Annotated in this window: 47 protein-coding genes, 1 tRNA gene and 1 pseudogene (1 of these 49 cut by a window edge); 31 read left to right on the plus strand and 18 right to left on the minus strand. The window is 57.6% G+C overall.

All coding sequences use genetic code 11. From position 1 onward, the window contains the following. Positions 1 to 6: 6 nt before the first annotated feature. Positions 7 to 1,200, minus strand: coding sequence for a Gfo/Idh/MocA family protein (locus tag FTW19_RS16445; protein ID WP_147648636.1), 1,194 nt, complete (start codon positions 1,198 to 1,200; stop codon positions 7 to 9). A gap of 308 nt (positions 1,201 to 1,508) precedes the next feature. Here FTW19_RS16445 and FTW19_RS16450 point away from each other — a divergent pair, with 308 nt between their 5' ends. The 3 genes from FTW19_RS16450 (at position 1,509) to FTW19_RS16460 (ending at position 8,035) form a co-directional block, all read left to right on the plus strand. After that, on the plus strand, positions 1,509 to 4,934 hold the full coding sequence (locus FTW19_RS16450; RefSeq protein ID WP_147648637.1) for a TonB-dependent receptor: 3,426 nt from the start codon (positions 1,509 to 1,511) through the stop codon (positions 4,932 to 4,934). 103 nt (positions 4,935 to 5,037) lie between these two features. Continuing rightward, positions 5,038 to 6,333, plus strand: coding sequence for a glycoside hydrolase family 18 protein (locus FTW19_RS16455; RefSeq protein WP_187143010.1), 1,296 nt, complete (start codon positions 5,038 to 5,040; stop codon positions 6,331 to 6,333). 34 nt (positions 6,334 to 6,367) lie between these two features. Further along, positions 6,368 to 8,035, plus strand: a complete 1,668-nt coding sequence (locus FTW19_RS16460; RefSeq protein WP_187143011.1) for a SpoIIE family protein phosphatase — start codon at positions 6,368 to 6,370, stop codon at positions 8,033 to 8,035. Here FTW19_RS16460 and FTW19_RS16465 read toward each other — a convergent pair whose 3' ends face one another. Beyond that, positions 8,036 to 11,203, minus strand: coding sequence for a protein kinase domain-containing protein (locus FTW19_RS16465; RefSeq protein ID WP_187143012.1), 3,168 nt, complete (start codon positions 11,201 to 11,203; stop codon positions 8,036 to 8,038). It abuts the gene before it with no gap. A 139-nt stretch (positions 11,204 to 11,342) separates the two neighbouring features. Between FTW19_RS16465 and FTW19_RS16470 the strand changes: the two genes are divergently transcribed. Next, positions 11,343 to 12,062 carry an HAD family hydrolase gene (locus tag FTW19_RS16470; RefSeq protein ID WP_147648641.1) on the plus strand — a complete coding sequence of 240 codons (720 nt, stop codon included), beginning with the start codon at positions 11,343 to 11,345 and terminating at the stop codon, positions 12,060 to 12,062. A gap of 91 nt (positions 12,063 to 12,153) precedes the next feature. Here the strand turns inward: FTW19_RS16470 and trxA are convergent, their stop codons facing one another. The 3 genes from trxA to thrC all read right to left on the minus strand — a co-directional run bounded on the left by trxA (position 12,154) and on the right by thrC (position 14,938). After that, positions 12,154 to 12,480: a thioredoxin gene (gene trxA, locus FTW19_RS16475; RefSeq protein WP_147648642.1), complete on the minus strand. Its 327-nt coding sequence runs from the start codon at positions 12,478 to 12,480 to the stop codon at positions 12,154 to 12,156. Between the two features lie 230 nt (positions 12,481 to 12,710). Beyond that, positions 12,711 to 13,610: a homoserine kinase gene (gene thrB / locus FTW19_RS16480; protein WP_147648643.1), complete on the minus strand. Its 900-nt coding sequence runs from the start codon at positions 13,608 to 13,610 to the stop codon at positions 12,711 to 12,713. After that, positions 13,607 to 14,938, minus strand: a complete 1,332-nt coding sequence (gene thrC / locus FTW19_RS16485; protein ID WP_147648644.1) for a threonine synthase — start codon at positions 14,936 to 14,938, stop codon at positions 13,607 to 13,609. Before thrC ends, thrB begins: the two co-directional genes overlap by 4 nt. A gap of 32 nt (positions 14,939 to 14,970) precedes the next feature. On the opposite strand from thrC, the gene modA reads away from it, so the two are divergent. The 8 genes from modA (at position 14,971) to FTW19_RS16525 (ending at position 21,536) form a co-directional block, all read left to right on the plus strand. Beyond that, positions 14,971 to 15,735 (plus strand): molybdate ABC transporter substrate-binding protein, encoded by a 765-nt coding sequence (gene modA / locus FTW19_RS16490; protein ID WP_147648645.1) that lies wholly within the window; start codon positions 14,971 to 14,973, stop codon positions 15,733 to 15,735. Between the two features lie 42 nt (positions 15,736 to 15,777). After that, positions 15,778 to 16,446, plus strand: a complete 669-nt coding sequence (gene modB / locus FTW19_RS16495) for a molybdate ABC transporter permease subunit (RefSeq protein WP_147648646.1) — start codon at positions 15,778 to 15,780, stop codon at positions 16,444 to 16,446. Next, positions 16,439 to 17,131 (plus strand): ATP-binding cassette domain-containing protein, encoded by a 693-nt coding sequence (locus FTW19_RS16500; RefSeq protein WP_147648647.1) that lies wholly within the window; start codon positions 16,439 to 16,441, stop codon positions 17,129 to 17,131. Before modB ends, FTW19_RS16500 begins: the two co-directional genes overlap by 8 nt. 7 nt (positions 17,132 to 17,138) lie before the next feature. Next, entirely contained in the window at positions 17,139 to 18,149 is a 1,011-nt protein-coding gene (locus FTW19_RS16505; RefSeq protein WP_147648648.1) for a UDP-N-acetylmuramate dehydrogenase, read from the plus strand. A gap of 35 nt (positions 18,150 to 18,184) precedes the next feature. Next, positions 18,185 to 18,610, plus strand: a complete 426-nt coding sequence (locus tag FTW19_RS16510; protein WP_147648649.1) for a BrxA/BrxB family bacilliredoxin — start codon at positions 18,185 to 18,187, stop codon at positions 18,608 to 18,610. Between the two features lie 70 nt (positions 18,611 to 18,680). Further along, entirely contained in the window at positions 18,681 to 19,508 is an 828-nt protein-coding gene (locus FTW19_RS16515; protein WP_147648650.1) for a sigma 54-interacting transcriptional regulator, read from the plus strand. Between the two features lie 248 nt (positions 19,509 to 19,756). Beyond that, positions 19,757 to 19,832 (plus strand) — tRNA-Lys (locus FTW19_RS16520). Positions 19,833 to 20,393: 561 nt separating this feature from the next. Further along, positions 20,394 to 21,536, plus strand: coding sequence for a glycosyltransferase 87 family protein (locus FTW19_RS16525; RefSeq protein ID WP_147648651.1), 1,143 nt, complete (start codon positions 20,394 to 20,396; stop codon positions 21,534 to 21,536). On the opposite strand, the gene FTW19_RS26465 is transcribed toward FTW19_RS16525, so the two are convergent. Next, a complete protein-coding gene (locus tag FTW19_RS26465; RefSeq protein ID WP_222705467.1) occupies positions 21,473 to 21,661 on the minus strand; it encodes a putative Ig domain-containing protein in 189 nt (62 codons plus the stop codon). The two genes, FTW19_RS16525 and FTW19_RS26465, sit on opposite strands and share 64 nt — an antisense overlap. Here FTW19_RS26465 and FTW19_RS16530 point away from each other — a divergent pair. Then, positions 21,652 to 22,008, plus strand: coding sequence for a hypothetical protein (locus tag FTW19_RS16530; protein ID WP_147648652.1), 357 nt, complete (start codon positions 21,652 to 21,654; stop codon positions 22,006 to 22,008). The genes FTW19_RS26465 and FTW19_RS16530 overlap by 10 nt on opposite strands. Here the strand turns inward: FTW19_RS16530 and FTW19_RS16535 are convergent. The 3 genes from FTW19_RS16535 to FTW19_RS25845 form a co-directional block, all read right to left on the minus strand. Further along, on the minus strand, positions 22,005 to 22,697 hold the full coding sequence (locus tag FTW19_RS16535) for a YoaK family protein (protein WP_187143013.1): 693 nt from the start codon (positions 22,695 to 22,697) through the stop codon (positions 22,005 to 22,007). The genes FTW19_RS16530 and FTW19_RS16535 overlap by 4 nt on opposite strands. Positions 22,698 to 22,882: 185 nt before the next feature. Next, positions 22,883 to 24,427, minus strand: coding sequence for a PAS domain-containing sensor histidine kinase (locus tag FTW19_RS16540; RefSeq protein WP_147648654.1), 1,545 nt, complete (start codon positions 24,425 to 24,427; stop codon positions 22,883 to 22,885). Between the two features lie 89 nt (positions 24,428 to 24,516). Beyond that, positions 24,517 to 27,090 (minus strand): hypothetical protein, encoded by a 2,574-nt coding sequence (locus FTW19_RS25845; RefSeq protein ID WP_187143014.1) that lies wholly within the window; start codon positions 27,088 to 27,090, stop codon positions 24,517 to 24,519. A gap of 218 nt (positions 27,091 to 27,308) precedes the next feature. Here FTW19_RS25845 and gnd point away from each other — a divergent pair, with 218 nt between their 5' ends. After that, positions 27,309 to 28,769, plus strand: coding sequence for a decarboxylating NADP(+)-dependent phosphogluconate dehydrogenase (gnd, locus tag FTW19_RS16550; protein ID WP_147648655.1), 1,461 nt, complete (start codon positions 27,309 to 27,311; stop codon positions 28,767 to 28,769). Positions 28,770 to 28,969: 200 nt separating this feature from the next. Here gnd and FTW19_RS16555 read toward each other — a convergent pair whose 3' ends face one another. Both FTW19_RS16555 and FTW19_RS16560 read right to left on the minus strand, forming a co-directional pair. Further along, positions 28,970 to 30,673: a carboxypeptidase-like regulatory domain-containing protein gene (locus FTW19_RS16555; protein ID WP_187143015.1), complete on the minus strand. Its 1,704-nt coding sequence runs from the start codon at positions 30,671 to 30,673 to the stop codon at positions 28,970 to 28,972. Positions 30,674 to 30,819: 146 nt separating this feature from the next. After that, on the minus strand, positions 30,820 to 32,553 hold the full coding sequence (locus FTW19_RS16560; RefSeq protein WP_147648657.1) for a GWxTD domain-containing protein: 1,734 nt from the start codon (positions 32,551 to 32,553) through the stop codon (positions 30,820 to 30,822). 220 nt (positions 32,554 to 32,773) lie between these two features. Here FTW19_RS16560 and FTW19_RS16565 point away from each other — a divergent pair, with 220 nt between their 5' ends. Together FTW19_RS16565 and FTW19_RS16570 are read left to right on the plus strand one after the other, a co-directional pair. After that, complete coding sequence (locus FTW19_RS16565; RefSeq protein WP_147648658.1) at positions 32,774 to 34,159, plus strand: efflux RND transporter periplasmic adaptor subunit; 1,386 nt, start codon at positions 32,774 to 32,776, stop codon at positions 34,157 to 34,159. An 81-nt stretch (positions 34,160 to 34,240) separates the two neighbouring features. Next, positions 34,241 to 34,993 (plus strand): ABC transporter ATP-binding protein, encoded by a 753-nt coding sequence (locus FTW19_RS16570; protein WP_147648659.1) that lies wholly within the window; start codon positions 34,241 to 34,243, stop codon positions 34,991 to 34,993. 133 nt (positions 34,994 to 35,126) lie between these two features. On the opposite strand, the gene FTW19_RS16575 is transcribed toward FTW19_RS16570, so the two are convergent. The 4 genes and pseudogenes from FTW19_RS16575 to FTW19_RS26470 form a co-directional block, all read right to left on the minus strand. Next, positions 35,127 to 36,788: a cytochrome c oxidase subunit I gene (locus FTW19_RS16575; RefSeq protein ID WP_147648660.1), complete on the minus strand. Its 1,662-nt coding sequence runs from the start codon at positions 36,786 to 36,788 to the stop codon at positions 35,127 to 35,129. A gap of 57 nt (positions 36,789 to 36,845) precedes the next feature. Then, positions 36,846 to 37,709 carry a helix-turn-helix domain-containing protein gene (locus FTW19_RS16580; RefSeq protein ID WP_147648661.1) on the minus strand — a complete coding sequence of 288 codons (864 nt, stop codon included), beginning with the start codon at positions 37,707 to 37,709 and terminating at the stop codon, positions 36,846 to 36,848. Positions 37,710 to 37,791: 82 nt separating this feature from the next. Then, a pseudogene (locus FTW19_RS16585) lies at positions 37,792 to 38,523 on the minus strand (YoaK family protein); the annotation flags it as partial. 176 nt (positions 38,524 to 38,699) lie between these two features. Next, entirely contained in the window at positions 38,700 to 39,383 is a 684-nt protein-coding gene (locus FTW19_RS26470; RefSeq protein ID WP_147648663.1) for a CGNR zinc finger domain-containing protein, read from the minus strand. Between the two features lie 45 nt (positions 39,384 to 39,428). On the opposite strand from FTW19_RS26470, the gene FTW19_RS16595 reads away from it, so the two are divergent. Then, positions 39,429 to 40,013: a GNAT family N-acetyltransferase gene (locus tag FTW19_RS16595; protein ID WP_281292459.1), complete on the plus strand. Its 585-nt coding sequence runs from the start codon at positions 39,429 to 39,431 to the stop codon at positions 40,011 to 40,013. A 64-nt stretch (positions 40,014 to 40,077) separates the two neighbouring features. On the opposite strand, the gene FTW19_RS16600 is transcribed toward FTW19_RS16595, so the two are convergent. Continuing rightward, entirely contained in the window at positions 40,078 to 42,558 is a 2,481-nt protein-coding gene (locus tag FTW19_RS16600; protein ID WP_187143016.1) for a glycosyl hydrolase 115 family protein, read from the minus strand. A 162-nt stretch (positions 42,559 to 42,720) separates the two neighbouring features. Between FTW19_RS16600 and lpxD the strand changes: the two genes are divergently transcribed. The 10 genes from lpxD (at position 42,721) to FTW19_RS16650 (ending at position 51,793) form a co-directional block, all read left to right on the plus strand. Beyond that, positions 42,721 to 43,740, plus strand: a complete 1,020-nt coding sequence (gene lpxD, locus FTW19_RS16605) for a UDP-3-O-(3-hydroxymyristoyl)glucosamine N-acyltransferase (protein ID WP_147648666.1) — start codon at positions 42,721 to 42,723, stop codon at positions 43,738 to 43,740. A gap of 33 nt (positions 43,741 to 43,773) precedes the next feature. Then, complete coding sequence (locus tag FTW19_RS16610; protein ID WP_147648667.1) at positions 43,774 to 44,586, plus strand: ATP-binding response regulator; 813 nt, start codon at positions 43,774 to 43,776, stop codon at positions 44,584 to 44,586. A 28-nt stretch (positions 44,587 to 44,614) separates the two neighbouring features. Further along, positions 44,615 to 45,643: a zinc-dependent alcohol dehydrogenase family protein gene (locus FTW19_RS16615; RefSeq protein ID WP_222705468.1), complete on the plus strand. Its 1,029-nt coding sequence runs from the start codon at positions 44,615 to 44,617 to the stop codon at positions 45,641 to 45,643. 17 nt (positions 45,644 to 45,660) lie between these two features. Continuing rightward, on the plus strand, positions 45,661 to 46,548 hold the full coding sequence (locus FTW19_RS16620; RefSeq protein ID WP_147648668.1) for an intradiol ring-cleavage dioxygenase: 888 nt from the start codon (positions 45,661 to 45,663) through the stop codon (positions 46,546 to 46,548). A 129-nt stretch (positions 46,549 to 46,677) separates the two neighbouring features. Next, positions 46,678 to 47,034, plus strand: coding sequence for a cupredoxin domain-containing protein (locus FTW19_RS16625; protein WP_147648669.1), 357 nt, complete (start codon positions 46,678 to 46,680; stop codon positions 47,032 to 47,034). A 350-nt stretch (positions 47,035 to 47,384) separates the two neighbouring features. Continuing rightward, positions 47,385 to 48,044: an autotransporter outer membrane beta-barrel domain-containing protein gene (locus FTW19_RS16630; RefSeq protein ID WP_147648670.1), complete on the plus strand. Its 660-nt coding sequence runs from the start codon at positions 47,385 to 47,387 to the stop codon at positions 48,042 to 48,044. Between the two features lie 45 nt (positions 48,045 to 48,089). Then, positions 48,090 to 48,731 (plus strand): dTMP kinase, encoded by a 642-nt coding sequence (gene tmk / locus FTW19_RS16635; RefSeq protein WP_147648671.1) that lies wholly within the window; start codon positions 48,090 to 48,092, stop codon positions 48,729 to 48,731. 5 nt (positions 48,732 to 48,736) lie between these two features. Next, the gene (locus FTW19_RS16640) at positions 48,737 to 50,113 is read left to right on the plus strand and encodes a cytochrome P450 (RefSeq protein WP_147648672.1); all 1,377 of its coding nucleotides are present in this window, start codon (positions 48,737 to 48,739) and stop codon (positions 50,111 to 50,113) included. 35 nt (positions 50,114 to 50,148) lie between these two features. After that, the gene (locus FTW19_RS16645; protein ID WP_147648673.1) at positions 50,149 to 51,261 is read left to right on the plus strand and encodes an ATP-binding protein; all 1,113 of its coding nucleotides are present in this window, start codon (positions 50,149 to 50,151) and stop codon (positions 51,259 to 51,261) included. Between the two features lie 148 nt (positions 51,262 to 51,409). After that, a complete protein-coding gene (locus FTW19_RS16650) occupies positions 51,410 to 51,793 on the plus strand; it encodes an Hfq-like protein (RefSeq protein WP_147648674.1) in 384 nt (127 codons plus the stop codon). 111 nt (positions 51,794 to 51,904) lie between these two features. On the opposite strand, the gene FTW19_RS16655 is transcribed toward FTW19_RS16650, so the two are convergent. Then, positions 51,905 to 52,903, minus strand: a complete 999-nt coding sequence (locus FTW19_RS16655; RefSeq protein ID WP_147648675.1) for an L-threonylcarbamoyladenylate synthase — start codon at positions 52,901 to 52,903, stop codon at positions 51,905 to 51,907. A gap of 46 nt (positions 52,904 to 52,949) precedes the next feature. On the opposite strand from FTW19_RS16655, the gene FTW19_RS16660 reads away from it, so the two are divergent. The 4 genes from FTW19_RS16660 to FTW19_RS16675 all read left to right on the plus strand — a co-directional run bounded on the left by FTW19_RS16660 (position 52,950) and on the right by FTW19_RS16675 (position 57,306). Continuing rightward, positions 52,950 to 53,549, plus strand: a complete 600-nt coding sequence (locus FTW19_RS16660; RefSeq protein ID WP_147648676.1) for a class IV adenylate cyclase — start codon at positions 52,950 to 52,952, stop codon at positions 53,547 to 53,549. A 48-nt stretch (positions 53,550 to 53,597) separates the two neighbouring features. Beyond that, positions 53,598 to 54,788: a nucleotidyltransferase domain-containing protein gene (locus FTW19_RS16665; protein WP_147648677.1), complete on the plus strand. Its 1,191-nt coding sequence runs from the start codon at positions 53,598 to 53,600 to the stop codon at positions 54,786 to 54,788. 152 nt (positions 54,789 to 54,940) lie between these two features. Further along, positions 54,941 to 56,248 (plus strand): NCS2 family permease, encoded by a 1,308-nt coding sequence (locus FTW19_RS16670; protein ID WP_147648678.1) that lies wholly within the window; start codon positions 54,941 to 54,943, stop codon positions 56,246 to 56,248. A 482-nt stretch (positions 56,249 to 56,730) separates the two neighbouring features. Then, complete coding sequence (locus FTW19_RS16675; RefSeq protein WP_147648679.1) at positions 56,731 to 57,306, plus strand: RNA polymerase sigma factor; 576 nt, start codon at positions 56,731 to 56,733, stop codon at positions 57,304 to 57,306. A 116-nt stretch (positions 57,307 to 57,422) separates the two neighbouring features. On the opposite strand, the gene FTW19_RS16680 is transcribed toward FTW19_RS16675, so the two are convergent. Further along, positions 57,423 to 57,671: the 3' end of a DsbA family protein gene (locus FTW19_RS16680; protein WP_246153348.1), read on the minus strand. Its footprint extends 711 nt past the window's final position; only the last 249 of its 960 coding nucleotides appear in the window; the start codon falls outside the window, past its right edge; it ends in the stop codon at positions 57,423 to 57,425.

Here is a 57,671-nt window from a genome sequence, read left to right on the forward strand (position 1 = left end):
ATCTCCTTAGGTCAGCTTGACCCACTTGGCCTGCATCTGCGCCTTGATCACTAGTTCAGCCGCCAATAGCGCCTGTTCCTGGTCTTGCGCGATATGCGTACGATTGACGATGTCTTCCACAAACTGGGGACCGAACGGCAGCGATACCTGGTTGCAATCGATATAGCGCTGCTGCTGCCCGTCCACCAGAAACAGGTTGTTACCGGCCTTGCTTACACCTACGTTGGTGTATTTACGCACCTCAATGTAGCCCTTCGTTCCCAGAATGAACAAACGGCCATCACCCCAGGTGCCAAGGCCATCGGGCGTGAACCAGTCCAGGCGGACATAGCCAAAACCCTTATTGCCGCGAAGCACCATGTCTCCGAAGTCCTGAAACTTCGGGTGCTCCGGATGCGCGATGTTGGAGATCTGCGACTCCACAATCTCCGCGCTGGTGCTGCCGGTGTAATACAGGAACTGGTCGACCTGGTGCGAGCCAATATCGCACAGAATGCCGCCGTACTGCTCCGGAACCCAGAACCAGTCAGGACGCGGATCGGCCCCACCGGCGGCGCCGCCACCACCCTGCACGATCTGATGCGGGGCGATATTGATCGTCTGGATCACCTGGCCGATGGCGCCCTGCCGCACCAGCTCTCCAGCCTTGATCGCGCCCTTCACCTCCAGCAGCTCGCTGTACATGATGGCGTAGATCCGCTTGGTTTCCTTGACGGTCTTGCGAACGGCAGCAAGCTGCTCCAGGGTCGTAATGCCGGGCTTATCGGAGAGGAAGTCTTTGCCGGCCTTCATCGCGCGAACGCCCAGGGGAGCACGCTCGCTCGCAATGGCGGAACTCAGCACCAATTGGATGGAAGGTTCGTGCAGGATTGCATCTTCCGACTCCATCTGCTTTGCATCCGGATACTGCTTCTTGAAGCGCGCAACCTTATTGGGCTCAGAGCCATAGAACGCTACCAGCTTGCCACCGCCGCGGATGATGGCGTTCGTCATGCCATAGATGTGGTCGTGGCTCATGCCACAGACGGCGAAATTGATGGAGTGCTTGGGCGCGTCGTTTTCCCAGGCAGCCGAAGCCGCTACCTCGTGCAGCACCGGCCCGGCTCCAACGGGCTGTGCCAGTCCCATCTCCGCGAGGCCGCCCATCATACCCATGGCGCCGGCGGTGCGAAAGAAATCCCTGCGATTGAATCCGTTCATCGGAAAAACATCTCCATTGTTGCGTTCAGTATTGGTTTTGGAAGAAGAAACCGGGTCGGCGGAATTGTAGCAAGTCGCAACAATCTCTGGCCCGCATAAAGCGACCTCCATACTGTCGGCTCTCACAGACAAAGACGCGCGAGCCTATGTCTTGGTTGAATTGATTTTTATATAAATCAATAATCGGAAAATATTTGTTATTTCCCGTTTCTGATTCGTCATAATAAAAAATCTGCTTGCAAAGTGTGCCGCACAGATGTTTCTATTCTCCCCGCAAAAAAAACCAACCCAATCGGGAGAACTTGCAGATGAACCTGTACCTCTTTCGGCCAGTTGATATATCAAGAAAATCCCTTCCCTTCCGCGGTAAACCAAACTCCTTATGGATCACCCTGCTTTTGGCGGCGATGGTGCTCTTCTCCGGGACAAAGGTGACTGCACAGGACACAACAGCCACCATTCTGGGCTCCGTCTCTGATCCTTCCGGAGCCGCCGTTGGAAATGCAGATGTCACCGTAACCAACACGCAGACCAACATCGCCGTTGATACGAAAACAACGGAATCCGGCGCCTACACCGTTCCGAACCTTATCCCAGGTACCTACAGCATCAGCATCAAGGTGCAAGGCTTTCAAACCATCAGCATCCAGAACGTCACAGTCGCAGCGGGTGATCGCCGGCGCGCTGACGCGGCGCTGGTTGTCGGCGCCGTCAATGAAACCGTGGAGATCACTACTGCCGCACCGATCCTGCAGACAGACGCTTCCTCCGTCGGCGGCAACGTAACGGAACGCGCTGTACAGGATCTGCCTCTGAACGGCCGCAACTTCATCAACCTTGTACAAGTCATGCCAGGAGCGACCGAGGGCGCGCCAAATAGCATCAACAGTGGCAATCGCCCGGATGACCGCCGCCCTTCGTCCTCCATCTCCATCAACGGTCAGTCTGAGGTGCTGAATGACCAGCTGGTTGACGGCCTCGACAACAACGAACGTGTCATCGGCACGATCGGCGTACGTCCGTCGATCGACTCCATCCAGGAAGTACGCATTCTGACCAACAGCTTTTCGTCTGACGGTGGTCGAGCCGGCGGCGGCCTGATCAACGTCATCACCAAGAGCGGCACGAATAACTTTCACGGCTCGCTGTATGAGTTCTTCCGCAATGACAAGCTGAACGCCTATGCCTATCAGTTCGGCGCTCAGGCGGCAAAGCCTCGGCTGCGGCAGAATCAGTTCGGTGGCAGCCTTGGTGGACCGATCTTCAAAGACAAAGCCTTCTTTCACGGCGATGCCGAATTCTTCCGTCTGATCAAGGGAGGACTGCCGAGCAACCTGACGGTTCCTTCCGCCTACGAACTCGCACACCCTGGAGATTTCTCCGATGCCATCCCTGCCACGGGATGCGCCACCATTGCAGCATCGGTCGTCGATCCTACGCAGTCACACACCACCGGCTGCGTCTACGATCCGAACCCCACTCATACTGCGGATTACCTGCGTAAACCGATAGCAGGCAATATTATCCCGAGCAGCTATATCGATCCGGTTGGACTTGCGTACTTCAAGCTCTACCCCGCTCCCAATACCGGTAAAAACGGATACGTCGGAACGCGAAACCAGCAACAGTACTCCACGGTGTACGACGTTCGCGTGGACTATCACTTCGACACCAACAACCAGATCTTCGCTAAGTACATCGTCAACGACATCTTCACGTTCTCACCCGGAGCTCTTCCCATCTCAAGCGTGAATGGATTCGCCATCGATCCACAGACCGGCAATGGATTCGGATCAGCTCCGCAGATCGCGCGCAACACCGCTGTGATCTACACGCATACCTTCACGTCGAACATGCTGATGAATATCGGTGCGGCGTGGACCCATATCAACAACGCATCGTACCCGCTGAACTACGGTGGCAATCCAAACACCAAGCTAGGCCAACCGAATGTCAACGTCAGCCAACTCACCTCAGGTCTTGCGGTCGCGTTGCCTACGGGCCTGACAGGACTTGGAGGAGGCAGCAACTTTGTACCGCTACAGAACAAAGACAACAGCTATCAGCTCAATGGAAATATCTTCTATAACCGTGGCAATCACAGCTTCCGCATTGGCGCCGCGGGCATCCGCCGTATCGCGCTGAACCTGCAGGACAACCAGGGCGAAGGCAGTTGGACCTTCCGCATGGGTGCTCCCGGCCTGCTGATGGGCATCTTCTCGGCAGCAACACGCAATAACAACCTGTATCCGCCTACCTATCTGACATGGGAGCCCAGCGTATACGTCCAAGATGACTGGCACGTACGCCAGAACCTTACGCTCAACCTGGGCGTGCGCTATGACGTCTACACACCATTTACCGAGAAGCGGAACCACATCTCCAATTTCGATGAGGCGACGGGAACCATTGTGCAAGCCGGTGTGAATGGTGTCAGCAATACGGCAAACGTCAAAACCGATTATTCAAACTTCGCACCGCGCGTAGGCTTTGCGTTGACAGCGACTCCAAGCCTGGTTCTCCGCGGCGGCTTCGGTTTCGCATTCTTCCCAAGCAATTACATGTCTCCAGTAAACCTGAAGAATCCCCCGAATATCTCGATCTACGGCAACTGCTCCTCTCTCCAGGCCGCGAATGGAACGAGCGGTTGCAATCAGTCCTTCACGCGGTTCAGCCAGGGCATGCCTCTACCCAACCAGAACCCGAGCACATTGCCGAAAGACCTTGTCGGTTCCATTCCGGCGACGGTCGACTACAACTTCCGTTCCGGCTATCTGGAGCAGTTCAATCTCACCGCTCAAAAAGACTTCAAGGGCAACACCCTGACAGTCTCTTATGTTGGGCAGTTAGGGCGCCACCTTTCTACCGGATTCGACATTAACCGTGCCCCATTGGGTAATGCTTCCGGCTCACAAACGCAACGTCACTATTATGCAAAGGCAAACGGAGACCCGTGGCTACCTGGAGTTACCACCATCACTCGCACCTATTCGTCGGGCGCTTCGTCGTATCACTCGCTGCAGGCTGTCTTTGAGCGCCGCTTCCACAATGGTCTCGGATTCAACGTCAACACGACCTGGGCGCATCTGCTCGACAACGCTCCAAATATCAACGGACAGAGCGGAAACGGCGTAGGCCAGGTATTGGCAACGCAGAAGTTCGATGATTATGGCAATGGCGACCTCGATGTGCGCAACCGCATTGTCGTTACTGGTAACTATGCACTGCCCTTCGGCAAAGGAGCGCACGGGCTTCGTGGTGCACTTCTCGGCGGATGGCGCACGAATGTTCTCTATCTCTGGTCAACCGGACAGACCTTCACCGTTCTTAATTCCACCAATGTCAGCGGCACCAGCCCTGGCGGTTCGGCTGATCGGCCGAATGTCAGTGGAGATCCATTCCAGAACATCACCCCAATCTTCTCGGGAGCCATGCAGTTCTTCCGTGCATCCGCATTCGTCGCTCAGCCGGCGGGCACTCTCGGTGTCGAACGCCGTAACCCCTATCACGGGCCGCACTTCCGGCACTGGGATATGTCGCTGTTCAAGGAGTTCACGGTCTATCGTGAAACCCACCTACAGTTCCGCGCAGAGGCATTCAACATCGCCAACCAGGCCAACTTCAGCAACCCCGTAAGTGGCCTTGGTTCCACAACGACCCTGGGAGCTCTGACTTCCACACTTCCCTCGTATCAGCCGCGTCTAGTCCAGTTCGCGGTCAAGTACGAGTTCTAAAATACAAACACCACACCATGCGGCCTGCGTCTCATCCACGCAGGCCGTTCTTTTTAATCTCGCGATGTTGCCGAAACTACGCCGCCGCGCGTCAGATGGAAGAGTGCGTACTCCGGGTCCAATTGTCGCGGCCATCTTGCTCTTCGGGGCGTTGCTTTCATGCGCTCAGGCCGCGTCCTCACATCGGCGCAAAGCTACACCGCAGAGGCCTATCGTTGTCGGCTATTTTCCGCAGTGGCAGCTTTATGCCGATGACCCCTATTCCGTAAAAGCCATTGATCAGAGCGGCGGCGCCGGGCTACTGGATCAGATCAATTACGCGCAGGGCTTCGTTAAAGATGGTCACTGCTCGGTCGCAGATCCCAATGCTGATCTAAATACCATCTACACCGCAGCAAACAGCGTCAACGGCATCGCTGACGATTCCACATCGCGTTTCCATGGCTACTTCCATCAAATAGAGGAGTTGAAGCAGAAGTATCCGCACCTGAAGCTGCTCATCTCCCTCGAAGGCCGCGCCGCTGACTTCGCCGCGGATGCTCAACCTGCTGTCCGTAAACAATTTGTGCGCTCCTGTATCGATACCTTCATCCGCGGCCATTTCGCGGAAGGCATTAACGTGCCGGGTCTCTTTGATGGCTTCGATGTCGATTGGGAATCACCTCACCAGGAAGACGCGGAGAATTTCCGTGACCTGCTGCGCGAGTTCCGGGAACAGATGAATGCAGTGCGGCCGGGGTTGAGGCTTTCTATCGCGGTCGGGCCGTCGCCACGCATGCTCGGCGGAGTCGACTTCCGATCCATCATTCCCTATCTCGACCAGGTGGGCGTCATGAACTATGACTATGCCGGTCCCTGGATGCAGCGCTCCGGCTTTATTGCACCGCTCTTCCGCGATCCGGCACATCCGGGCGGAAGCATCGACCGCGGCATGAACGACTACATCGCCGCCGGTGTCCCGGCGCATATGCTGCTGATGGGCATGCCCTTCTATGGATACGGCTGGAAGGTTCCGGAGGGCGACAATCACGGTCTCTTTCAGGCTGGACCAGGCATCCGCAGTGAAGACTATCCTTATCACCGCATCCGGAGCATGAAGGGCAAATACGTCCTCTACCGTGATCGTCTCTCGCACGCTCCCTGGCTGTACGACGGGGATACATTTTTCACCTTTGAAGACGCCTCCTCGCTCAGCTACAAGGCAGCATACGCCGCAAAACACAGCCTTGGAGGCGTGATGATCTGGGAGTTGAGCGGCGATACCTCCGATGGGGAGCTGTTGCATACCGTCCATCGCTCCCTGAACCGCCCGCCGGCCTGGTACACCTTTCCGCCAGATGCCTCTCCCACAGGCGGTCCACAACAGACAGTGCGAACTCGGTCAGCCGAAGCACCCTAAGCTTTGCTACACTGGCGGCTCAAGCACAATGACCATGGCTGAGAGCACCTTTGTTCCCATGAAGATGCTGCTGGAAGATCGCGGCAACCGCGTTCCCCGCACATTGGACCACGTGCCCTTCACCATCGGGCGTCTCACTGACCGCTCGCTTGTGCTGGACCACCCGTTCATCTCGCGCTCGCACGCACAGATCAACTTCATCGACGGGCAGTACTTCCTCGAGGATCTGAGGAGCACCCACGGCACCTATCTGAACGGCCGCCGTCTGGACCCGATGGCCGGTCCACAGCAGCTCAATGCCGGAGACAAGCTTCGTTTTGGCTCCTCCGACGGCCCCCTGCTCCGCTTCGGCAAACCGGACCGTGACGTGGCCAGCCTGAAGGACCTGATGGGCCAGATGCAGTCCATCGCGATGCCGAGCGAAGGCTCAGACCTGGAGAAGCTGCGCTGGTTCCTGGAGGCTGCCCGGAAGCTCAACGCCGTCGGCGCCGTACAGGAGGTGCTGCAGTCGCTCGTCGAGATCACGCTCGATCTGACGCAGATGGAGCGCGGGTATGTCTATCTGCGCGACGCGGCGACCGGCGAGATGTCAATGGCCGTCGGACTCACACTCGCCGGGGAAAAGCTTGCAGATGACCGCGGTGTGGCTCAGTCGGCCATCCAGCAGGCGACACGCACCGCCGCCGAATTCATCGTCACGGATACGCTCTCACTCGATGGCGGGATGTCCGACTCTATGGTTGCCGGCAGCATTCGCACCGTAATCTGCATCCCGTTGCGCAGCCGTCACGGTGATTTTGGCAGCGACGAAGACAGCAAGCCGGAGCTCGGTGGAGAGGTTCGCGGCGTCCTCTATCTCGACAGTCGCCTGAAGGCGGGTGCTCTCAATGAGGTCGATAGCGGCCTGCTGGAGACGATCGCCGGCGAAGCAGCATCCCTGATTGAAAACGCATCGCTCGCGCGCGCGGAAGAAGCTGCCCGCCGTTATCGTGAGGAATTAAACATCGCGGCACAGATCCAGCAGGGCCTGATGACCGTGCAGATTCCGGACATCCCGTACGCCCGCATCAATGCCCGCAACGTACCGTGCAAAGACGTCGGCGGAGACTTCTTCGATGTCGTGGTCGATGAAGACGGAGTCTCGCTCGTGATCACGGACGTCTCCGGCAAAGGCGTCTCTGCGGCGCTTCTAGCCTCTACCCTTCAGGGACTGGTGTACTCCCAGTTAGCTGCCCGCCAGCCGCTGGAGCAGGTCGCACGCATGTGCAATCGCTTCATCTGCGCCAAGGACATCGGCAAATACGCCACCATGATCGTGCTGAAGCTCACCAGGAGCGGCAACCTGCAATACATCAACTGCGGTCACGTCATGCCCCTCCTGGTGGGAGAGGGAGTCGTTGAGAAGCTCACCGCGACCAATCTTCCCGTCGGCCTGCTTCCCGATGCCGAATATGAGACCGCCTATCTGAAGATGCCGCAGAACAGCCGTCTCATCCTGGTAACGGACGGAGTCACGGAGGCCGAAAATCCCGAAGGTGAGTTCTTCGGCGATGACCGGCTTGAGGGCGCTGCATCTCAGTTTGAGTCCATGACAGAGATGTTCGACTCCGTGCAACGCTTTATGAACGGGGCTCCACCGACGGACGACTGCACGATGATCGAGCTGCGGTACCACGATCGCCGCACAGAGAGTCGCGCTTAACTACCGTCCCTTAGCCTTCGCTTCCGTCAGCAGCGGTGAACCCGCATCAGCTTCCTTCCAGAGCGTCGCAAATGCTTTGTAAGCCATTGCGGCGTTGTTGTGATCTCCCATGGCATCGTAGGCATGTGCCAGGCCGATCTGCGCCGCTGGATAGACCGTACCGCCCGTGAGCAGCGACTGGCCGTGATGCTGCAACTGAACCTGGTGATCGATAAGCGCGACCTGAGGCTTACCGGTCGCAACCTGTGCCAGGCCGCGCAGGTAGGCTCCGATGGTTATCGTGTCATAGGCCTTAGCCTTCGATAACAACTCGAGCGCAGCCTCGGGCTGGCCCGTCTTCAACTGAATCGCCGCCGTAACCACAGGCGCGAAATACTCCTTCGCCGCCGTTCCCTGCTGGCTGTTCAATGCGCTGAGATGCTGTTGCGCTGCTGCTTCATCACCGCACATCGCCGCTGCCAGGCCCGCGTAGTACGCCGCTCTGGGAGCGATCGATGTTGTGACAGGAAGAAATGCCTTCGCGCCAACACAGTCAGAGAGCAGAGCTCGATTCAGCGCGGCCTGCCCGGCAAAGGTCGCCGCAACGGCCGCCAACTTCGGATTCTGGGATACCGAGGTAATCGCCTGGCGCCATACGGCTGCTCCGGCCTGTAATCTTCCAGTGTTATCCAGATAGGTTGCATAGGCTGGAGCCACGGTCAACGCATCAGGGTGCTGCCTGGCCAGCTCAATCTGTGCGGCGAGAAGGTCGTCCTTCCCTTGAAGATAGGCCGCCAGCAACTCCTGATCGTTGTGCTTCGACCCCACCTTCACCGCCTGACGTTCCAGTTTCAGAGCCGCCTCATAACGGTTCTGTGCCGTCATTGCGACTTCCGCCTCCCGATACAGGCTGCCGTCTCCCGGGTTCAGTTTCAGGCCCCCCTGAGCGGCCTGCCCGGCTTCTGCCCAGCGTCCCATCTTTCGATCCACAACCGCCTGCAGGCGGAAGCCATCAGGGTCGCTTGCAAAGGCCGTGAGATACGCCTTTGCAAGTTCGGATGCCTTCGGCAGGTTGCCGGAGACGAAGAGCTCCTGGGCCAGTGCTGACAACGCAGCCAGGCGCTGCCCGCTCTTGGCTGCGTTCGCGGCGGCAGAACTTGCCGCCGTGCCGGCTGCATCGTGTGCGCCGACAGCTTCATACAACAGCGCCAGCTTCAACGCCGGCTGCACAAATGCCGGATCGGCGGCGACCGCACGTTCATAGGCCTGCATCGCCAGCGCCGGTTGCCACAGGCTGAGTGCGATCTCGCCGCGGGCGTATTCCCGCAAGGCTTCCTGTGAGGAGCTGGCCAGGCTGTTGAATGAAACACTCGTCTTTTGGATGTCAGCGTTCGACTCTCCTAGAGCTGCACGCAGCGGTTGGGCCAGGCGATCCAAGGTGACACCGATCTGTTCTTTGCTGACAGCCCTATCGGTGAACGTTGCCAACGTACGATTCGAAGCAGTTTCGTGAAGCGTCAGCTCAATGTCATAGCCGGCTCCGCCGCTGGAGATCCTGCCAAAGAGGAAGACCGGAACACCGGAGTTAGTCGCGACCTGCCGCGCTGTTACCTCATCCACGGGCTGACTCACAGTGCCGTCCCCGCTGAGCTGGGCGCGGAAGGATTCAGGGCCGCGATAGGCGATCGACGGAGATTGCGACAGCTCCATCGCGACAGCCGATGCAACCCAGTCATCCAGAGTGCTGTCACCAGTGTCGTTTTGAATGGCGGTCACCATCACCGCCTGCCCTGGAGTCATGACATCGGAGACCACGCTCTTATTGCGGAACCTGAAGAATGCAAACGCTCCGGCAACAATCACTAAGACCGCGATAGCCACGAACAGCAGCATCTTACTGCCCTTCTTCTCCGGCTCGGCCTCAACATTGCTCTCGTACCCGGCACGTGGCCGTGCGGCTACAACACCCGAGCCCGACGCTGCCCGCCGTTGTGCTGACCTCTGTCCTGAGGCCACCGCGACGGCTGCCGTTTTGTCTTCTGCATGATGGGAGGAGGTTTGTGACGAATGGGGAGCTGGAGGACGCCAGCCCGCCGCCGGAATATTGATCTCCGTTGCATCGGCCGGACCAGAGGTACGTGCCTGCTCCGGCGACGCCGGGACGCCCATCTTTGACGGAGGAATGAATGGCTGCGAAGCTCGCTCCGGAAGATCGTTCTCCCGCCTGCCGCCTGGTACGGGTGGGCTCGATGTCCGGCGAATCCGCCTGTCGACCGACCGGGGATCGCCTGGATCATTGACTGGTGCCTTGTTGCGCTGCATCCACGGAGCCTTCTTGCCTCCGTCCCGAATCTCCTCAAGCGCCGCGGCGACATCCCCGGCACTTTGGTACCGGTTCTTACGGTCTTTCGCCAGCAGCTTCAGGATGACCTTTTCCAGGTCCCTGGGAACATTCGCTCCGAAGCTCTTCATCGCCGGCGGATCGTGGCTCAGGATATTGACGAAGATCACGGCGCTGGTCGCCCCATCAAAGGGCACACATCCTGTCGCCATCTCATACAGAACCACGCCTAACGAAAAGAGATCGGATCGCGTATCCAGCTGTTCCCCGCGCGCCTGCTCGGGAGACATATACGCAACGGTACCGACCGTTGATCCTGTGACCGTCAGGTCCTGCGTGTGTTGCGAATGCCCGGTCAGACGCTCGATCTTAGCCAGACCGAAATCCAGAACCTTTGCCTGCCAGGCACCGCTGGGACGTGGAACCAGGAAAACATTTGCGGGCTTGATATCGCGGTGGACGATATTTTTGGCATGCGCCGCAGCCAGCGCCTCAGCAACCTCAATGCCGTAAGCCAACACCTCTGCCACGGGCATAGGGCCACGGTCGATGGAGTCGCGCAACGTCTCACCATCGAGCAGCTCCATCACCATGTAGGGATCGCCGTTGTGGTCCCCAATGTCGAAGATGGTACGAATATTCGGATGGTTCAGCGCCGACGCGGCACGCGCTTCGCGGAGGAAACGTTCATGCATCTCCGGCATGGAGAGGTCTTCATGCAGCACCTTCAACGCGACTTCGCGATGAAGACGGGTATCCAAAGCACGGAACACCGAACCCATGCCGCCGCGTCCGAGGGACCCGAGTATCTGATACGGGCCAATAAAACTTCCTGTCTCAAAACTCATATCCAGAACATCGCAATCCGCGGCACTTTCGGCAGAAACCACCAAACTAACTTGTGTGAAAGTGCGTCCATCATACCCCGTCTGTGCCGGGTGGCGAACAGCTTTTCCTCTCACTTTCCGCCGATACAATGAAAGGCGTATGCCCGATACCTTCGTACAACGCGTGCCACTGGGCCAGACGCTGCTGATCGACGCCGATGACACCCTTTGGGAGAACAACATCTACTTCGAACGGGCCATCGTAAGCTTCATCTCACTGCTCAACCATCACGCGTACAGCCCTGATGAGATACGCCATCACCTGAATGCGTGCGAGCGCGAGACCATCCGCCAACGCGGCTATGGCTTGAAGAGCTTCCGGCAGTCCTTGGTGAACTGCTTTGAACAGCTCTCTCCGGAACCCGTCTCTCAGCAGACGCACGAACAGATCTCCAGCTTTGCCGACGCCATTGCAACTCAGGAGATTGAACTCCTACCCGGCGTTGCCGATACTTTATCTACGCTGACGACACGCCATCGCATCATTCTTGTCACCAAAGGCGACGATTGGGAACAGCGCGACAAGCTGGAACGCTCCGGCCTGAAGCCGTATTTTCATGAGATCGAAGTTCTACCTGAAAAACACAGCGAAGCCTACTTGACATTGCGCGATCGCCATTGTTGCGAAGCAGCCTCCACATGGATGATTGGGAACTCACCCAAGAGCGACGTCAACCCTGCTCTTGAGGCGGGCTTGAATGCCATCTTCATTCCGCACGACAATACCTGGATGCTGGAGCACGAAGAGCTGCTTCCGCCTCCATCGAGCCAGGCGTTTCTGCAACTCCCCGCCTTCCCGCATCTGGCGCATTACTTCTAGAGCCCCAAGTAAAGCGCAAAAAAAGCCAATCGCTTAAACGCAAAAGAGCCCGCCTTCACAGCGGGCTCTTAGCAACCTTATTGGAAGTGGCTTAGGCCAGGACCTTGGTCACGCTCTTGTCGATGGTGTCCTTCGGCACGTAACCGACAATCTGCTCGGCGACCTTGCCGTCCTTGAAGATTAACAGTGCCGGGATGCCGCGAATGCCGTAACGTGCAGGCGTTTGTGCATTCTGGTCCACATTCATCTTCATTACCTTCAACTGTCCGTTGTAAGTAGTGGCCACTTCATCAACGATGGGAGCAAGCGCTCGACAAGGACCACACCATGCGGCCCAAAAATCAACCATTACGGGTTGCTGCGACTGCAGCACCTCGCTCTCAAATGTCGCATCGCTTACATCTGTTACGTTTGCCATCGTTCCTCCCTTTTCTCTCCGCCATTATAGGATGCTGGAATCAGCGCCGCGATTCACAGCCCCCTATCCGGCCGGGAAACCTTCTTATTTTTCAGCTTAAAAGGAGAAGCGCCCGGATCTATAAAGATCAACGGGCGCCGGAGCAGCCCTCCCCCAGAACTGCCCACGAGATGACAGTATTGGTGAGATGAAAACTTGTAAAGCAATCTTCGGTAACTGGGAGTAATAGGTTACCTCTGAGAAGTACTGGCGCCCTCAGCCGCACAGGTGAGAACGACCTCGAGCTCGGGATCTTCGCTGCGCAGTCTTGCCCGCGCTATCACTTCTTCCGGATCGGTATTCTTGTCCAGCACCAGCAGGACCGACGGCCCGGCGCCGCTGAGTGCGACACCCAATACCCCATTCACTCCAGACAGGGGCAGTAGGGCCTTGAGCAGGGGGCAGGCCTCCATACGGTACGGCTGGTGCATTCTGTCCTGCATGGCCAGCCGCAGCAGGTCGCCCCGGCCTGCGGCGAAGGCGCCCATCAGAAGCGCACTGCGCTGCACGTTAAAGATGGCGTCGGCTTTTGAGTACTCCGCCGGCAGCATGCCACGCGCTTTTGCCGTCGAGAGCGAGCTGCCTGGAATGGCCAGCAGAAACTGCCAGTCCGCAGGAGCAGCGATTTTAACCGCTGCTACTTCCCCATCCGCCTGCATGGCCGATGCCACAACCCCACCCAACAATGCCGCTGCGACGTTGTCAGGATGTCCCTCAATCCGGGTGACTTCCCGCAGTAGACGGGCTTCGTTCCAACCCAATCCACCGATCTCATTGGCCAGAAGCACCGCAGCCACAATGGCCGCCGCTGATGAGCCGCAACCACGCCCTAACGGGATGTCGTTCCGAAGCGTCAGCTTGAGGCCTGGAACAGGGCGCCCCGAGGCCCGCAGAAGGTCGCCAATTGTTTCGAGGATCAGGTTATTCTCGAGCCGCCCACACAGATGCGCATCCCGGCCCGAAGCGGCTACGCAGGTCCGTTCGGAGATCTCCGCATCGACTTCCAGATACATGGCCAGCGCCATACCGAGGGCGTCGAACCCCGGTCCGAGGTTGGCAGAACTTGCCGGGACTCTTACAGATACGGTCATAACTGAATGCTGCTCTCGAGCGCCTTGAGAACCGCGTCGGTCCGAGCTTCCAGCACGATCGGGGGCTTCCGTAACGAAGAAGCCTCCTGGTCCGAAAACAGAGTTCCACGATGAAAATCGATGGTGTACTCGGGATCCTTCAGGGTGTGGCCGGTCAGCAGCAGGACAACCCGCTCCTCGCGTCCAATACGCCCGTCCCGGGTAAGCTTCTTCAGGCCCGCCAGGGTCACGGCGGAGGCCGGCTCACAACCGATCCCTTCAGCGCCAATCTCGGCCTTGGCCTGGGCGATCTCCTGCTCGGAGACCTCTTCCACCCATCCACCGGTAGCGCGGATAATCCGCACGGCCTTCTTCCAGCTTGCCGGATTGCCGATGCGAATTGCGGTTGCCCGGGTATCGGCAACAACCGGCTCCAGCTGTTCCCCGCCACTCGCCTGCATTGCGCGATAGAGCGGATTTGCACCGTGGGCCTGGATCACTGAGATCTTCGGAACACGGCTGATGAGGCCCAGGCGCTTCATCTCTTCGAATCCCTTGCCGAGCGCGGAGCTATTGGCCAGGTTGCCACCGGGGACGATCACGTGCTCCGGCACCTGCCAGTCCATCTGCTCCACCATCTCGAGAGCGGGCGTCTTCTGGCCTTCGAGGCGATAGGGGTTCACCGAATTGAGCATGTAGATCGGCAGACGCTTGACCAGGTCATTCAGAACCCGGACGCAGCCGTCGAAATCGCTCTTGAGCTGGATGGTCAATGCGCCATAGTCCATAGACTGCGACAGCTTGCCCCAGGCGATTTTGCCCTCGGGAATAAATACAATGCTGGTCAGGCCGGCGCGTGCGGCATAGGCTGCCATGGCGGCTGACGTATTTCCAGTAGAAGCGCACGCGACCACCTTGAAGCCCCGTTCAGCAGCGACCGACAGAGCGGCGGTCATACCGGTATCTTTGAAGCTGCCCGTTGGATTCATACCCTGGTGCTTGGCCAACAGCCAGTCCACGCCGGCAATCTTCCCGCAGCGAGGGAGCTCATACAAGGGCGTATTGCCCTCACGCAGGGTCACGGCATGGGATGGATCGTCAAGAATCGGCAGCAGGTCACGGAAACGCCAGACACCACTCTGGTCGATGGGGAGGGTGGAAGAGCGACGTTCCTGCCACAGCCAGCGGAGCGCGCCCGCATTAGGAAGGTTGGCGCCATCGGACGACCACGGGTAAACCACTTCATACAGCTCACCGCACTGGGCACAGCGAAAGTTGGAGGTCGCATCCGTACCGGCAATGCGCGCACCGCACCCTGTGCATCTAAGCTCGTGTGACTTCTCTTTCATCGGTATCTCTAGGGTACCGTAAACTTTCTGCCATGCTCAAAGCGCTGCTCCTCTTACTCCTGATTCCCCCAGCATTCGGGCAAACAAAACCGGTAGAGTTGCGGATTGCGGCGGCAGCCGATCTACAGCCGGTGCTTGAGGCCGTGGGGCCAATCTATGAGAAGAAGGCCAACGTCCACCTGCTGGTTTCCTATGCAGCCTCTTCCATCCTGGCCAGCCAGATCATCTCCGCAGGTCCTGGAGGCCCCTTCGACGTGTTCATGGGTGCCGATTTCTACTTTCCGGAGAAGGTTGTCGCAGCCAACCTGGCAGATACGGGCAGCCCGATTCCCTATGCCAAGGGGACCCTGGTTTTATGGACACGGAATGGCTCTCCCTTCACCCCTCTCCAACTGTCGGCGCTGGAATCATCCGATCTCAAGTCCCTGGCCATCGCCGACCCGGAGCACGCACCGTATGGCCGTGCGGCAGTGGAGGCCTTGAAAGCCCTCAAACTCCAGGACAGGGTCAAGGATCACCTTGTGCGCGCTGAAAACGTAGGCCAGGCCGGCCAGTTTGCCTTCACCGGGAATGCCGAGCTTGCCATCATCTCGAAGACACTGGCGGTCTCCCCGAAGTTCAAACAGTCGGGGACGTTCGTGCTGTTCCCGTTCTCCAGCTATAACCCCATCACGCAGACAGCAGTCGTATTGCGCAGCTCGGCGCAACGCGATGCGGCACACGCCTTCCTGAACTGGTTTCTCTCGAGCGAGGTTCAGCCGCACCTTCCGGACCTGGGGCTCACGCCGGTGAAGTGAGTCCGGCCAGCCACAGAGTCCCCGGTACACTGTCCTTCATCGATGGATCTCGACGCTCTGTGGCTGACATTTCGCCTGGCCCTCACCACGACCGCCATTCTGCTTTGCCTTGGACTCCCGCTGGCAGCATGGCTGGCCTACGGACAAAGCCGTTTGCGTCCGCTGGCGCAGGCGTTGGTTGCTCTGCCATTGGTACTGCCGCCGACCGTGCTGGGCTTTTACCTCCTGGTGCTGCTTGGCCCCACAACCGCAGTCGGACGCGTGATCACAACGACTCTCGGACATCCGCTTGCTTTCTCTTTTACCGGGCTACTGATAGGTTCCCTGCTGTACAGCCTTCCCTTTGCCGTACAGCCTCTGGTAAGCGGCATGATGGGGATCGGGCCGGAGCTGCGGGAAGCGGCAGCGACGCTGGGTGCACGGCCCTCCGTTGTCTTTGTGCGGGTTACCATGCCGCTGATACGTCCATCGCTGCTGACCGCGGGGATTCTGGCCTTTACCCATACAGTCGGCGAATTCGGAGTTGTGTTGATGCTGGGCGGCAATATTCCGGGCGCAACGCGGACTCTCTCCATCGCGCTCTACGATCAGGTTGCCGATTTCAACTTCGCCGCAGCCAATCGCACGGCTCTTCTGCTGCTGGCCTTTTCGTTTGTCTCGCTGTTGCTTGTGCACTGGCGAGCCGGACAAAGGAGCACGCGCCTTGTCTGAGCCATTGCTGCACGAACACATCACCGCGAAGCTGGACTCCATCACGATCGACGTCACCGTGGCTTTGCGCTCGCCCTGGACGGTGCTCTTCGGGCCGTCAGGCTCCGGCAAGTCGACCATCCTTCGCAGCATCGCCGGATTACGCGGAGGCCCACCTGCCTGGAAACGGCATATCCCTCTCGCTTCGCAGAAGGCTGCGCTGTTTCCACATATGTCCGTCAAGGCGAATCTCGAGTTCGGCAGAGAACTCCCGACAGGAGACTCCAAGCGGGAACAGGAGCTCCATGCCGAACGGTTTCAGGATCTGGTTCGCCTGTTCCGTATTGGCGATCTGCTGGGTCGCTACCCGGCACAGCTCTCCGGTGGCCAGGCACAACGCGTCAGCGTAGCCCGCGCTCTGATGCCCAGGTACTCGCGCCTGGTGCTGCTGGATGAACCTTTTACCGGTCTGGAGCAGGCGTTGCGCGATGAGCTTCTGCTCGCGCTCAAACAATGGACGCGCGAACACAGACTCCCTGTCCTCTCCGTCACGCATGACGTTACTGAAGCGCTTCTTCTGGAGGCGGAAGTGATCAAGCTTCATGAGGGACGCATCGTCGCTCAGGGCCCGGCGCAGGAGGTGCTTGCCGAGGAACGCCTTCAGCTCTTGCGCAGCCTTGATGGGTCACGAACCTTTACTCTGTAGTCTGTCCGTGCGTATCCAGCAGAACATTCCGCTCGCACCCTACACCACGTTGAAGGTCGGCGGTGCAGCTCGTCTCTTCGTCGAGGCAGGAGGCGAAACCGAGATCCTTGATGCGCTGCGTTTCGCCCGGGAAGAGCGTATTCCGGTCTTTGTCCTGGGAGGCGGTTCCAATCTGCTTGTACATGACAGCGGCTTCGATGGCCTGGTGATTCGGATTGCGCTGAAGGGGATCGCGCAGCAGGGCCACACGTTGACAGCAGCCGCGGGAGAAGAGTGGGATGCCCTGGTACAGCTTTCCGCTGAGCGGAACCTGCAAGGCATTGAGTGCCTCGCAGGAATTCCCGGGACCGTTGGTGGCACGCCAGTCCAGAATGTGGGCGCCTATGGGCAGGAGGTGGCGCAGACCATCACCCAGGTTCGCACTATCGATCGGGCAACTCTCACGCCGCTCACGTTTACCAATGCAGAATGTGGCTTTGCCTATCGTCGTTCTCGCTTCAACCATGAGGACATCGACCGGTATATCGTTACCGCGGTGAGCTTCCGGCTATTGCCCGGCGGCGCTCCGTCGCTGGCCTATGCCGATCTGCAGCGCGCGTTTCTCCGGAGTGAAACTCCTTCGCTAATGGAGGTTGCGACCAAGGTCCGGAAGATTCGCGCAACCAAAGGCATGGTCTTGATTCCCGGCGACGCGGATACCCAATCCGCTGGATCTTTCTTCAAGAATCCCGTGGTTCCACCAGCGGTCTACGAAGCGATCGCCGACGGCCGTGCAAGCGTGCCTCACTGGCCTGCTCCCGGAGGGGTGAAGCTCTCGGCTGCGTGGCTTCTGGAAGCCAGCGGCTTTCACAAAGGCTTTACTCTCGGCCAGGCTGGCCTCTCCACCAAGCATGCATTGGCCCTCACCAACCGTGGCGGAGCCACGGCGGCCGAGATTCTGGCCCTCCGCGACCATTTGCAGGCCGCTGTGGAAGCCCGCTTTGGCATTCGTCTGGAGCAGGAACCGGTCGAGCCCTAGACCATTTACAATGGAACCTGGAGGAAATCCGAATAATGTACCCAGAGATCATGGTCATCCCCATGCGCGAGGAGTTAACCCGCGCAGGCATCGGAGAGGCTCGCACCGCGGCCGAAGTGGACGCAGCCCTGGCCAAGCCTGGCACCACCATGGTGGTAGTGAATTCGATCTGTGGCTGCGCCGCCGGTAAGATGCGTCCCGGCGTTCGCATGGCCCTGTCGAATCCCACACTCCCGGACCAGTCCATTACTGTCTTTGCCGGTCAGGACCGCGAAGCCACCGAGAAGGCGCGCGGCTACTTTGGCGGACATCCGCCGACCTCGCCGTCGATCGCTATTCTGCGTGATGGACAGTTGGTGTACCTGATGCAGCGCTCGGCGATCGAGACATCGACTGCTCCCGCTATCGCCCAGGAGCTGCAGCGGGCTTTCGATACCTACTGCGCCAAGACCACAGCGTAAGTTTAGAAAACTCTTTTGTTACAGACATGGCTCACTTTTCCATTGGATTCGCCGATGGAGAAAGTGAGCCATGTCTGTTATGGAATACATTCCCCAGCCCGGGTTCTTCGAGACGCTTGGCAGCAGTCCAGCAATGGAACGGCTGAGATTACAGCTCGAGCGTATCGGGCCACACTTCCGCACCATTTTGTTGACGGGTGAAACCGGCGTTGGCAAAGAGCTTGCTGCGCGTACCCTGCATCAACTCAGCCCTGCCGCGAATGAGCCTTTTCTGGTCTACGACCCTGCCACAACCATTGAAGAATCGTTGGAATCAGCCGCTCGTGGAACGCTGTTTCTGGATGAGGTTGGCGATACCTCATCCGCCGTTCAGGCGAAGCTGCTGCGTTTGATGCGCATGGTCGACACTCGCATTATCGCGGCTACGTATCGCAATCTGCGGCATCAGGCCGCCATCGGAGAGTTTCGCTCAGACCTGTATTACCGTCTCTCTACGGTCGAGATCGAGGTGCCACCGCTACGACAGCGCATGGAAGATTTGCCATTACTTGTGGAGCACATTCTCTCCCGCGCTGGAGAGCGCTATCACAAGCCCGCGATGGAGATCTCGAGCGAGGCAATGGAAATACTCCGCAGCTATTCGTGGCCTGGCAACATTCGCGAACTGGAAAGCGTGCTGAACAACGCCGCCATGCAACAGGAAGGAATTGTCATTCATACGATTTCGCTTCCAGAGCCTGAGTCTCCGGTTAAAGCAGATTCGTTACCGGTCCGTCTGGATGACCTGATCTCTCGCCATGTGCGTGGAGTGCTGGCACAGTGCGAAGGCAATAAGGTACGTACAGCAGAGCTGCTCGGCATCAGCCGCTCGACGCTCTACCGCATGCTGGAAGCCTGAGCGACGGATCGCTGTTTCTTTACAAGCACCCTAGAGCAATTCTCCTAATGGATAAATCTGCGGATGCCGTTTTCTTCGCAGGAAAACGGCGCAAACAGCCAAAACTCCGCTTTATACCTTTAGGAGATTTGCTCTAATCGGCACCATGTTCTCAACAGGGTCGATTCGCCTTGCGCGTGATCTGTGCTATAGTCAATAAAGTGTTCAGCGCTGGCCAGCACATCGGCGAGGGCTGAGAACAACCCATCGGACGCGTAGCTCAATTGGCAGAGCATTCGACTCTTAATCGACAGGTTGAAGGTTCGATTCCTTCCGCGTCCACCATCCCATTCAGTATTAATAACTTTCCAAATATTAGCCCGTGCTGAAGGGACTGCTCATACGCCACTTATGAGGTTTTTCGGACACTCTCTGGCACTCTTTTGACACACCAGTTTTCAGTGACTCCTAAAGTCGAACTGCTCGCCCGGAAGCTGCGGCCTCATCGCCTTCAACTCGGCTTGATGCCGCGCCTTTAGGGACGGTCGCGGCGACTTGAAACCCCATAGCTTTGGAAGAGTCGATAGGCCTGGATCTTTACGGTCTCTTCGTAGATTCCGAGGCTAGAGCATTTCTCCTGTAGGTGGAGTGCGGGGCTTGTGCATCTATGGGCGTTTTCCGCAATGAAAACGCCCATAGATGCACGCTCCTCCCGGGATACCCAGCAACATGAAAAATGCTCTAGACGGGATGTTACCGTTTGTGGGCCATCAAGGATGAGTTCCAGAACCTCCGGCTCCCGCACTGTAGGCGGAGAAATCTTCGGCGGCATGTATTTTCTCCTGTTATTTTTTTGGTGGTGCGTGATAGGTTGATAGACCCTCCACGGAAAGAGCAGGCGTTGCAATGCGCAGAGTTGCTGAGTTTCTTGTTGTGGCGATATGTACCCTTGCTTTTGCTTTTACTGCCATCGGAATATGCACGCTGCTGCTTACAGGAAATTCGGCGGGAAACCATGACTTCATCTCCTATTGGGCAGCTGGGCAGCAACTTATCCATCATCAAAATCCCTATGACGCTAATGCCATTTTGCGGATCGAACACTCTGCTGGTTTCCCGGTCGGCTACCAGGCTCTCATCATGCGCAATCCGCCGTCGGCACTTCTGCTGACTCTTCCTCTCGGATTCGTGGGCTTGCGGACAGCCGCTCTGCTGTGGTCGCTTCTTTCGCTTTCCTGCTTGATAGTTTCCGTCCGGCTGCTCCGCCAAAAAGGTCGCCTGAGCTTTCTCGGCTACACCTTTGCTCCCGCCCTAGCCTGTCTGCTGGCTGGGCAAACCTCGCTTCTTGTGTTGCTAGGCTTCGTTCTCTTCCTGCGTCTCCATGAAACCCAACACTTCCTGGCCGGTTGCTCTCTCTGGCTATGTGCCCTCAAGCCGCACCTGTTCCTTCCGTTTGCAGTCGCGCTTATCCTGTCAAGCCTCATAAAGAGGCGCTATTCACTCCTCGCTGGCGCAGTCTTGGCGCTTGCAGTCAGCTCATCAGTTGCTCTGTACTTCGATCCTTCGGTATGGAACCACTACAGCCAAATGATGCACGGCCACGAACTGGAAGGCGAGTTCATCCCTTGCCTTAGTGTCGCCCTCCGATTCGCTTTGCAGTCGCCGTGGGTTCAATACTTACCCGCGTTGCTTGGCTCTATCTGGGCTGTCGTCTATTTCTCAAAGCACTCATGGACGGAACACGTGGGGCTCTTGCTTCTCGTCTCGGTTCTGCTCGCTCCCTACGCTTGGTTTACGGATCAAGCGGTTCTGATCGCGGCGTTGCTTCCGGCTGCCTATCTCACCTCCTCTCGCAGCATGATCGCCTTCCTTGCCCTCATCAGTGCTGCGATTGAGATTCAGACGCTTTTGGGAGTTTCGATGCACTCATGGACTTACCTCTGGACCGCTCCCGCCTGGATCACCTGGTACTTCTTCGCAAGCAGTTATGCGATGAAAGTGAATGACCCGCCAACGCTCGGTGCCGCAATCGCGATCGAGAACGCCTGACTGCCGGTGAAGCTGAGGGTATCTGTTACCTTGACCGTAAAGTTAAATAGTCCCGTAGCGGCGGGGGTACCGCTGATGACTGCGAAGGTCGAGGGTAAGCTTCCGCCCTGGTGAAGTGGTTCCATGTTCCTGGACCTACGCCAATCAGGCGCTGCGAACGCTCAAGGCGATGCCGGGCAAGACGGAAGAATGGAAATTGCTTGAGCGCGTTCCGATTATCACCAGCCTTAAGGCGGATGGTCGCGACCGGCTTGTCGATGCCGAGAGCGAATCAAAGTTTCATGAGGCTCACCATCAACCCATGAACGACATCCGTCGGCTGCGCGAGCAGGCTTGTCTCTTTCTCGTCATCCTTCAGGAGACTGGAATGCGGCCAGATGAGGTCTGGTGCAGTGGACGCAAGGGTTGGGTATTCCCTTCCCTTCGATGCCTCGCGCTCTACACCTTTAGGAGGAATGCTGTAGTCAACTAGGATGCGAGGTATTTGCTTCTCACCAACACGACCCTTACCAGCACGACCAGCAGGAAGAAACATTCACCCCAAAGTGCATGGTTATGAAAACGTGGAGTGCTGAACGCTCCGAGCACAGCTCCCAGAAAGAACATTGCGCAGATTTGAGCAAAGACCTTTGCCTGTTGCAGGTCTTCTGCCGCTCGGCCGGTAACGAGCCACGCAAGCCAGCTCCTCACCATCGTGTGCAGATTTCCCGTCGTAAATGTTGAGCTATAACTCTGTTTGTTAACCTGCCGGAACGTCGCCACCTGAAGCGAAGCGGCAAATGCGATTGCCATGGATATCCCAAGAGACGCACCGTAGCTTGTAGAAAAGCTCAGACACATCAGGATTGCGATCTCTAACACCAGTACAGCAGCTTCCGGAAGGCGAACGGCGGTGGCAATGTACTCATGCTGCATCAGCCTTGCTGCTGGAATACCAAGCAGGAACATCACCAGCACCAGGAAGTGACGACCGGCATCCTGCCAGGCGACGGTCACCAGATCAATCGCGAGCAGGATGACATTCCCGGTCATTGCATTCGCGAAGACATGGCCATGCCCGATATAAGTAAATGCGTCTAGGTAGCCGCCGGCAAACGCCAGCAGAGCGTGTGTCGATACTCCCACTTTCGTATCGGTGTCGGCGACAGGGCTCGTTGTCACCAATCGATCCTTCCCTCCCGCACTGATCATACTGCTACTCTGCCGTCGCACCATCTAGAAACCTAATTCGCCTGAATCTAAAGTTCGCGATATAAATCATGAACGGCTATCGCCATCCGAAGCGTTGAAAAAGCAGGTCCTTCACTACGTTCAGGATGACAACATCTGTGGCATATCGAGGCAACTCAGGCTTGGCTACGCACAAAAGGAATAAAGATGGAACAGGTTGTTCCATGATGAGCCGGCCGCATGCTGCTGCGTATATTCAGATCACCATGGTGCTTTGCCAGGAGCTCTGAAACGACCCACATGCCAAGGCCGGTGCCTGTCTCTTCTTTCGTGGTGAAAAACGGCTCAAGCATATGCCGATAGACTGCAGCCGGCATACCGCAACCTGAGTCCGCAATCGTAATGCGAACTCCGCGAAGCGTCCGTTCCTTCCAATGACAAGATGGACGTACTCTGGCGCGAAGTCGTCCTCCTTGCGGCATTGCTTCAATAGAGTTGTTGATGAGATTCGTAAATACCTGTTGTAACTCACCAGGAGAACCAAGAACCTCCGCGTTCCCCTCAGTCTCAGTATCGAACGCGATCTTAGCGAGATGCAGCTTTGGGGAAAGCAAACGCATCGTTGCGCTGACAAGTTCCGCCGGCTTTACTGCAATAAACTTTGAAGTGCTCCGCGACATCTGAAGCGTCTGCCGCGTAATCTCCACAACCCGTTCGAGCTGTTGTCCGGTCTCTTCAACATATTGAGTCTGTTCCTGGCTGAGCCCGCTGTCTTTCAGCAAAAACAACAATCCCATAGCGGCGTTCAGCGGATTGTTAATCTCATGAGCGATCGCGGCAGACAAACGGCCGGCAACAGCGAGTTTTTCGGTTCTCAAAAGAGCTTGATCGGTCAGCCTTCGTCTAGTTACATCTCCGCAGTATCCTGTGATTCCACGCACCTCTCCGGCGTCATCAAGCTGTGTGACTCCCTGACAAGCAATCCATCGGATAGTGCCGTCTGGAAGAACGACTCTGTATTCGGTATAGCAGGAGTCTTTCCGCTGGACGGCAAGCTCGAGTTCCCGTTCGGCCTGGTCCACATCGTCAGGATGAACACTACGCCGCCAGAGTTCATTACCGGCTTGCAGCGATGGATCGATACCATGTAGACGATAGAAGCCAGTCGACCATATCTCATGATTGGACTGGATATCCCATTCCCACACACCGGCATTCGCACCATCGAGCGCCATCTCGATGCGAACCTGATTCTCTCGGGCTAACTCGCTGGCGCGGGCGTGCTCCTGCGCAAGATAGCTTTCCGTCCGCGAGAGTGTCAGTTCATGTTCCAGTTTTACCGTCTTCGCTTCTTCACGCTCCCGCGCTGCAATACGCGTGAGGCTACCTACGAAGATTGACCCAACGATAAAGACGGACTCGCGGAAGAACCATCCACTGGAGTCAGGGGCCAGATTGATGTGATGCGTCGCAAAGATGAAATACTCAATCGCACATCCTGAGACGACAGCACAGGCTATCGCACCTGATAGACCAAGCACCCAGGCACTCAGAATCACTGCCGGATATGACAGCAGGTAAGGGGATCGATGGTTGGGAGCCATGATCAGACTCAGGCCAAATGGAATACATGCAACCAGAGCTCCGAGAGCCACTTCAGTCCAAAAAGATAACCGGAGGGGGAGGTTGCCAAGCGCGTTGAAGACCCTATGCAGCACCATCAATCCTGTCTATGGCTCTTGAGTATACCCCGCGCCTGTTCGGAAATAGGCCGCCCTAATCTCGCGGCTCGCTATCAACGATGGCACCTCTAAGGAATCACTCTCACGTTGTACGCCTTCGCTGGAGGCATCATGGCAGTGACTGCGCAGAGCTGAACCTTGACTGTATCGGGTGCAATCACTGCAGCAGACAGAAGGATCATCGGCGGAGGAAGACTGCCATCTGTGGCGGAGACCGCGACCGGTTGCCCAGGAACAGCGCCCGGAACATTTGCATTTCCCGTGGCACACGCGCCCGCGGCGAGAGAAGCCCCTCCTATGGTCTGAGTAGCTCCTCTAAGTGCGGCCTGAAGGTTTGGCGCCGTAACAGGCTCTGAAAAAGAGATCCTGCCATTCGACTCCACTCTCATCACATCGCTATTGCGTGCTACATCGTGCAACGACCAGGATCTCCCGCCATCTCCCAATTGCATTGTCCAGCCCGAGTTATGTCCGCTATCGAGGAAAAAGCTATTGTTGCTAATAATGGTTCCCACAAACCTGGATGTTCCACTGAATGTCCACGAGGGCACGGTCGGACTTCCAAATGCCGAAGGAGATGCTGTGATCGTGCCGTCACCTTTGTAGCCGCGTAACCATGCGACTTGGTAGTCCGGCTCGTTCGGGCTTCCCTGAGGATATTCAATGGAATGTCCTGCATAAAGAATGGTCCTCGGTGCAACCGCTGAATCGAGCATCTTCCCGATCGGCCCTTTCCATAAAAGAAAATCAGGCAGCGGCTGCCATCCGCCAAGTCCGGCGTAGTGGTTTGCAGGTACGGCGTTTGCTAAACAGATCACACAGCCCGATGCCGTTCCGCGCACGGAAGCGGTCAAAATGGCTCCGCTACCGGTGGACCCGTTGCCAGGTGTCAGTTGCGTCTGGTCGATGTGAAACACGGACCCGTTGTAAGACTCTGAATGCCCAACCTTGGCAAGGTGCCCGGGTTGCCAGGGAATTCTATTCTGCTCAACCTGTATATATCCACTTGCTCCGTTGCCAGGTGCATCGGGGTTACTCGTAGAGGTGATCTCGGCCCCGTAGTAGAGCACGTAAGCATTTGCGCCCACGATATTCAAAACCGCGGAATTGCAGGTACCCGCCGATTTCGTCGCGCTTTGATAAGTGAGACTTAAAGAATCTGCCGAAGCAATTGGATTGCCGACCACCTCATTGAATGATGCATCCTGACATCCACTGACGCTCACATGAGGATTATGTGCAAAGTTGCGGAGTTCCATTCCGCCGTCTCTTCCAGTCACAACCACAGTGCCATCTGGTGCACGTTTCAATGCAACCCCTCGCTCCTGTACCGGAAGCACGAGAGCAGATTCAGCTGCACTGCCCTTCACATCAAACGGAGGGTGAACCTGAGCGCGACTTCCATGGCTGTAAAACGCCCAGGCAAGGTGGCCCTCATCCACGGGCACAGCAAAGTACCCCGCCGGCCAGCCGGTCTGCTGTTCTTCGGCAACAGGGCTTAGTTGTCCGCATGCCGGAGCTTTATAGATAAAGTGAGGCGATCCCTTACCTTCCGGCTTACGTAGTGACAATGTAATTGTCTGTGTTTCGCCTGCACGAGGCGTTGCTGACACTACAGTCGAGTTCTCTGGAAATCCGTTGCCCATGAAACACACGGCGTCGCCAGCCTGAAAGCCGGCGCCACGCACAATAGTCACGGTAAGATTTCCTGTCGGCTTCGCGACGTTTGCTGCACCTGACGTCGGAATCTCCTGCGCTGCGGAAATATATCCCCAGGTGGAAACAGGAGTAAGGTTCGCAGGCTGCACGGTCAGCAAGGCGGGAGCGTTGTCTGACTCCATCGTTGCCGACATCAGTTTCCCCTGCGCAATAGGGGCGCTGCTGTCGATCAGATATTCGCCCTGGCCATAGCAATAGCGATTCCCCTGACTTGCCGGGTTATAACAAACGCCATTCTTTGCATCGAAATCGGGAAATACCGTCTGGCCAGTAATAGTTCCCCGCATAAACTTTCCCGAAAAGTATTGGCTGTATTGACCACCGATTGAACTCCAATGAGCACATCCTTCATCGGATCCGGCTGTTGTTCCTCCCGCGCAAAAAGGGTATCCATAGACCATGGAGCTATCGCCAACTCCGCTATGCATATGTTCCATCGTCACAGCCTGCGAGATGCCCGCAAAGGAGGTAAAGTTCGTCAGGTGCAATAGACCGGTGCTCATCCACCCGCCAAGATTTCCGAGGCTCATACCCGTCTGATCACCAAGGTTGAACAGCGCATTACAGTAATATTTACCGACTCCGGTGTCAGTCGTCGCATCCTGCACGCAACGCCGCATCTCACCATAACCGACGTTTTGCCCAACGGCGAATATCCCAGGAACGCTATACGGGACATCGTGCATCTCGTGCGCCTCGGTTCCCTGACCGCGAGCCACAACATGAGTCTGCTGGAAGCGGCGGATATTGGCCGCACTGATCGCGCTACCCGCATCCACCTGCACGGTCTGTCCATTACCCGTCAGGCTGGCCGACGGCTGCGCGGCCTGTACTCGCTGGGCATCCTGTTGAGGCTGCTGCCCCTCTAAGGCAGGAAGCAATAGTAAAAGCATTGCAACAAGTAGACGAATACTCAGGTTCACTGGGGATGCTCCTCTAAGGGGTTCTTTGACTGAGACGCTAATCGCACCAGTGGGTTGTGGCTATTTCTGATAAAAAAAGCGCTTCGCAATCGATAACGCAATGTCTGAACATCCTTCTTTCATACACTTTTCGGCCAGAAATAGCGCCTTTCGACTATGCTTGTATGCAATAACCATCCCCCGCACACAGAAGCGATCTGAAAGGGTTTTAGAAGAAAATGTCTGAAGGAACATGCGATATCGGCCTGATTGGCCTTGCAGTCATGGGTCAGAACCTCGTTCTCAACATGAACGACCACGGCTTCAAGGTCGCTGTCTACAATCGCACCACGTCGAAGGTAGATGAGTTTCTGGCAAATGAAGCGAAGGGTACGCCCATTGAAGGCGCTCATTCCATTGAAGAGCTGGTCTCCAAGCTGAAGCGCCCCCGCCGCATCATGATCATGGTGAAGGCCGGCTCGGTTGTCGATCAGACCATCGATTCCATCGTCCCGTATTTGGAAAAGGGCGACATCATCATTGACGGTGGTAATTCTCTGTTCACGGACTCGAACCGCCGCACCAAGGAGCTTGCCGACAAGGGCATTCTGTACATCGGCACCGGTGTCTCCGGCGGCGAAGAAGGCGCACGCTTCGGCCCGTCGATCATGCCTGGCGGCAATCCTGAAGCATGGCCGGCGGTAAAGCCGATCTTCCAGGGCATCGCGGCGAAGGTCGAGGATGGAACTCCCTGCTGCGACTGGGTGGGCGAAGGCGGCGCAGGCCACTACGTAAAGATGGTCCACAACGGCATCGAGTACGGCGATATGCAGTTGATCTGCGAGGCCTACCAGTTGCTCAAGGATGGCCTGGGACTCACTGCTGATGAACTCCACGAAGTCTTTGCCGAGTGGAACAAGGGCGAGCTCGACAGCTTCCTGATCGAGATCTCTGCTGAGATCTTCGCCAAGAAAGATGACGACGGCCAGCCGCTGCTCGACAAGATTCTGGATACCGCCGGCCAGAAAGGCACGGGCAAGTGGACCGCGATCGACGCACTGGACAACGGCATGCCGGTCACGCTCATCGGTGAAAGCGTCTTCGCACGCTGCCTCTCTGCGCTGAAGGAAGAGCGCGTCGAAGCTTCGAAGGTGCTGCAGGGCCCTGCGAAGGCAGGCAACAGTTCTGACAAGAAGGCCTTCATTGAGAACGTTCGACGCGCACTCTTCTGCTCGAAGCTCATCAGCTATGCGCAGGGCTACATGCTGCTGCGTGAGGCTGCAAAGATACAGGGCTGGAACCTGAACATGGGCGGCATCGCACTGATGTGGCGCGGTGGTTGCATCATCCGTTCGGTCTTCCTGGGCAACATCAAGGCCGCCTATGACAAGAATCCGAAGCTCGATAACCTGCTTCTGGACGACTTCTTCTCGAAGATCCTGAACGAGTATCACGCGTCGTGGCGTAAGGCTCTGGTTCACGCTATCGAGAGCGGCGTTCCGACTCCGGCATTCTCCACCGCGTTGGCCTTCTACGACGGCTACCGGACTGACCGTCTACCGGCGAACCTGCTGCAGGCCCAGCGTGACTTCTTCGGCGCCCATACCTATGAGCGCGTCGACAAGCCCCGTGGCGAGTTCTTCCACACCAACTGGACCGGCCGCGGCGGGCGTGTCTCGTCGAGCACCTACAACGCCTGATCTTCAGGTACGTAAAGATAAAGGGCGAGGCCAGCGGCCTCGCCCTTTATCTTTCGTGAACAGACAGAGCTTGAAGAGATTTGCCGTCCGAAGCATTGAAAAAGCAGGTCCTTCACTTCACCACCCCAACCAGCGAAGCTGGCTGAGGACCCCGTTCGTTCAGGAGGACAACATTTACGACAGGAATTAGATTCTGGAGACTAGAAGGTAAACGCGAGCCCGGCTTGAAGCATGCGCGGCGACTGCGCCAGATAAAGGGTTCTGCCGTCGGAGGAGAGGTACGGCTGATAGCCCTGCTCCAGCAGGTTAGTGACGTCGAGGAACGCCTCCATATTCTCGAGCCGGAGGCGGCGAATGCGAAGCGGCTGCCGTACAGACAAGCTCAGGTAGGGCTGACGGCTCATGGCCGAGAAGAGGTTCACAGGGGTGACCGTCTGCTCATTCTGCCAGCGATAGCTTGTGCGAAGTTGTGTCCCCGAAGCTGGCAGGAGTGCCTTAACTCCCACTGCGGCCGATTTCGTGCGGCCCGCACGGAACCTGGTGGCCGTCGGAGACGCCGTTTGGGGAGCGTTGACTACCGACAAGGCATCGCCGGTGTTCAGTTCGACTGTCGTCCAGACGTTCTGCCCGAGCTGTTCGCTGGCAAAAACACTCCAACCGACGGAGGTATACGCATCTCCCATCATTCGGGAGGTTCCGGTCGTTGCATCCGCCAGCATGGTTCCATGCGCCAACTGGGAACCGGTAACAGGCCCGGTACCGGCCACCATGGGCCGATCGATCGAATCCCGGTAGTATGCCGTACGGATACTTCCCTTACCGTTCCGGAGCGTCGCGGCAAATTGCTGGTGGGTACCACGCTCCTGTAGCATGCGGTCTCCCTGTAGCACGGCGACCGGAAGAGGAGCATCGGCTGCATCAATATCGTCCGCGCTCTGCGTCTCGCGAGAGCGAGCCATGCGATAACTCAGCACCAGCATATCGCTGGGACGCATCGCCAGCTTTACGAATGGACGGGCCTCAACAGAGGCTGCCCCCATACGCACAGCGCGCAGAGAGCTACCGACTTCCAGGGAAAGCATGTCGCCGAAGTTCATCACTTCAGCGGAGTCAATCGTATATGCCTGGTATCCGCTCGCGCCCCCTTGTCCCATCATTTCGGGGTGGTCCTGGAATGAGACACGGGTGCGGGTATAGCCGAACATGCCGGCCGGCTGCTGATAGACCACAGACCCTTCCGTGGCCGCACCCATCGCATAGGGTCCACTCACAACGCTGCTGCCGGCTCGGACAAGAGTGCCGTGCCCGTCGCTGCTGGCAGTGCCGTAGGTGACGGCATTCTTAACTCCGCCGCCGCCAAAACCGTCTCCGCTGGCCGCTTCAACCCGCGTATGGCTGACGCGCCGCGGTGTCTCCGGTCCAGGAGAGATCAACACCACGTCCTGATCGCCTGCCAGGCGCAGGATCGGTCTGTTTGCTGCCGTACGCAGTGACCAGGTCCACTCATCGGCCGGCTCGTCCGGCTGGCGACGCTCAGCAGGGAGCCAGCGGCTCTCCTCGAAGAGGGTCGTCAGCGTCAGGTTAACGATGGCCTGAGCACCGGCGCGAAGACGAAGATCGCCTCGCATCGACGGCAGAAACAGAGCCGCACTTGCGCGTACCTGATATTTTCCAGGAGTGAGATTCCGGATAACGTAGTGACCCTTCAGGTCTGTCACTGCCATTCCGGCAGGAGTGGCGTCCGGCAGAAGTGCCTGTACGAGGGCGCCCATCTGGGGAATCCCCTGGGCATCACGCACGATACCTGACACATCAGCCCCTTTGGGCTGCGCGACGGCAACGCCAATCGCCACTGGCATCAATACCAGAAGCAACGATACGGATTGGAGTCGGACTCGCTTCACTGCGCTTGCACACGAAACACTGCGCCAGCCAATTCCAGAAAATCCGCGGCCCTGCATAACAGCCTGGACAGCGTTTTCAGGTTGCCTCTGCCGCTGGTGCTCCTTTGGCCCAGCTATGCAGCTTTCCGGCTTCCTGACCTGCAATCTTACTCCACAACAAACGGTGCTGACTCAGCAATTTGCTGCTTTGAGACGCCGTCATCCACCTTGATGGTTACCTGGTACTTGCCAGGCTGCAAGCTGGCAAGCGGGACACTTTTCTCCAACGTTACCTGGTCGGCATGCGGATTCAGCTTCGCTGTCTCCTCTGTCGCATCCAGAAGTGCTTTGTTATTTGATAGATCGGTGATCTGATACTCGATCTTGGCGCTGTTGACTTTGCTCTTTTCGTCGATGCCGAGGTTGTAGACCTGCATCCAGAAGTTCAGGCTCTGCTCGCGCTTGAAGGTAACCGGAACTCCGGAACCAGCCGAGACACGCGGGCGGATACGGGTATTCCCGATCACAAAGTTGCCGGTGCTGATCTCGTGGGTGCTGACCCGCTCCATCTTGTCGGCCAGAATCAGGCTGGAAGCCGCCAAACGGTCGTCATCGAACTTCGGCACGTTTACGCTGCGCTTCCAGGTGCCGATGTGGTCAGGATTATTGACATCCTTAATCGCGATGTCCACCTTATATAGTCCCGGCTTCAGCGGCAGAGACTTCCAGTACACCGAAACGTTGTCCTGCGTCTTCGGCAGGAGCTCGCTCGGGACCTGGATGCTGACCGTATCTTCGAAGGTCTGCACCACCTTGTGGTTCAGGTTGGTTACGCGGCCAAGAATGTTGACCGTACCCGTCGAAACGCCATCCTTATTAGAGAAGGTTACGTCGCGGTTCTTTACCTGAAGCGTCAGGGGAACAAGCACCGTCTCGTTCGTTACCTTCACGTAATCCGTACGGACATCGAAGAGGAACGGCGGGCCATTCAGAATGGTCGACTTGGTCAGATACTGTTCCAGATCTTTGAACTTGATCTGCGGAGCCGCCATCAGCTTCGCATACGTATTCAGACGGTCGAACTGCTTGGACTGATTCATGGAGCTACGGGGTCCAAGACCGAGCTGCTCCATACCGCCCTGCGTAAAGCGGTCAGTCTTGCTTCCCTGCCCCCACTGCTCGTAGAGCGTGAGACCGGCGCCGGGAACCATCTTCAGGGCGTCCTTTTCAGAACGGTCGATGGTCATGTGGTAGTCGCCGCACATGCAGGTGTCAACAAATTCGATATCGATGTTGTCGCCGACACCTTCGAGATAGCGGTAGTGCCAGGTCTCAAACGGATAGGTTGAGGTGGAACCGCCGCCCTCGTCGATGGGGCGTTCATACTGTCCGCCCGAGGGGTGCGAATCGATGCTGTCCGGCTTGCCGTAAGCAATATAGATATGGCCGCGGTCAGTCTTCCAGCCGGGCTTACCGGCGGCGAAGTGTTCATTCGCGTAAGCGATGCGCTGGTAGTGCTCTTCGCGGTACTCGTTGTCGGGCGAATCCGGGTTCGGATTCCGGCGCTGCCAGAAGGCTTCGATAAATGCGTCGCGCTCCTCGTCGTTCGAGAGCTGCTTGAACGCCTGCAGTTCCTCGTCCGTGATGATCCAGACGACGTCCTGATCGAGCCACTTCTTGTATTCGCCCTTGATTTCTTTCTTGAGGTCCTTCTGCTGCTGAATGCGCTCGCGGTCAGAGAGACGACGCTTCAATGGGTCGGGATGCTCCACGACCTGCGGCTTGGCAGCAGGGCTATTGCTGTCACCGGACTGAGCGTCCTGTCCATAGGCGACTGCTCCTCCGACTGTCGCAGAAAAAACTAAACTCGCGCCGAGCAGAAGGAAACCACAGGTCTTCATAACGATGACAACACTCCGAGAGTTGTACGCCTCATTTTAGTGCGGTTTTCGACCGAACTCAACCTGGAAGGAGTACATAGGTTTGACGCCCCGCTGGTATGATGGTCACCATCCTTACCGGCAACGCGATTTGTGCATGGAGCTTTTTTAGAAACCATGAAACCAATCCGCATCCGGTTGCGTACTGAAGCTCTGCAGAGGTTCCCGCGAAAAATCGCCCATGAGCACAAAAAAAATCGTTATCACCCTTGCTGTTGTCCTTATTCTTGCGATTGTCGTCGTCGCTTCCATTGCGAAAAGCCGTTCCGGTGTTACACCGGTAGCAACAGCGAAGGTCACCCGCCAGGAGCTTGTCTCCATCGTGAGCGGCACGGGCCAGATCAAACCGAAGACCTATGTCAATGTCGGCGCGACCGCCTTCGGCCGCATTACGCATCTCTACGTGAAAGAAGGCGATCACGTGAAGAAGGGCCAGACGCTGGCGGCCATCGAGAGCGTTCAGCCCGAGTCGGCTGTGGCTGCCCAAACCGCGAACATTGCCGCGGCCAAAACCGATCTCAACTCCTCGCAGGCCGCAATTAAGACCGCTGAGGCCAACGTGATCCAGGCGAAAGCCGATCTGACTCAGAAACGTTTTGATTACAACCGTTATGAGCAGCTCTACCAGGAAAAACTCATCTCCAAGCAGGACTACGACGCCAAAAAGGCTGCCTACGAGGTCGCCGTTGCGACCGTGGCACAGCGCGAAGCCTCCCTGAACCAGTCGAAGGCCCAGGCAGACTCTTCCGCCAGCAAAATTCAGCAGGCGGTCGCCAACCAGCGCGCCAACTTCGACACGCTGGATAAGACCATCTCCCGTGCGCCCTTTGATGCCCTTGTCACCAATGTTCCGGTTCGTGAGGGCGAGACCATGGTTACCGGTATTCAGAACGCCCTTGGTTCCACGCTGATGACTCTGGCTGACATGTCGGTCATCACCGCGGAGGTTAAGGTCGATGAGACCGACATCGTGAACGTCAAGATGGACCAGACCGTGAATGTGACGATCGATGCCCTGCCCGGCCGCAGCTTTAAAGGTCACGTTACCGAGGTGGGCGACCAGGCGCTGCTGCGCACCACCGGCATTGCCACATCGCAGTCGACCACCGGCACCGAAGAAGCCAAGGACTTCAAGGTGGTCGTCACCCTCGACGAAGGCTCCGACGATCTGAAGCCCGGTCTCTCCTGCACCGCCAAGATCACAACGGCGAAGGTGGAAAACGCCCTCAGCCTGCCGATCCAGGCCCTGGTACAGCGCGACCCGGCCATTGAGAACATCTACGCCGCCACAAAGAAGACCACCGAGGCGGCAACCAAAGCAGCAGGCATCAAAGCCAATCCGATCCAGGGGGTCTACCTTCTGGAGCCCAAGAACGGCAAGCCGGCTGTGCGCTTTGTTCCAGTCGCTACCGGAGTTACCGGCGCAACCGAGATTCAGGTACTCTCTGGCCTGAAGGAAGGGCAGGAGATTGTGATTGGGCGCTTCAAAGTACTGCGAACTCTTAAGTCAGGCATGACCGTAAAGCGAGACAATACTCCAGAGACGGCCACTGAGAGCGCCTCGTAGGTAACTCGTAGGTAAATTGGGGGGAACCATTCCCCTCTTGCCAGCGTACAACCACGCATACGACGATTGGAGAGTAACCACATGCTCACGGAGACCCAAGTGGAACCCACCCTGACCCCGAACGCCGACGGTCCGCACGACGGCGAAGTCATCGTTACCGACGACCTGTGGAAGACCTACGTCATGGGTGAGCAGGAAGTTCATGCCTTGCGCGGCGTCAATCTCCGCATCCGTCACAACGAATACGTTGCGATTATGGGTCCCTCCGGTTCCGGCAAGTCGACCTTCATGAATCTGATCGGCTGTCTGGACTCGCCGACGCAAGGCCGATACTGGTTGAACGGACATGACGTCTCCCAGCTCGACGATGATGAACTGGCACGCATCCGCAATAAAGAGATTGGGTTCGTCTTTCAGACCTTCAACCTGCTGGCCCGCGCCACGGCGCTCCATAATGTCGAGCTGCCGCTGATCTATAACGGTACCCCGGCGGCGGAACGCATCGAACGTGCCAAGCAGGTGCTGGAATCCGTAGGCCTGGGAACGCGCATGGAGCATAAGCCGAACGAGATGTCCGGCGGTCAGCGCCAGCGTGTGGCCATCGCACGAGCCCTGGTCAATTCGCCCTCCATCATTCTGGCCGACGAGCCGACCGGCAACCTCGATTCAAAGACCGGCGACGAGATCATGGCGCTCCTCGATGAGCTGCATGCCCGCGGCAATACCATCGTCCTGGTTACACACGAACCGGATATCGCCGACTTCGCGCATCGTATCGTCACCATCCGCGACGGTCAGATCGCCAGCGACAACGAGAGCAGCCGCGTTCGCTAGGACGTAAGCGTTTTTCAGGACAAAGGGGTGACCCCATGGGTCACCCCTTTGTTGTTCCCTGCTCGCGCTCGATGATCCCACATAGCTTCGCGGATCCTCTCCCCATGGGGTGCGGTGAAGTCGCCGATACACTCTAGACCGTCACCGCAGCTTTCTCCTCTTGAGCGGCCAACCACTCGTAGTCGTATGCCTCCTGCTTCACTACTGGAACCTCGGTGAAGTTCTCCACGTGGGGCGGAGACGGAATCTGCCACTCCAGGCCAGTCGCATGCCAAGGGTTGGAACCGGCGATCCGGCCGTACTTCAACGACCATGTGAAGTAGATTACGGGCATCAGATAGCCCACTCCAAGCACGGAGGCTCCGGCCGTAGAGAGCACATTCAGCACCTGAAACTCCGGCGGGTAGAAGTGATACCGCCTCGGCATGCCCAGATAGCCCAGAACGAACTGAGGCATGAAGGTCAGGATGAATCCAAGGAAGGTGGTTACTGCCGCCAGCCTGGAGGCGCTCTCCGGGTACATGCGTCCGGTCATCTTGGGCCACCAAAAGTGCAGTCCCGAGAGAAACGCCATCAGCATGCCGCCCACCATCACAAAGTGGAAGTGCGCTACGAGGAAGTAGGTCTCGGTGAGCTGAACGTCCATGCCCATCGATCCAAGAAAGACGCCGGTCAGTCCTCCGATGGTGAATAAACCGATGAAGCCAAGCGCATACAGCATCGGCGTTTCGAAGGTGATGGACCCTTTGTAGAGGGTCGTTGCCCAATTGAAGACCTTAATGGCCGAGGGTACCGCGACCAGCATGGTGAGCAGGCTGAAGATCAGCGCGGAGTAGTTGGAGACACCCATGATGAACATGTGATGTTCCCAGACGAAGAAACCGAAGACTGCAATGCTGACCGAACTGAACGCCACAGCCGTGTAGCCGAAGATACGTTTCCGGCTGAAAGTGGAGATTACCTCGCTAATCACTCCCATGCCGGGAAGGATCATGATGTAGACCGCCGGATGCGAGTAGAACCAGAACAGGTGTTCAAAGAGCAGTGGATCGCCTCCCTTTGCCGGATCGAAGATACCGAAGTTCAGAAGGCGCTCAATCGCCACCAGAACGACGGCAATGGCGAGTACCGGCGTAGCTAACACCATGATGATGCTGGCCGCGTAGTTGGCCCAGACAAAGAGCGGAAGGCGGAACCATGTCATCCCCGGCGCACGCATGCGATGAACGGTGACTATGAAGTTCAGGCCGGTAAAGATAGAGCTGAAGCCCGCGATGAAGATCGCGACGCCGGTCATGATGACGTTGGTATTCAGGTAGTGCGTCGAGAGCGGAGCGACAAAGGTCCATCCGGTATCGACGCCGCCGTTGACCATTGCGGTCAGCGTGCACAGGCCACCGATGAGATAGAGATACCAGCTCAACAGATTGATCCGCGGAAAGGCGAGATCTCGTGCGCCGATCATGATAGGCACAAGAAAGTTTCCCAGCGTCGCAGGAACACTCGGCACCAGGAAGAGAAAAACCATGATGACGCCATGCATGGTGAACAGCTTGTTGTAGGTGTCAGAGGCCACCAGATCAGGCTGCGGCGTCAGCAGTTCCAGACGGATCATTCCGGCAAAAAAGCCGCCTACCAGGAAGAAAAAGCTCAGCGAAATCAGATAGAGCCAGGCGATGCGCTTGTGGTCCTGGGTCAACAGCCAGCTCTTCAGACCGTGCTCGCGGTTGAGGTAGTGGTCGTTCGGCAGTGCGGCTGTCTCCGCCGGCGGCAAGGTAAGAATCGTAGCACCCATCTCAGGCTCCAGGTCGCGAGATCGCGATACAGCCTGAGCGTAGAGTCCGGATGTCGTCTAAGGCTTGGAAGAAATTGCTGCGACTCGTGCCGGAGTGACACCGGCATACCGGCGCATGGTGCGCGTCAGATGTGCCTGGTCAAAGAAGCCGCATTCAACGGCGGTATCCTTCGCGGCGGCCCCTTCAAAGAGCATCTGCTTCGCTCGCTGCACCCGTAGTTGCAACTGAAAGGCGTGGGGAGCGAGGCCGTACTGACGACGGAAGCTCCGTAATAGGTGGAAGCGGCTAAGACCTGCAACTGCGCCGAGGTCTTCCAGAGGCACCGCATCCATCCAGTGCGCTTCGAGGTACTGCCGGACACGGTCCAGAGCCACGGAGGGAGATATTTCTCCGGTTTCGAGCGCAGCACCTGAGACCTCGGGAGCAAGGGATTCTATCAGCCCGGTGAGCGCCGTACTGCGTTCCAGAAGTGTTCCCTGCTCTTCCAACGTACGATGCAGTGCGATCAGACGGCGCCACAAAGAGGCCTCGGACGAGACGGCATGACGAAACGCGAGCCGTTCGCGCTCCGACACCAGGTTGAGAATCGTCCGCGGAAGAAAGAAGACACGATAGTGCCAGCGTTCTGCCTCACTGATTCCAACAGCGTCGTGCACATCTCCCGGGTTGAGCAGCACCGTGCTCCCCGGCACGATCTCCGCCAGACCGGCCTCGTGGCGCAGGCGCACGCCGCCGCGCTCCACCGTCGCCAACATATAGGTATCGTGCCAATGCGGGAGAAAGGCGTGACGGCGAAAGTCGCCGGTTAATACCTCGAGACCGTCGAGGTCATCCCATCGCGCAAGAGCAGCATGCTCTCCTGGGGCACGCCCGGAGAGCGTCTTCCCGGAAACCGAGGCGGCTTCGCAGCAGAGGTTCACCGTTCCAGTATCTGCCTTTTTACAGGGGTGCGTTTTGTAAGAAATTGCGGTCCCAATACCCGGCTCATACTTTTATCTAGCGCATCCGCTCCCGCAGATCATCCGTGATCGGCACCACTGCCAGAAGCACCAGGACAAAAGCAAGCGGAAGCGTCGAGATATAGCCCACGTGCTGAAACGAGACCGCTCCTGCCAAACCACCCAGGAAAAATAGACCCACGAGTCCGACAAGAATCCGAAGTTTGGCCGCGTCGCCGGTGACGGGATCGTCTTTATGCCGGCTCCAGTAGAGGAACTTCCCCAACTCGATGCCGGCATCGGTCACCATGCCGGTGACATGCGTCGTACGAATCTCCGCCCGCGAGAGCTTGGTGATGATCGCGTTCTGCAGTCCCATGATGAAGCACAGGAGGACGACCGTTCCGGAGACAAAGAACCATTCATGCCGTACCAGGCGATTACCCATAATGCCGAAGCACAGCAGCAGCATGGCTTCAAGCATGAGGGGAAAGGCATATTGGCTGTGCAGATTGCGCCGCCGTCCCCAGTTGACCAGCAGCGCCGTACAGGCCGCTCCCATGAGGAACGAGGTCAACGACCCCAGCCCGGCTAACGCCAGTCTCACCTGATGGATGGCAAGGTTATCGGCAATCGACGAAACGATGCCCGACATATGCGAAGTGTACTGACCGACCGCAAAGAGTCCACCGGCATTGGTGGCGCCGGCGACAAATGCCAGCAGGAAGGCGAGCCTGAGATTGAAGACTCGATCCCGATCCTTCCCTGTCAGCCGCCTGAGATATGGTATTGGCACCTTGCGATTTTCCCTGCTTCTATTATCGCAACACACCGTTCTAAGTTGTGATGCGAAGCTGCGGAGACATTACAAGGTTGTTGCGAAACTCGTAATGTCTCCGCTCCCGTTCCAAACGGACCAGTTTTCGGAAAGACGACTTCTGAGCTTACAGGGACTTCGTTTGTGTGAAACGGTCACTGTGAGTCAACCACACGCTGTTTTCCCCTATAGCGTCTCGCCTTGATCCGATTACCGCAGAGCTTCATGTCACACCACCGTCGCGCCTTGTTCTTGCTGCCGTCAAGGAACAACCAGCGACATTCTTGGTTTGAACAAGCGCGCAGTTGGTCAATTTCCCCGGAAGTAAGCAACTCCAGAGCGGTCGACACCAGCCTTCTGAGCGGGACGTCCGAAGCGCACACCCGATCTCCGCCTGCCTTCCACTGCAAACGGAAATCGCGCCATTCAAGATCCTCTGATTTCCGCATCGTCCGCGCAAAGGCGGATAGAGTTCTCACGCTATCGATCGGAGGAACTTGCCCGTCAGCAATGGGATACAGAATCGATGCCAGACACTCGCGGAGTCTCTTCGTGGAAGACAAGCTCCTTCGCTTTCTGACAGGATCGCTTGTCGCGAGCTTTTGAATCTCTGATGACTTCATAAGCCCACTCTGCTCCGTGAAGCGCAAAAGGTCCGCGTAGTTGTTCAGAAGTTCCTCCGATCCAGATGGCCGAAACCTCCAGTCCAGAGTATTGACAAGATCCAGCGCGGGATGGCCAGCCACAAGCTTGAAGGGTACTGAGCCGGGCTCCTTCGGAATCTGCATCACCCTGATTTTAGTCGAGACCGTATCCCCTTCATCACCATCAAAAGTCATTATGATGGTGACGGAGGTATTTTCTTGTCAGTCGATCCTTCATCCTTGCCGGTCCTTCCGCGATTCTCTGCTCGTCTGGCATTCCGGAGCTGGACCATGAACGATACAGCGCTCGCTGAATCCTTATGGTGTGATCCCGAGGTTACTCATTTCTTCGGTGGTGCTATGACCCCAACACAAGCACGGGAACGGCTCCAAGCAGAATGCCAACGCGAGGATCTGCTCGGGATGCAGTACTGGCCGATGTTCTTACGAGAGACTGGTGAGTTTGCAGGGTGTGCTGGACTGCGCCCATGGTCGATGGATTCCAAAACGATTGAGGTGGGCGTACATCTCATGCGGTCTGCCTGGGGACTGCGCTTGGGTGAGGAGGCCTTGCGAGCGGTGCTCACTCATGGATTCGACACGCTAAGCCTGCCAGTAATCGTCGCAGGACATGGAATCGCACACGACAACTCGCGGAGGTTGCTTGAGCGCGTCGGTTTCAAGTACACGCATAACATCCTTTGGGGCCCGAAAGAGATCGAGGTATGCATGTGGGCGATCACTGCGGAGACGTGGTCTGTGACAGGAAGTATCCGACTAACCACCAACTGGAATAAGGAGCGCCATGGGCTTCATCGAAGGTGAGGGGCGGCATCTAGCCACTCCTTGTGATGATCCCAAAACATCTCAGAGTTTCGTAACGACCTCATCAGCGGCGCGCGCGCTCGGGCGGAACCGGATACGCAGGTGGAGCCCCGGTGAAACTTAGCGCCACATGTTCAATGACTACCCCTGGATCGCCTGCATAGCGAATGCGTACGATATGGCGCCCTGCCTTCAACTTCGGCAAAGCGATCGTCTGTTCTGCAAAACCACGAAGCACATTCGTCTTCCACGCTGAGATACCAGGCCGCTCTACCTCAGTTCCCGAAGCATCCTGAGACATCCATGCGCCATCGTCCACCTGCACCTCATAACGAAGCGTATGGTCTGAATCCACGGGAAAATCCGGCAACAAGTCGATCGCCAGCGTCGCATCTCCAGTTGCAGCAACATGCAACGCATACTGCGCCGCGCCGCCTTCCTGCAGTTCCAGCGAGCCACCCGAAACCCCCAGATCAGGCAGAATGCGAACCCCGCCTGTCTTCGACACGGCGTGCGCGCCATTCACCGCAGAGACCAATGCCTCTTTCCCCTCGCCCCATGTCACAGGTAGCGCTACGTTATTCTCCATGGAAATCGCCGGCATCTCGAAGACATGGCGTTCACGCGGATGCGAGGACATCATGCCCGCCCACTTGCCACCTTCCAGGCTGTTGTACTCCTCGGTCAAGTGCTGGACAGAGTCATACGCCGCATGAGATTTCGCGGCCGCATCCTGTGCTTTAGCCGCAGCTCCCTCATGAGCATCGAGGACCGCGCGATCGGCCCAGAGGAACTTCGCGTTCTGTGCAGCAGCGCCCTCAATCGGGTACTGCACCAATTCAAACCACGCCGGCTTTAACGAGGCGGGCAATACAACCGCCTGTTCGCGCCTCACCAGAGCATCCCAGACATGCATCCGCTGTACATTCTCATCTCCCCATGCAAGCGGGTTGAACGCAGTGCGGTTAACACCGTCATCGTATCCATTGAAGCCCATGAACTCGGGACGCCGAATAAAGTTCAGCCGGTAGGATTCCGCCACCAGGTCTGCAGCGGGTTTCGCCATAGCGACGCCGAACTGCTCCCGCATCCACCGCTCCAGAAAAGCTGCCTGGCTCTCCTTTGCGATCGCCGGTTCATCCCAGGCAAGCTGCAGGAAATAGTCCATCTGGACTTCGCTCGGCTTGAGGTCGCCAACATTCAAAACCCACAGCTTACGAACTTCATGCTCGTAGGCCTTCGTCAGCTCTTCCTGCATCAACGAGAGCGGCGTTGTCGCCAGCCACAGATGATCGTGCGGAAAGCCCCAATACGAAACGTGGTAGTAGAGAGCCGATCCGCCGGCACGTTTGCGCTCCTCAGCGTTCGGCATCTGACGAATGTACCCATAGTTGTCGTCTGTCCAACCAAGAGTCACATCGACAGGTATCTTCATGCCGACGCGATACAGATCGATCGACTCCTTGTATAGCCAGTCCACCTGCGGAGCATCAGAGTGTCCGTGTTTCCGCAGGATCTCCTGTTGTGAGGCGATGACGCTCTCCACCAGGCGGGCCTTTACCTCTTTCGTTCCTGTGGCTTCGAGTCCGGTATCGTGCACACCGCGCATGCCAACCGTATAGAAGTTTTCGTACGCTCCGTTCTCGGCAATACGCTTGTCCCAATAGGTATCGATCGCGGGCTTGTTCACCTGGTAGTTCCAGGGACCATCGTGCTTCTCGTCCCACTCTCCGACGTTGTTACGTAACATTGCCTCGGAGTGCGAAGCACCCATGACGATGCCCCAGCGGTCAGCGAGCTTTGCATTCTCTGGAACTGCGTTGAAGGCGAGTGTCCCCGGATGCATCGCCGGCCACAGCAGATTGGCCCGCAGCCGCAGCAACAACTCGAAGATGTGCTCATAGGTGCGAGGGCCGATGTTGTTCAGCTCGGGGTCCATCTTCCTCGCGGCCCATGGGCGCAGGCCCCAGTCCTCGTCATTTAGAAAGATTCCCCGATACTTCACCGTCGGTTCGTTCGTCGTCCAGCCTTGGCGAACGCTTACGGACCGATGCTTCTGCACCGGCACATCAGCCCACCAGTACCAGGGAGAGACTCCCATCGCCCGAGAGATCCCCAACAACTCATATGCCGTTCCACGGCGGTCGCTTCCTGCAACCACCAGCAGCTTCCGGTTGTTGTTCGGCACAAGGAAGACTGCGCCACTTTCCCATTTGCCGCGTAATGCTGACAAAGCGTTCTCCTGGTGCAGGCTGTTCAATACGGGAGAGTGATCCACTGTCCCGATGACCACCGCATCTCCATCAGCCGGGACGGAGTCCACCACTTGAGGCTTCACACCGGTCACGCGCTCAAGGTCGTCCGCGAAGAGCTTCACTGCCAGGCGGGCCGTCTCAGGATCCTCTTGAGAAACCACGAGACTGGCACTCTTCCCGCCCCTGACCAGATCGAATTCCCGCGGAGTCTTCGGCGTATCCGTAACCACCTGCGCGCCGGAGACAGCACACAGCATCCCTAAAGGCAGAACCCATCCCAAAATTCGCATGACTGCTTCCACTAAAGCATTTTCCCTGTTGCTGGGTAGCCCGGCAAGGAAGTACAGCGGCATTTTCATTGCGGAAAACGCCCAAAGATTCGGAAGCCCTACTCCACACCTACAGGGAAAACGCTCTATCCAACTTTTCGCCTAACTTCTACAATTTCCAGCATGAAACTCTCAGCCATTGCAGAGGCGCTTAACGCCACGCTTGTCGGTGATGGTGATGTCGAGATCACCGGTCTGGCAGGAATTGAAGAAGCCGGTCCTGGAGATCTGACCTTTGTCGCCAACCCGAAGTATGCGTCCGCCGCCCGCACCACCAGCGCCTCTGCCGTGCTGGTGGATCCCAAGTTTCCGGAGATCGAAGCAGCCACACTGCGGACAGCAAATCCGTATTATGCCTTCGCCCGCGCGATCGAGCTCTTTTACACCCCTCCCCGGTATGTTCCGGGAGTTCACCCTACAGCCGTCGTCGATCCAACCGCAACCATCGGCGAAGGAGCGCATATCGGCGCCTACGTGGTTGTCTCGGCCGATGTGACCATCGGCGACTACGCCACGCTGCTGCCCCATACGGTGATCTATCCGGGGGTAACGATCGGTGACCACTTTTTTGCCCATGCCCACGCCATCGTACGGGAGCATTGTGTCCTGGGAGACCATGTAACCCTGCAAAACGGCGTCGTTCTGGGTGCCGACGGCTTTGGATTCGCGAAAGACAGCGCCGGCAACTGGCACAAAATTCTGCAGTCCGGCCCGGCAGTCGTGGAGGACTACGTCGAAATCCAGGCAAATGCGACGGTTGACCGCGCCTCGATTGGTGAAACCCGCATTAAAACCGGAGCCAAGATCGACAACCTGGTACAGGTAGGCCATGGTTCCTCGGTCGGAGAGCACACATTGCTATGTGCGCAGGTCGGTCTTGCAGGCTCCACCACGGTTGGGAAAAATGTCATTCTTGCCGGACAAGTAGGTGTTGCAGGTCATCTCCATGTGGGCGACAATGTCATCGCTACAGCACAGACCGGTATTCCGAGCGATGTGCCGGCGGGTAAAGTGGTCTCCGGATATCCAGCCATCGATAACCGGCAATGGCTGAAGTCTGCCGCGATCTTCAACAAACTCCCCGAAATTATTCGAGAACTAAGGGGAAAGAAAGAACTTTCCGATACCTCCGGCAACCAGTAAGCAACACCGGGTCTCTAAGGAAGGGAGACACCGATGGCCAACGACACAATGGACGAACTCCAGCAGGAAGTTTCCGCGCCCACGCTGGTACGCGTGCTTTTGCTGGATGACGAACCGGCAAACCTGCTGCTGCGTACCGCTATTCTTCGCAAGAACGGGTACCACTGCCTTCCTGCCTCAACGGTAGAGGAGGCCAACGAGCTCCTGGACCAGATTGACGTCGCGGTACTGGACTACCACCTCGGCCATGGCAAATTTGGCACCGAGGTCGCAATTGAGCTGCGGCGGCGGCGGCCCGAAGTTCCAATTGTCATCCTCTCGGCCACACTGGAACACCGCTTCGGCGGACCGGAGGATATGCATCTACTCAAGGGCTACTCCTCTGTCGACGACCTTTTACATGCTCTTGCGTCCTTTTCAGCAAAGCGCCGGGGAAAGCCCGTCGTGGTGGATGCGCGTGACTTCTTTTACGAACGCATCTCCATGGCTTTGGGCGATGACATCCTGGTGCAGATTCTGGACGCCGATGGGACCTGGCAGTACGTCAACGAAGCAGCGGCAGACTATCTGGCCCATCCGCGAGAGTGGTTTCCGGGCCGCAACATGTTTGTCGAGATGCCCAATCTGCTGCGCGATTGGCGCAGAGTGATTGCGACGGTCTCAACCACACGCGAGACCTACATCGACCGCACACGCCGGGGGCTGCTTTCTGTTCCGAAACCTGACGAGCGACCGGGAACGTGGTCCATTCTTGCCTTCCCCATGACCCTCCATTCGGGAGAGACCGGTGTGGTTTTAACGGCGCGAGTCCTGGAACGGACCACGATCTCCAACGGCGTCGCCTGAGCCGAGAAACCATCTGAGACCAAGCTGTATGCTCGTGCATCCCATGGGCATGAAGGCATGGCGACTGACCGGGTTCGGACTCGACTCTCTCAAGCTGCAGGACGTACCCGATCCCTCACCCGGTGAGGGCGAAGTCCTTGTGCAAGTCCATGCGGTTGCACTGAATTACCGCGACAAACTGCTTGTGGATGGCGACTATAACCCTCGCCTGGAGTTCCCCATCACCCAGGGAGCTGACGCCTGCGGCAGAGTGGTTGGGCTTGGACATGGGACCTCCCGATTTCGCCTTGGAGATCGCGTTCTGACGCACTATGCAACCCACTGGGTCGACGGCCCTGCCCAGGGCAAGGAATCACTCTACAGCCTGGGCAACGTCTACCAGGGAGCTTTGGCGAAGTATCTTGTTCTGCGCGAACAGGCTCTGGTTAACGCACCTGCGCATCTATCTGACGAAGAAGCGGCGACACTGCCTTGCGCCGGCGTAACAGCATGGCAGGCACTGGTCGAAAAAGGGAACCTGCAGCCAAACGATACGGTGCTGCTACAGGGAACGGGCGGAGTCTCTCTCTTCGGCCTGCAGATCGCCCACGCCATGGGTGCGACCACCATTGTCACCTCCAGCTCAGAGATCAAACTCCAGGGCGCCCAGGGTCTTGGAGCCGATTCCACCGTCAATTACCGACGCACACCCGACTGGGAAAAAGAGGTTCTTGCACTCACGCAGAAACGCGGCGTCGACCAGATCCTCGAAGTCGTCGGCGGGGAGAATCTTGCCCGCTCCGTGCGCGCTCTGCGGCCAGAAGGACAAATCTCCATCATCGGTGTTCTGGAGGCTGCCGACGCACGTCTTCCGCTGTTCACCACGATTCAAAAACTTGCCGTCATTCGCGGCATCTCTACTGGCCCCCGGGTTGCCCTGGAGCGATTTATCCGCCACTACGAAGATTGGGGACTGCATCCGGTCGTCGATGCTATCTACGAGTTCAACGACACGGTAGCAGCCTATCGTCACCTCGAACAGGGTCCCCTTGGGAAAGTCGTCATCCGCATAGCGTAAAACCCGTCTCAAGAGGCATGAAGCTTTCGCATCGCCTCTGGAGCCGTCGGCGACTACTCTTCACCGCAGCCACTGCCTCTGTCGCAAGGCTCTTGCGCCCCAGCCGTCTTCTCGCAACAGCGAACACTGCCTGCCATCTCACTCCTGAATTGACGGTCGGCCCTTACTATGTCGACTACGAGCTGCTCCGCACTGACATTCGGGAGAATAGGCCTGGCCTGCCGCTGCATCTCTCCATCGTTCTTCTGAACGCGCGCACTTGCAAGCCGCTCTCCAATGCCGCAGTAGACATCTGGCATTGCGACGCAGCCGGCATTTACTCCGGCTATACCAAAATGAATCCTGACAAGATGGACTTTGGTCCAGGTCGACCTGGTGGATTTGATGGCCCGCCGCCTCCTCCACCAACGGGAACCTTACCGCAAGGGCCGCCGAAAGATGGGGACCATCACGCCCCACTGCAGATGCACACGACGGACAACGAAACATTCCTGCGCGGCGTACAAATCACCGGGAAGGACGGAACAGCGAAGTTCCTCACCATCTATCCCGGATGGTACGTAAGCCGGGATACACACATCCATCTGAAGGTCCACACCGGCGGCCATGACGATCATGGGAAGTACACCTCTGGGCACGTCCGCCACATCGGGCAGATCGCCTTTTCCGATGCACTCTCAGATCAGGTCGCCCAGCTGGAGCCGTACGTCAGCCACAAAGTACCCCGCACGCATCTCGCAGACGATACCGTCTTCCATGGAGATCTGTCCGGGATCATGCTGCACACCACCCAGGTCAACCCGGCCCGTCTGGCCGATGGCCTGTATGGAACAATTACTTTTACAGTCGATCCGGAAGCTGAACCCGGACCTGAGGGCTTTAGAGGTCCGCCGCCGTCCCAGTAGAGCATTTTTACTGTGGGTGTGATGTAGGGCTGCAGCATCTATGGCGTTCTCGGTAATGAAAACGCCACTGCACGCCCTTTCCGGAATACCCAGCAACAGGGAAAATGCTCTAGTAGCTATACTCAACCCATGCAGTTTCAGAAAGCCGCAGCCCTTTTCCTTCTTCTCATCGCCCTCGCAGGCTGCCGCTCTCGCTACATCGCAACCACCATTACGAATGACACAGCAAGTCCTGTCAGTGTCGTACAGGTTGACTACCCTTCGGCCAGCTTCGGTACGCAGTCACTCGCTCCGGGACAGACATTCAGTTATCGCTTTAAGATTCAGGGTTCCGGTCTGGTGAAGATGACATGGCTGACTGCCGACCGGAAGGAGATGCACGCCAACGGCCCCACACTCTCAGAGGGCCAGGAGGGGCAGCTCGCCATCCACCTTCGGGCAAATGCCGACCCTACCTTTGCCTTTACCTCAATCAACGGACGCTAGTTAGACCTTGTGTCCATTGACCTTGTGTCCATTAGACCTCACGTCCGTGCGCCCGCGGCCGCCGGTTCCGCTGGTGAATTCCTGCGCTGCCACTCATCTTCGGATGGTCGCTCTGCTTACTCATGTACACGTACAGCAGGAAAAGCACCACTATCAGCGGAAGCATCATAAAGAAGCCATAAAAAATCATGGCAACACCTCCCCATAATCATCCCTATCTATAAGACTCGCCCCACCGCACCGTCGTTGCTTTCTAAGAAAATTCGTTCCCCCGCCTGACGCCGCTGTACTCCTGCCTTGCCGATTCGCGGTCTTACTGTGTACCTCGCTGTAAAGGACACACGCGTATCTTGCTGACGCTCCACCGTCTTGCTCTTTTTCTCAATCTCTTTATCGCCGGCATGGCACTCACAACGTCTTCTTCAGCACAGGCAGCCGCCGCGGCGTCCGCGACCTCGAACCTTGAGCTCTTCGGCGGGGTTTCCAAGGTGTATACCGGCGTGCAAGGCCAGAACACAAGCTTCACCGCCGGTGGAGATTTCATACTCGGCCGTTTCGCCGGGCTTGTACCCTCCGCCGAAGTCCGAGGCACGTACGCCTTCAGGAAAGGCAACGTCGCCGCTGAGAAAAATATCCTCGGTGGGATCAAGCTTACGCGGGAGTTAGGTTCCGTCCGCCCGTACGTAAACTTCCTCGCGGGGCGAGGCTCCATCGACTTTCCCAATAACTACACCTACGGCAGTACCACGTACGAGTACGTTTCCGGCACAGTACTTTCGCCAGGAGCCGGCATCGACTTTTCCGTCAACTCACACTGGTCGGCCAAACTGGACTTTCAGTACCAACGCTGGGCTGTTCCGGTCACCGGTTCCGGATCGATCTACTCCAAATCCGCCACAGCCGGCGTAGCGTACCGCTTTAACTTTGAGTCGCTTGGCCGCCGCCACAAAAAGGCCCGCGACTACAGCGACTATAAGACCGCAACCAGTCAGAAGGACGATCACCAGTAGGCACTCGTCGCAGTATGTTTTTACGGAATCGAATACACTTGCCCCATGCCGCGCGGCTTTTTTATCACCTTTGAGGGGCTGGACGGCTCCGGAAAAACAACGCAACTCCGGCTGTTACATAAATGGATGGCCGAGCAGGGCCATACTGTCACAACCCTGCGCCAGCCCGGAGGGACAAAACTCGGCGAAGGCATTCGCGAGCTGATCGTCAGTTCCAAGGGCGAGGCGGCAGTCGGCCCCATCGACTCCTTCACGGAGCTCGCCTTGATGTTCGCGGACCGAGCCCAGTCCATCGCTGAGATCATCCGCCCGGCTCTAGACCGCGGCGAGATTGTGCTCTGCGACCGTTACACCGATTCCTCCGAGGCGTACCAAGGTGGCGGACGAGGGCTTGGCAGCGAGACCATCCTCGGTCTGCATCGTTTGCTCTGCGGCAACCTGCAGCCGGATCTTACCGTTCTGCTGTTACCGGATTTCAACGCTTCCCTTGCCCGGGCGCGGCGCCGCGACGGAGATGAGTCCCGCTTCGAGCAGGAGCACAACGACTTCTTCCAACGTGTCTGGGATGCCTACAAGGTCATCGCCGCCCGCGAGTCCGGGCGTGTCGTCCTGATCGAAGGAAATGCCTCCATCGATGAGGTACATGCGACTATCGTTGAGGAAGTCTCGACCCGGCTTTTTTCCTGATCCAGATGAACGGTCCGGCCACACTCTCGATTGTCGAACGCGGAGAGTATCGTTTCCCTCCGGGCCTGCGTCATAATCTGCCTTTTTACATGGGTCGCAAGCCGTGGGCGAGGATCGGACGCCCCATTCTGCTCTTCGAGCATCTGGCAAAGACCTACGGCCCTGCGACCCACTATCGCATGATGGGCACTGACATCCTCTTCCTCAATCATCCGGACTTCGTCCAGGAGGTGCTCGTCACTCAGAGCGGCAATTTCATCCGCGAGCGCACGCTGCGCCGCATGAAGATTCTGCTGGGTGAGGGCCTGCTTACCAGTAACGATCCGGTTCACATGCAACACCGCCGAATCGTCGCACCTGCTTTCCATCGCCAGCGGATTGCGGCCTACGCCGATGAGATCGTACGTTCGGCCGCTGCGATGGCTGAGCGATGGAAATCAGGTCAGGCGATCGATATCGGGGCAGCCATGATGGAGCTCTCGCTTTCGATTGTTGCCCGAACGCTGTTCGCCAGCGAGGTCACAGAGGACATCCGAGCCATCAACCATGAGACCCATGCCATTATGCGTCTCTACAACCTGCTGGTAATCCTGCCCAGGCTCGAAAGCTACCTGCATTGGCCTCTGCCTGGCGTGACCCGTTTCCGGAAGGCACGGGCGCACCTTGATTCGGTTGCCTACCGCATCATCCGTGAACGCCGTGAAGATCCCGTAGATCGCCATGATCTTCTTTCCATGCTGCTGCTTTCACGGGACGAGGATGGCAATTCCCTCTCCGATGAACAGGTGCGCGATGAGATGCTGACGATCTTCCTCGCCGGCTACGAGACCACAGCGAACGCACTCACATGGACCTGGTATCTGCTCTCACAGAATCCGGACGCCCGCGAGCAGATGCATGCTGAACTGGATCGAGTCCTGGCAGGCCGCACGCCTACCCTGGCTGATTACGCGAATCTCACCTACACGCAGCAGGTCTTCTCCGAGTCCATGCGCCTCTACCCGCCGGCCTGGGCTATGGGGCGGGAAGCCGCTATCGATGTCGAACTCGGGCCTTATCGTATTCCGGCTGGATCACATGTCTTCTTCTCCCAATGGATCATCCACCGGAGTCCGGAGTTCTTTCCCGATCCATTGCGGTTCGATCCGTCGCGACACACGGATGCGGCCAAAGCAGCGCGTCCCCGGTTTGCCTACTTTCCGTTCGGCGGAGGCTCCCGTCAGTGCATCGGTGAAAGCTTCGCCTGGATGGAAGGGACCCTTGCCCTGGCTTCCATTGCACAACAATGGAAGCTGAACCTCGTGCCGAACCAACGCATCGACGTGCAGGAGAAGATCACGCTGCGGCCCAGATATCCGATTCTGATGACACCGCGACTGTAAGATTTTTCTGTCACAGAAGACGGTAAAATCTGACAGTGGACTTCGCTAGCTTTATTGGAAATGCACCGGCTGTCGATCAGCTTCGCTCTGCTATCGCCGCAGGCCGCCTTCCACATTCCATGATCCTGTCCGGGCCGAAAGGCGCCGGGAAGTATACGCTTGCCATTCTGTTGACGCAGGCATTGCTTTGCCAGAACCAACCCCGCGAAACTCTTGCCAACGGTCAGGAGGCAGCGCTCGCGTGCGGAACCTGTGCCAACTGCACCCGCATCGCCGCAGCGATGCCCCTCGATACTCTGGTCGACGAAGCCGTAGCGGCCCGGGAAGAGCTGCGCGAGACAGATAAGAAAGAGACGCGCGTTCTGATTCAGACGCACCCGGACGTGCTCATCATTCCTCCGGATCCTCCTCAGTTAATGATCAAGGTCGGTCAGATCCGCACGCTGATCCATTCCGCATACCGCGCTCCCGGTGAAGCCAAGCGTAAGGTCTTTATCCTTACGGCCTCCAGCTTTATGAAAGAGGCGGCGAATTCGCTTCTGAAAGTTCTGGAGGAGCCGCCTGCTTACGCGCATCTGATTCTGCTGGCCGATAACCCGGGCGAGCTTCTGCCTACGATCCGGTCTCGTTGCGCGATGGTACGCCTCGGAGCCCTACCTCCCCACGAGATCGAAGGTCTGCTGGCCGCCGAACATCCGGACTGGAAGCCTGCGCAGCGCCAGCTCGTCGCCCGTCTGGCACAGGGAGCCGCCGGCCGTGCCCTCAACTTTGATCTTGGCGCCTTCACCGCCGCGCGCCAGGATGCGCTCGTTGTTCTGCGGAATGCCGTAGGCGACCCCGACCACACGGCTCTCTTCAAAATGACGGAAACCTATCGTGCCGGTGCAGAGGGCCAGCAAAAGACACAGGATCTGCTCGGCGCCCTGTCTTCGCTGCTGGAAGACCTGCTGTTGCTCCAGGCAGGAACGCCGGAGATGATTCGCAATGTCGATCTGATCGCCGAACTGGAACGGACTGCCACGGCCGTTCCTTTCGAATGGATCGAAGCAGCCTCTCGCGCGCTTGACCAGGTACAGTCCGGCATGCGGCGAAACTTGCTGCGTTCGCTCTCACTGGACGCCTTCGCGGGACAACTGGTGGTACGGTAACGTACAAAAAAATCGCCAACCCATGCGACCTTCGTTAGACTGGACGCATCCCTATCTTTAAGAGCTCCACTTTAGTCGTTTCTCTTGCGCGCGGACGCGCTGAACCGTTGGGGGTTCGCTCTGCTGTATTTCTGGAATCTGCTGCTTCATGAGTGATCAAACCACCATCTCGACCGTCGATCAGACCTTCAATGGCAATCGCAAGCTGATACGTCCTTCCCTTGTAGGCCGTATGCTGCGCCGCGGCAACGTGCGTCATGAAGAACCGCTCTCGAATGCGGCGCTGCAGGAGAATCATCATCCCGGCGAAAGCAGTCACGCCGAAGCCTTCTACTTCCAGAAGCAGATTCAGCAGAAGACCGAGATGGTCGTCGTACTCGAAGACGGCGAACGGCTGGATGGACAGATTGAGTGGTACGACCGTGGCGTCATCAAGCTCTGTACCACATCACGGCAGCGGGTGCTGATCTACAAGTCATCGGTCAAGTACATCTATAAAGCCAGCGAAGTCCCTACATCGACCCTGCTCTAGGACGAGCCTCCTGTTGCTGGGTATCCCAGGGGGGGATTGCAGCGGCCTTTTCATTTGCGGAAAACGCCGATAGATGAGGAAGCCCTACTCTACACCTACAGGAAAAATCCTCTAACTGACCCGGGCTGCCTTCCGCAGCCTGTCCAGAAGAGCCGCGCCGACTCCATGTTCCGGCGGCAGAGGACAGACGATGGAGGTCACCCCGCGGGCATCCAGGTCGCGCAGGCCGGCAAAGAGCCGCTGCGCCATCTCCTCCGGTGTGCTTCCCCAATCGAACGTCTGCCCCTCGGACGTCCATCCCGTGGGTAACAACACTCCCGTCCGCTCCGGTTTCAGAGAGGCCACCGTCTCCTGCAGCTCCGCTTGATCCCTGACCAGCACGACCCTGGCCCGAGGAGCGTAGTGCCGGATGCCCACCCCCGGGGAGGGCAGACTCTCAGGGCTTTGGGTCGTCGCCGGAGGCTCATAGCGCACGGCGGGACCAACAGTCTCCTCAAGCATTTGTAGCGTCACAGCGCCTGGCCGATAGACCACCATCGGAGTTTGACAGGGGTCGACGACCGTCGATTCCACCCCAACTTCAGTTGCGCCACCGTCGAGAACGGCGTCGATACGGCCCTCCAGATCCTCCAGAACGTGCGCGGCGTTCGTCGGGCTGGTTCTTCCGAAGCGATTGGCGCTGGGAGCCGCTACGGGGACTCCTGCCTCCCGAATCACCTGCAACATCACGGGATGACGCGGCATCCGCACCCCCACCAGAGACCGACCGGCTGTCACCAGGTCCGGAACAGCATCAGACTTCGGCAACAGCAGCGTTAGCGGGCCGGGCCAGAACGCCTTCATCAACCGAACCGCCGCAGGGGGGATCTCCCGAACGACAAGCCGCAACATCGCCTCATCGGCCACATGGACGATCAGGGGATCCCATCCCGGACGTTCCTTGGCCGTAAAAATCCTTGCAACAGCCTTTGGATCGAGAGCGTTCGCCCCCAGCCCATAAACCGTCTCGGTCGGCAAAGCGACCGTTCCACCCTGCCGCAGGATCTCCGCTGCCCGGGCAATTCCGTTGGCGGTTTCCTGAAGCCGTTCTGTTGTTCCTACAAAATCCACCTCTTCATCCTAGCGTCGGGCGGACAAACAGGCCTATACTTCCACCATGTCCTCAGCCGAGATCGAGCTGAAGTTTGCTGTCCGTTCTTCGGATAAGCTCCGTTCCCAACTTCCTTCTCTCGGCCTTACGCTGCTTACTCCCCGCACGCTTGAGCAGAATACGCTTTATGACACACCAGATCGTTCGCTGCGTGAGCAGAAGCAGATTCTCCGTATTCGCAGCTATGACGGTCGATGGACGCTGACCTACAAACGCCCTCCGACCGATGAAACCCTGCTCGATCTGCGCTTCAAACTGCGCTATGAGACGGAAACCGAGGTGGCCAATGGCCCCGCTCTCGGTGAGGTCTTTGAGCACCTGGGATATCTGCCCGCCTTCCGGTACGAGAAATACCGAGAAGAATGGCTGCATGCAGAGAGCGAAGGTCATGTGGTGATCGATGAGACTCCGATCGGCACCTGGGCGGAACTCGAGGGCTCTCCCGATTGGATCGACGCCATGCTCGCCGGCCTGGGGATTCCCTCAGAGGATTCGACCACGGAGAGCTACGGCCGACTGTTTCTCTCATGGAAAGAACAGACCGGGCATCCAGCGGAAAACCTCACCTTTGAAGAGATTGCCCTCGATACAGTCCCGGCCCGTTGACCTCTTCGCCGACCCTCAATCGAAACTTGCCCCACTAAAATAGGCATTGTGTCAGGTAACAAGGGCCATTTGCAGCCGAAAGCGACGTTTCTACAGCAACAGACCGCGGCATTCCAACTGGCGGTAGCCTGTTGTACCTGGCCGCTCGATATGCCACTCATCGAGCAGACCGCGGACGCACAGACGGATTGGTTTGAGTTTCTTGCGATGGTTAAACGCCATCGGATTCCTGGCTTGGCTCATCGTGCGCTGAAGCACGTAAGCGGAATTCCGGAAGAGGTTCGCCAGGCACTTTCATCCAAGGCTCATACCAGCATTCTGGGAAATCTACGTTGCATTGCGCTTCTTTCGCAATTGGACACACAGTTCAAAAGTCGTGGCATACCGTATGCGGTCCTCAAGGGAATCCCTCTGAGCCAGCAGCTTTACGGCGAACCTTCACTCCGTCAAACCCGCGACATTGATCTTCTGGTAGCCCCTCATGATTTCGAGGCCGCGGAGAACATCTTGTTGCAAGCAGGTCTGAGGCGCAAGGAACCAGAGGGAGAACTGACACCGCAATTACGCAGGTTATGGTTTGACCTGCGGCATCACTTCTCTTACGTCTATCCTCAACATGGAATCACGCTGGAACTTCACTGGCGATTGTTTGACAATAGCGCCATTGATCCGGGACCTTGCGTCTTTCAAGAACTCGATCGGGTAGAAGTTTCGCGAGGCATTTCTCTTCCCGTGTTGCGCCGCGAATACCTCCTGTCACATCTAATCGTGCACGGTGCAAGCCATGCATGGTGCCGCCTCAAGTGGTTATCCGATGTTGCGGCCCTGCTCACCGACTATTCTGCAAACGATCGCAAACATCTTCTTCAGCAGGCCCGAGACCAGGGAGTTGAGCCGGCTTTCCGACAGGCGATAGCGGTATGTGAGTCCCTTGAGCTGTTACCGTTCTACGATCTGCCTCCAGCACCTGCCTCTGTACGCTGGTTGATCTCTGTCGCCCTTCACGGCCTGCTTGAAGAAGAACCTGACCGCGGTTATTTCCAGGCCCGTCACCTAATGCTTTCGCGATTTACATTGAGTCCGCGGCGCTCGTATCGCCTGCAGGAACTTAGGGTGCAGTTGTTCTCTGTTGACGACTGGGAGATGTTTCCTCTGCCCCGGTGGCTTACCTTTACATATCCTCTACTTCGAGCACCGTTGTGGCTCATCCGCCGTTCCCTCTACGCACTCCGAGGCTAGGGCGTGAAGGATATAGAGCATATCGATGAGTTCGTGCGTTGTGGATCAGCGCATCGCACAACCGAAAGCGCTGTGGTGTCTGCCGCGCGTGCGTCCGATATGATGAACGCATCGCACCATCGACCTTTCTTTCAAGAGGTACCGCCGCCCGCATGCGAGCTGCGCTCGAACGCTACTTTCAGTTTCATGAGCTGGGGACCGACTGGCGCACGGAGATTCTGGCCGGTGTGACGACCTTCGTCACCATGGCCTATATCATCTTCGTGAACCCGTCGATTCTGTCGCAGACCGGCATGCCTATTGCGGCAGTGACCATCGCCACCTGCCTCTGCGCGTCCTTTGGTTCCATCCTGATGGGGGCACTGGCCCGCTATCCGCTGGCGCTGGCGCCCGGTATGGGGTTGAATGCCTATTTCACCTATACCGTCTGCCTGAAGATGCACGTGCCATGGCAGACGGCCCTTGGCGCGGTCTTTCTCTCCGGTATCATCTTCCTTCTGCTCACACTTGGCGGCATTCGCCAGTTGCTTATCTCCGCGATTCCCCGCGAGCTGCACGCAGCCGTCGCTGGAGGGATCGGTCTGTTTATCGCTTTTATCGGGCTGCGTAATGCCGGCATTATCGTCAGCGATCCAGCAACAGCAGTCACGCTCGGCAATCTGCGCTCCCCGCAGACAGCACTCTCGCTCTTCGGTCTGATTCTGATTGCGGTGCTGCAGGTACTGCGCGTCCGTGCATCGATCCTGATCGGCATCGCCGGAACCATGCTCACCGGGTTCATCTTCCACCAGGTGCACTGGCAACCCGGTCACGCAAGCCTCTCCGCCATTCGTCAGACGGCCCTTCATCTCGATATTCCCGGAGCATTGAAGCTCAGCGGCGTCGAGATCGTCTTTGTATTTCTCTTTGTCGATCTCTTTGACAACATCGGCACCCTGCTTGCCGTTACGCAGAAGACAGGCCTGATTCCTGCTTCCGGTGTGATTCCGCGGGTACAGCGTATCTTCTTCGCCGATGCCATCTCCACCGTGGCAGGTTCACTGGCCGGAACCTCCACCGTCTGCTCCTACATCGAATCCAGCGCGGGGGTTGCCGCCGGAGGCCGTACAGGTATAACCGCCATTACGACCGGGCTGCTGTTCTTCCTATCCATATTTGTCGCTCCGCTGGTGGGGGCAATTCCTGTTTCCGCCACCTCACCGGCGCTCATCATCGTAGGCGCACTCATGCTCGGCAGCATCGGGGAGCTCGACTGGCATGATCCGCTGGTCGCAATTCCCGCATTTCTCACGCTCATTACCATCCCGCTGACCTATTCCATTGCCACTGGACTTGGATTCGGCGTCATTGCCTTTGCCGCACTACGATTGTTTAGCGGTCGCGCGAAGAAGGCGGATTGGTTACTTTACCTCCTGGCGACCGTCTTTCTAGTCAGGTTTATTTATCTCGCCGCGGGTTGAGGTGTTGACAAGCGGTCTATACTGACCATAATCATGCGCTTAACCTCCGATCGAGCAGCATCGAAAGCCGCGAAACCCGCCTTACGGGTTTCATGGGCCTTCGCATTGCTTTGTCTTGTTGTGATTGTGGCGGTATTTGCATGGGGAACGGCTTATAAGATTTCGCTTTACCGCACACTTGACGGTCCAACATTTCCGCATGTGAAGATGGGCACCACCTCCGACGGCCCGATGAAACGGGCTATTGGCACGGCTGTTCTTGCCCTCGCTGTTCTTCCCTGGCTGGCAGCGCTGAAACCTCCCAGGCAGATGCAGCGCGTGGCCCGTAATTGGATTACTCCACCGCGTCCAGCTACCATCGCGAAACAGCCTCAGCTTTTCTTTCGACCTCCTCCTCGGGTCCGCTAGCTCATCCTCGCTCATGCTTTATGAGCGCTTCCATGGCTGCGATGCCTTGGTGTCGCCTTCACTGGAGAAGCTAGATGGATCAGCATCATACCCCCTGTCCAACGGGGCGCATCGTCGCACTCACGGAACTGTTTCTTAACCGCCGCTCACTTTTAAAGGGCATCGCCCACTCGATTCTGAGGAACGAAGCCGACGCTGAAGACGCGCTGCAGGAGGCCTACTACAAGGCTATGAACCGCATCGAGCAGCTGGCCGATGAGCACGCACTGCTCGGCTGGCTCTGCATGATCGTTCGCAACCACTCCCTGCAGATGCTGCGCAGCCGCCGGGTTCGCCAGGCCGGCTCGATCGACACCGAACCGGAGATGCGGTTTGCGGTCGAATCGCTTACCACCACCGAGGACGAGTCTCCGGAACACATCTGCATTGAACGCGAGATGTTCCAGCGCACCATGGCCCGGCTCGACCTTCTGCCAGCCAATATGAAGGCGACCGTCACGATGCACTATCTCTCGGAGATGAGTCTGAGTGAGATTGCAGAGCGGCAGGGACATACCATCCCGGCACTCAAAAGCTATCTCTACCGGGGCCGGAAAATACTGCGGGGAGGGCCACTGCCCTCCCCACGTGAAGAAACCGTCTGCGCCTAGAGCATTTTCCCTGTAGGTGTCGTGTAGGGCTTCCGCATTTATGGGCGTTTTGCGCAATGAAAACTCCGCTGCACGCTCTTTCGGGATACCCAGCAACAGGGAAAATGCTATGACGTTTACTTGGACGGTGTTCCTGCCGGAACGCCGTCCTGCACCGCCTGGAATGCGACGATCTGCTTCAGGACTTCATACGGGACATTCCCGAGGGGAATCAGATGTCCGTTGACGGAGATCATCGGTGTCTGGTCGACTCCGGAATCTTCCGCCAGCTTGATCTGTGCATCCACCTTCGCCTTTGTCGCCGGCGTTGACGCACAGGCAGTGATCGCTGCAGGATCCTGCCCGGCGGCCGTAGCCGCGGCAGC

Origin of the sequence: Terriglobus albidus, assembly GCF_008000815.1 — a bacterium.
GTDB lineage: Bacteria > Acidobacteriota > Terriglobia > Terriglobales > Acidobacteriaceae > Terriglobus > Terriglobus albidus_A.

Bases quoted from the DNA above. Each gene is read 5' to 3' on its own strand.
- FTW19_RS16565 (WP_147648658.1), top strand. From the start codon at position 32,774: ATGAGCACAAAAAAAATCGTTATCACCCTTGCTGTTGTCCTTATTCTT.
- FTW19_RS16570 (WP_147648659.1), top strand. From the start codon at position 34,241: ATGCTCACGGAGACCCAAGTGGAACCCACCCTGACCCCGAACGCCGAC.
- FTW19_RS26470 (WP_147648663.1), bottom strand. From the start codon at position 39,383: ATGACTTTTGATGGTGATGAAGGGGATACGGTCTCGACTAAAATCAGG.
- modB (WP_147648646.1), top strand. From the start codon at position 15,778: ATGGATCTCGACGCTCTGTGGCTGACATTTCGCCTGGCCCTCACCACG.
- FTW19_RS16610 (WP_147648667.1), top strand. From the start codon at position 43,774: ATGGCCAACGACACAATGGACGAACTCCAGCAGGAAGTTTCCGCGCCC.
- thrC (WP_147648644.1), bottom strand. From the start codon at position 14,938: ATGAAAGAGAAGTCACACGAGCTTAGATGCACAGGGTGCGGTGCGCGC.
- FTW19_RS16660 (WP_147648676.1), top strand. From the start codon at position 52,950: ATGTCCTCAGCCGAGATCGAGCTGAAGTTTGCTGTCCGTTCTTCGGAT.
- FTW19_RS16620 (WP_147648668.1), top strand. From the start codon at position 45,661: ATGAAGCTTTCGCATCGCCTCTGGAGCCGTCGGCGACTACTCTTCACC.
- FTW19_RS16510 (WP_147648649.1), top strand. From the start codon at position 18,185: ATGTACCCAGAGATCATGGTCATCCCCATGCGCGAGGAGTTAACCCGC.
- FTW19_RS16650 (WP_147648674.1), top strand. From the start codon at position 51,410: ATGAGTGATCAAACCACCATCTCGACCGTCGATCAGACCTTCAATGGC.
- FTW19_RS16540 (WP_147648654.1), bottom strand. From the start codon at position 24,427: ATGGTGCTGCATAGGGTCTTCAACGCGCTTGGCAACCTCCCCCTCCGG.
- FTW19_RS16625 (WP_147648669.1), top strand. From the start codon at position 46,678: ATGCAGTTTCAGAAAGCCGCAGCCCTTTTCCTTCTTCTCATCGCCCTC.
- FTW19_RS16465 (WP_187143012.1), bottom strand. From the start codon at position 11,203: ATGAGTTTTGAGACAGGAAGTTTTATTGGCCCGTATCAGATACTCGGG.
- FTW19_RS16460 (WP_187143011.1), top strand. From the start codon at position 6,368: ATGGCTGAGAGCACCTTTGTTCCCATGAAGATGCTGCTGGAAGATCGC.
- trxA (WP_147648642.1), bottom strand. From the start codon at position 12,480: ATGGCAAACGTAACAGATGTAAGCGATGCGACATTTGAGAGCGAGGTG.
- modA (WP_147648645.1), top strand. From the start codon at position 14,971: ATGCTCAAAGCGCTGCTCCTCTTACTCCTGATTCCCCCAGCATTCGGG.
- tmk (WP_147648671.1), top strand. From the start codon at position 48,090: ATGCCGCGCGGCTTTTTTATCACCTTTGAGGGGCTGGACGGCTCCGGA.
- FTW19_RS16575 (WP_147648660.1), bottom strand. From the start codon at position 36,788: ATGGGTGCTACGATTCTTACCTTGCCGCCGGCGGAGACAGCCGCACTG.
- FTW19_RS16600 (WP_187143016.1), bottom strand. From the start codon at position 42,558: ATGCGAATTTTGGGATGGGTTCTGCCTTTAGGGATGCTGTGTGCTGTC.
- FTW19_RS16525 (WP_147648651.1), top strand. From the start codon at position 20,394: ATGCGCAGAGTTGCTGAGTTTCTTGTTGTGGCGATATGTACCCTTGCT.
- FTW19_RS16470 (WP_147648641.1), top strand. From the start codon at position 11,343: ATGCCCGATACCTTCGTACAACGCGTGCCACTGGGCCAGACGCTGCTG.
- FTW19_RS16675 (WP_147648679.1), top strand. From the start codon at position 56,731: ATGGATCAGCATCATACCCCCTGTCCAACGGGGCGCATCGTCGCACTC.
- FTW19_RS16615 (WP_222705468.1), top strand. From the start codon at position 44,615: ATGCTCGTGCATCCCATGGGCATGAAGGCATGGCGACTGACCGGGTTC.
- FTW19_RS16560 (WP_147648657.1), bottom strand. From the start codon at position 32,553: ATGAAGACCTGTGGTTTCCTTCTGCTCGGCGCGAGTTTAGTTTTTTCT.
- gnd (WP_147648655.1), top strand. From the start codon at position 27,309: ATGTCTGAAGGAACATGCGATATCGGCCTGATTGGCCTTGCAGTCATG.
- lpxD (WP_147648666.1), top strand. From the start codon at position 42,721: ATGAAACTCTCAGCCATTGCAGAGGCGCTTAACGCCACGCTTGTCGGT.
- FTW19_RS16515 (WP_147648650.1), top strand. From the start codon at position 18,681: ATGTCTGTTATGGAATACATTCCCCAGCCCGGGTTCTTCGAGACGCTT.
- FTW19_RS16445 (WP_147648636.1), bottom strand. From the start codon at position 1,200: ATGAACGGATTCAATCGCAGGGATTTCTTTCGCACCGCCGGCGCCATG.
- FTW19_RS16670 (WP_147648678.1), top strand. From the start codon at position 54,941: ATGCGAGCTGCGCTCGAACGCTACTTTCAGTTTCATGAGCTGGGGACC.
- FTW19_RS26465 (WP_222705467.1), bottom strand. From the start codon at position 21,661: ATGGAACCACTTCACCAGGGCGGAAGCTTACCCTCGACCTTCGCAGTC.
- FTW19_RS16450 (WP_147648637.1), top strand. From the start codon at position 1,509: ATGAACCTGTACCTCTTTCGGCCAGTTGATATATCAAGAAAATCCCTT.
- thrB (WP_147648643.1), bottom strand. From the start codon at position 13,610: ATGACCGTATCTGTAAGAGTCCCGGCAAGTTCTGCCAACCTCGGACCG.
- FTW19_RS16640 (WP_147648672.1), top strand. From the start codon at position 48,737: ATGAACGGTCCGGCCACACTCTCGATTGTCGAACGCGGAGAGTATCGT.